This is a genomic window from Marinobacter sp. L-80, assembly GCF_056859395.1.
On the sequence record NZ_JBSXOI010000075.1, the window covers coordinates 55,883 to 112,942 of the forward strand.

A 57,060-nucleotide genomic window follows, 5' to 3' on the forward strand; every position below is an offset into this window, starting at 1 on the left:
CGAATTGCCAGAAAACCTCGCAAGGTTATCGTAGCCGGCGACAACGACCAGCCCGACCTGCTTCTGGCAGCGTGCACGGGTGTTCAGGTGGTCATCCACGAAGCGACCTACACCCAGGAGGTCTCTGACCGGGTCGGACCCTGGCCGCAGCACAGCTCCGCTGCCCAGGTAGCCCGCTTCGCCGAGGCCGCAGGCGTTCCCAATCTCGTCCTTACCCACTTCAGTTCCCGTTACCAGTTCAATCCGGATGCTTATCCGCACATTGGTGAGATCGAATCCGAAGCCAAAGGTATTTATCGGGGAAACCTTTATCTGGCAAAGGATTTTGCCTGTTATGAGCTCAACAGGGATCTGATGCTGAAGCCCATCGAGCGTCTATAATACAGGCGTGGATTAAACGAGCCGCCCAGGCTTATATGTGTCGCTTTTATAGATTCACTTTGCGTTTGCTGAAGTTCAAATTAAACTGAACCCACAATAAATTGAACAACGATTCATTTTTCACTGCTCAGGAAGGCGGTCAATGACCCGGCTCAACGCAAAACACTCCAGACTCAGCAAGGATGCGGTTGTCGTCGCGCCCGGCCTCATTCCCTGTGGCTGTGTCATTGACAGCGTGGCTCTGGGTAAAGAAGGGCTGCGCCTCACCCTGAAGCACTTTTCGTCGCCCGCGGTACTCGACCAGCTGTCATCGTCTGCCGCTGCACAGACCGATCTTCATGTTTTCCTCGATAATGACCATGAAAAACAGCATATCTATTACAGAGGCACGGTTCAGGTTGGCCGCAGTAGCGGCATTTCGCTGGACATAGCTGGGAACACCGAGGAACTCAGCAACGACATTGAGCGTTTGTTACAGCACACTGGAACGAATCGGCTCGAAGCCGCGACTCCGGATCCTTCACTGAAACAGCTCTACCACCAGCATTGCCGTCGGCTTCTGGAACAGTTGCTTCCGGAATTTATGGAAGGCACCTTCGAGGGCATTGAAGCCGACCTGGAAGAGGCTGCAGAGCTGCGTGAGATTACCCGGCTCAAGGACATGCGCTTCATTTTCCAGAGTCGCCAGCAACGAATGCTCCAGGATTTCCAGGCCCAGTTCCAGGCCAATCAGGCAACCCTTGAGCCCGCCGCCGAGTCCCGGGCCGGCAACAAGGAGTTGCACCTGCTGCAACAGCACGAGTTCGAGGACTGGCTGGACCTGCAGGCCATCGCCACCCGCGTAAACAAAGCAAATACCGGGGCCAACTTCCTGCTCAACCAGTTTCTTAACCAGATTTTCCGACAGGACGTCAACGATGACAACAATCCTCTGACGCCTCGGGCCCTGTGCGTCTGCCTGCAGTATATGGTCGATCATCTGGGCATTACGCGGGAGCACCGCCTGACCATCTACCGCGCCTGGGAAAATGCTCTGGTCCGGGTCTGGCCCGCGGCCATCCGGTCCCTGATCAATGACTGCCGACGAGCTGGTCTTGAGGCCATAGATATCACCGAGCTACCCGCAAACTGGTCACTCCGCGACCGGGAGCACGCAACGGACGACGCGGGTTCAGCGACGGCAGCCACAGAAGACTCATCCGAAGAAACTCCGGAAACCAATCACGCCAGGCCCGAGGCGTCCGGGTCGCCTTCGGTCGGTCGTTCCCTTTTTCAATTGATGGCCCTGGAGTCAAACCCCTCGTCTGAAGTTGCAGACTGGGAGGAGCCCAATCCAAGGCTTTCGGAAAACCTCCGCTCCCGGCGCCGGGAACTCCTGGACCGGTTGCACGGCGACGAGCCCGATATGGCGGGACTGCTTCGGGAACTGGCCAACTCGGACTCCGAACTGGCCAGCTCCCTGGATCACACGGCCGTTGAGAAGGCCAACCTGGTGGACCGACTGTTCGAGCCTCTGAAAACCCACGATGAACTCTCGGGCTCGCTTCGCCACCAACTGCAAAAGCTTCGACTACCCGTATTCGAAACGCTGGTTGAAACACCGGATTTTCTGAATGCCGGCGACCACCCGGCCCGGGATATCATCAATAACCTGATGCACATCTGTCTTGCCGAGAGAGCCTCAAGCAAGAAGCTGGAAGCAACGGTTGCCGATATCGTCGAGGAGCTGACAGAGATCGAGGTATCGGATCCGGACCTGATGGGAAGCCTGGGTGAACGCCTGAAACAGCTTGTCGAGCGTCAGGACCAATCGTTTCTCCGCAACTCGGAACGGCTGGCAAAAACCCTGGAGGGCAAGGAGCGCCTGCGCCTTACCCGCAAGGAGGCAAGGCAGAGGCTGAACTCGCTCTTGAGCAACAGACAGGTTCCGAAGATTCTGATCCGCATTCTTCAGGCGGGCTGGGAGCAGTTGATCGTCCTGACCATGCTGAGAGAAGGTCCGGAAAGCCGGCATTGTGAGGAACTGTTTGATGTGGTTGCACAGCTCCAGGCCTGGCTTTCGCCTGCCGACACCTCCGAAGAGCTGGCATTTGAACGGGAGCTGGAGAGCAGCGTCATGCTGCAGTTCATCGAGCGGGAGCTGAAAACCGCCGGGGAAGTCTCGCGCGTAAGGCCGGTTATTGACGAGCTATCCGGAATTCTCGAGGGCAACGGGGAAGCAGAAACCACATGGGTTGATGAGTACGGTGACGCCGATGAAGCGCCAGCCCCGCTGCCACCGGAGCTTGAAGACAGTCGTTGGGCCTCAAGGGCAAAGGAGATTTCCGTAGGCGACTGGGTTGAGGTTCGTCTGGATACCGGCGAGACCCGCCGGTTGCGGCTGGTGTGGGGCAGCGAGGATTCACTCAGGTTTGTTTTTCTTTCGCCCAAAGGCATGAGCGAGGTCAGTTACGGATTTCCCGAGTTTGTGCAGAAACTCGCTGAAGGCGAAGCCTGGCTGGTTGAGAGCGGAGACGTCCCATTCCTCGACCAAAGCCTGTTCAGCATCGTTGAAGATGTTTACCGGAAGCTCAATTTTCAGGCAACCCACGATGCCCTGACGGGGTGTATGCACCGCCATGACTTCGAGAAACAGGTTTCTCAGCTGATCAGCATCCTGCCGTCATCTGCTGAAGACCATGCCGCCGCCCTGATGGTTCTGGATATAGACGAGTTCAGTGTCATCAACGCCTCCTATGGCGCGGACGCCGGCGACGCCCTGTTGAGGCATGTCGCCGACACACTCCGTAAGCAGAGCGAATCCCGATTCGCGGAGTCCCACGTTGGCCGGATCAGCGGCAATGAGTTTGCGGTGCTCATCAATAACATCAGTACAGAAGACTGCCTGGATTTTGCAGAGTCCCTGCGGCGCAACTTCGAGCAACATGTGTTCCGGCATGGGCAGGCGGAATATCGGGCAACCGTCAGCATCAGTATCCGGCCGGTAACCGGGGCGGGACAGTCACCTGGCGACCTTCTCAATCTTGCGAGCCTCTCGCTTAAAGCAGCCAAGAAGCTGGGCGGGAACCGGATTGAACTGGCCAGGGAAAACCGGGACCAGTCCCGGCTCGGCACCCCCCAATGGGTCACCGAAATAGACCGGACCATCCGTGATGGCAGCCTCTACCTTCGGGCCCAGCCCATCGTTGCCCTTGAACCGGAAGACGGCGAAGGCACGATGTATGAACTCTTGCTCGGCCTGAAAGACAGTGCTGGTAAGGAGATCTCGCCCCAGGGCTATATCGAGGCGGCCGAACAATTCAAACGCAGTACGCGGGTTGATTTGTGGGTCATTTCCGAGGTGCTGACATGGATGCGTAATAATCCCGAGGCGCTCGCCAGGATTGCCACTCTGAACGTTAACCTGTCAGGCTCGTCGTTGAGCGATGACAGCTTCATGCTCGGCCTGGAATCCAATCTCAGGGCGAATCCGGAGCTGGCCCACAAGCTCTGCTTTGAAGTAACCGAGACCTCTGCCGTCGCCAACCTCCATTTTGCCTCGGATTTCATGCGCGAGATGAAGCGGCTGAACTGCCGGTTCGCACTGGATGATTTCGGCACCGGCCTGTCTTCCTATGCGTACCTCCAGAAACTGCCAGTGGACTTCGTGAAAATTGACGGCATATTTGTAAAGGACATGGCGACCAACCTCACGAACTACGCCATGGTGAGGTCGATCAACGAGCTCTGTCATTTTCTGGATCTTCAGACCATCGCCGAATATGTGGAAGACATGGAAATCATGGACACCCTGAAAGAGATCCAGGTGGACTACGCCCAGGGCTTCGCCATTGCCAAGCCGCGCAGGCTGGACAGCCTTGGAACCGCGAATTCCACTACCCCGGTTTATGCCTACAAGAAATAGCTTTGCTTTTCCCCCTGGCAGGAGTACAGTGGGCCTCGTTGGAAAGATTTAGCAAAGCATTTCATCAATAAGACCGCTCAGCTGTAATAAGTAGCACGTCCTGTTTTTGATCACGCCAGTTTTTTGTTTCCGCATACCGCCGATCAGCCATCAACAAGATGACGTGACGGCACATTAAATGATTGAAATCAGGAAGAATACTATGTCTACAGTTACCGGCAACGTTAAGTTTTTCAACGAAGCAAAAGGTTTTGGCTTTATCACTCGCGAAAGCGGCCCGGACGTTTTTGTTCACTACAGCGCTATTCAGGGCGGCGGTTTCAAGACTCTGGCTGAAGGCCAGCAGGTCGAGTTCACCGTTACCCAGGGCCAGAAAGGTCCTCAGGCGGAAAACGTTGTCGCTCTGTAAATAACAGACGACACGTTCAGAAAAAGGCAGCTTCGGCTGCCTTTTTTCGTTGTTGCTACCTGCCGAAACTACAGAATACCTTCCACCGGGATCGTCTCGGTATTTTTTATCTCCCGCAACGCAAAGTTCGAATTCACCTGGGCAATGCCCTGCAGGGTAAAGATTTTTTCGTTCAGGAACCTGTCGTAACTGGCCATATCCGGCACGATTACCCTGAGCACGAAATCGGCATTACCGGTCACCGCAAAGCACTGAAGCACCTCCGGATAACTGCTCACCTGCTGCTCAATCTCCGCCGTGCTGTCGATGTTGTGCCGCTGCAGTGACAGATTGACGAGCACGCACAGCCCCTGACCAATGCGTTCCGGATCCACTCTTGCGCTGTATCCCTGAATCACACCGCTTTCCTCAAGTGTGCGCACCCGGCGCCAGCAAGCAGCCGGTGACAAACCCACCTGTTCGGCCAGTAACTGGTTACTGATGCGCCCATCCTGCTGCAGCACCGATAGGATTTTCCGATCCAGCTTGTCCAGCTCCACCTGTTTCATTTGGTAACACCTGATTTTTATCAAAGGTTCTTTCTCTTTATTGTCTTTTATCAAACATTCTTTCGCAAATCCTGAAAACCTCCTTCCAATAAGCAAGCACCTTTTGCGGACTTACCTCTAGAATTTTGATCATAAAATCGACAAAAAGGAGGGCGCCATGTCCGCCGATACCCCACAACTCGACGATTACAAACTCGAAGACCGCTACCTGCGGGAATCCGGTCGGGTGTTCCTGACCGGCACACAGGCCCTGGTCCGAATTCCGTTGATGCAGGCTGCCCTGGATCGCAAGCAAGGCCTGAATACCGCCGGCCTGGTCAGTGGCTACCGTGGTTCCCCCCTCGGTGCGGTCGACCAGGCACTCTGGCAGGCGAAAGACCTGCTGGACGAGAACCGGATCGATTTTGTTCCCGCCATCAACGAGGATCTTGCCGCGACGATCATGCTGGGTACCCAGCAAGTAGAAACCGATGAAGACCGTCAGGTAGAGGGCGTATTCGGCCTCTGGTATGGCAAGGGCCCGGGCGTGGACCGAGCCGGCGACGCCCTGAAACATGGCACCACTTACGGATCCTCCCCCCATGGCGGTGTGCTGGTGGTAGCGGGCGACGACCATGGCTGCGTGTCATCGTCCATGCCCCACCAGTCCGATGTGGCATTCATGAGCTTCTTCATGCCCACCATCAACCCGGCCAACATCGCGGAATACCTGGAATTCGGTCTCTGGGGTTATGCCCTTTCCCGCTACAGTGGCTGCTGGGTCGGCTTCAAGGCCATATCGGAAACCGTGGAAAGCGCGGCTTCTGTGGAAATTCCGCCAACACCGGATTTTGTCACTCCGGACGATTTCACCGCGCCGGAAAGCGGCCTGCATTACCGCTGGCCGGACCTGCCGGGGCCGCAACTGGAAACCCGTATCGAGCACAAGCTCGCGGCTGTTCAGGCCTTTGCCCGGGCTAACCGCATTGACCGGTGCCTGTTCGAAAACAAGGAAGCCCGCTTTGGTATTGTCACCACCGGCAAGGGTCACCTGGATCTGCTTGAAGCCCTGGACCTGTTGGGCATCGATGAAGACCAGGCCCGGGACATGGGGCTGGATATCTACAAGGTGGGCATGGTCTGGCCCCTGGAGCGTCGCGGCATCCTGGACTTCGTTCACGGCAAGGAAGAAGTGCTGGTGATCGAGGAAAAGCGCGGCATTATCGAGAGCCAGATCAAGGAGTATATGTCCGAGCCGGACCGTCCTGGCGAGGTTCTGATTACCGGCAAACAGGATGAGCTGGGCCGACCGCTCATCCCCTATGTCGGCGAGTTGAGCCCGAAACTGGTTGCCGGCTTCCTGGCGGCCCGTCTTGGTCGCTTCTTCGAGGTGGACTTCAGTGAGCGTATGGCTGAAATCAGTGCCATGACCACGGCTCAGGATCCGGGTGGCGTCAAGCGTATGCCCTATTTCTGCTCTGGCTGCCCCCACAACACCTCCACCAAGGTCCCTGAGGGCAGCAAGGCCCTGGCCGGCATTGGCTGCCACTTCATGGCGTCCTGGATGGGCCGGAACACGGAATCCCTCATCCAGATGGGTGGCGAAGGGGTCAACTGGATTGGCAAGAGCCGCTATACCGGCAACCCACACGTGTTCCAGAACCTGGGTGAAGGCACCTATTTCCACTCCGGTTCCATGGCTATCCGTCAGGCGGTGGCTGCCGGCATCAACATTACCTACAAGATCCTGTTCAACGACGCCGTGGCCATGACCGGCGGTCAGCCGGTGGACGGCCAGATCACCGTCGACAGGATTGCCCAGCAAATGGCCGCAGAAGGGGTGAATCGGGTTGTTGTGCTCAGTGATGAGCCCGAGAAATACGATGGCCATCATGACCTGTTCCCCAAGGATGTCACCTTCCACGATCGGTCCGAGCTCGACCAGGTGCAGCGCGAATTGCGTGACATCCCTGGTTGTACCGTGCTGATCTACGACCAGACCTGTGCCGCCGAGAAGCGCCGCCGGCGCAAGCGCAAGCAGTTCCCGGATCCGGCAAAGCGGGCCTTTATCAACCACCATGTCTGCGAAGGCTGTGGCGACTGCTCGGTGCAGTCCAACTGTCTCTCGGTGGTGCCGCGCAAGACCGAACTGGGCCGCAAGCGCAAGATTGACCAGTCCTCGTGCAACAAGGACTTCTCCTGCGTTAACGGTTTCTGTCCCAGCTTCGTGACCATTGAAGGCGGTCAGTTGCGCAAATCCCGGGGCGTTGACACCGGCTCCGTACTCACCCGCAAGCTGGCTGACATTCCAGCTCCCAAATTGCCGGAAATGACCGGCTCCTACGATCTGCTCGTGGGCGGTGTTGGCGGTACGGGCGTGGTAACTGTCGGCCAGCTGATCACCATGGCAGCCCATCTGGAGTCGCGCGGTGCCTCGGTACTGGATTTCATGGGCTTCGCCCAAAAAGGCGGCACGGTGCTGAGCTACGTTCGTATGGCACCGTCTCCGGACAAGCTCCATCAGGTACGGATCAGCAATGGCCAGGCCGATGCGGTCATCGCCTGTGATCTGGTGGTGGCGTCTTCCCAGAAGGCCCTGAGCGTTCTCCGGCCCAACCACACCCGGATTGTCGCCAACGAAGCGGAACTGCCTACCGCAGATTACGTACTCTACCGCGACGCCGACATGAAGGCCGACAAGCGCCTTGGCCTGCTGAAGAACGCAGTTGGCGAAGATCATTTCGATCAGCTTGACGCCAACGGCATCGCCGAGAAACTGATGGGCGACACCGTTTTCTCCAACGTGATGATGCTCGGCTTTGCCTGGCAGAAGGGCCTGCTGCCGCTCTCAGAAGCGGCACTGATGAAGGCGATTGAGCTCAATGGCGTGGCCATCGACCGGAACAAGGAAGCCTTCGGCTGGGGCCGACTGGCGGCCGTGGAACCCAGCGCAGTCACGGATCTGCTGGACGACAACAACGCCCAGGTTGTGGAGGTCAAACCCGAGCCAACCCTGGACGAACTGATCAACATTCGCCACAAGCATTTGGTCAACTATCAGAACCAGCGTTGGGCTGACCAATACCGTGACACTGTTGCCGGAGTCCGCAAGGCCGAGGAAGCCCTCGGCGAAACCAATCTTCTGCTGACCCGTGCAGTGGCACAGCAGCTGTATCGGTTCATGGCCTACAAGGACGAGTACGAAGTGGCCCGGCTGTTTGCTGAAACCGACTTTATGAAAGAGGTTAATGAAACCTTCGAGGGAGACTTCAAGGTTCACTTCCACCTGGCCCCACCCCTGCTTAGCGGCGAGACCGATGCTCAGGGTCGCCCGAAAAAGCGTCGGTTTGGCCCCTGGATGTTCCGGGCCTTCCGACTGCTGGCCAGGCTTCGCGGCCTGCGTGGAACCGCGGTGGACCCATTCAGCTACTCCGCAGACCGCAAGCTGGACCGCGCCTTGCTGAAGGACTACCAGAACCTGGTTGCGCGAATCGGCCGTGAACTCAACGCCAGCAACTACGAGACCTTCCTGCAGCTTGCCGAGCTGCCCGCTGATGTCCGGGGCTACGGCCCGGTCAGGGAACAGGCGGCAGAGAGCATCCGTGAAAAGCAGACACAGTTGACCAAGGCGCTGGACACCGGTCGCCCGACCCTGATCCGAACCCAACAGGCCGACGAGGAGGCAAACCATGTTTGAAACACTCCAGCCCCTGCCTCAGGATCCGATCCTGCAGCTGATGCAGACCTTCCGTGAGGACAATCGTCCGGACAAGGTGGATCTGGGCATTGGTGTCTACAAGGACGATGCCGGCAATACGCCCATCATGGCCGCCGTGCATGAAGCCGAGCGTCGCCTTCTTGAGGGCGAAACCACCAAGAGCTACGTGGGCCCTGCCGGTTCCACCGGCTTCAACAGCGCCATGGCGGAGCTGATCCTGGGCAGCAACAGCCCACTGGTCCGCGACGGTCGCGTATCGGTCATCCAGACACCGGGCGGCTGCGGCGCCCTGCGTATGGCGGCCGAGTTTCTGCGTCTGTGCAAAGCCGATACAAAAGTCTGGGTCAGCACGCCCACCTGGGCCAACCACTTGCCGTTGCTCGGTGGCGCCGGCCTGACTATTCGCGAATATCCGTACCTCAATCCAGAGACCCTGCAGGTAGACTTCGGCGCCATGCTGGAAACCCTGGAACGGGCGGATGCGGGCGACGTGGTGTTGCTGCACGGGTGCTGCCACAACCCCTCGGGCGCGGACCTGAGCCTGGCCCAGTGGCAGGAAGTGACCAGCCTGATCCAGCGCAAAGGCCTACTGCCCTTCGTGGACATGGCCTATCAGGGCCTTGGCGAAGGCCTGGACGCGGATGCAGCTGGTCTGAGGCACCTGGCCAGTGCGGTACCTGAAATGCTGATCGCAGGCTCGTGCTCCAAGAACTTTGGCCTCTACCGGGAGCGCACCGGCGCCCTCGCCCTGGTTTCGGAAACCGCAACCGTGAATGCCGCCGCCACAAGCCAGCTGCTGAGCGTCATCCGGTCGCATTACTCAATGCCACCGGCCCACGGCGCCTCAATAGTGGAGACCATCCTTGGCGATGACGACCTGCGAGCCCAGTGGCAACAGGAGCTAAACGGTATGTGTGAGCGCATCCTGCATCTGCGCCACGCTTTTGCCGGCGCGCTTTCATCGTTCGGCGACTTCGAATTCATCGCCCGTCAGCGAGGCATGTTCTCGTTCCTCGGAATCAGTCCGGAGCAGGTGGGCCGGTTACGGAAGGAACACGGCATCTACATGCTGGAAAGCAGCCGCGTAAACGTTGCCGGTTTGAACGACCACGTCTTGCCACAAGTCGCTTCCGCCCTGCGCGAGGTGCTCGGCAAGTAAATACTTTTTCGACAACAACCAATCAATCCGACAAAAACAATTAGCCGGAGAGAAGAATGAGTGAGAGTACCCAACCACACCAGCAGGCCAATAACCTCTGGTCCTCACGGATGGCCTTTATCCTGGCTGCGGCTGGTTCAGCCGTTGGCCTCGGGAACATCTGGAAGTTTCCGTACATTACTGGCGAGAACGGCGGCGGCGCCTTCGTTCTGATCTACCTGGCCTGTATCTTCCTGATCGGCGTGCCGGTACTGATTGCCGAAACCATGATTGGTCGGCGCGGCGGTCAGAGCCCTGTGGCCACCATGCGCACCCTGACCAAAAGTGAAGGCACAGCCAGGGGCTGGAGAGCCATCGGCTGGAACGGGGTAATTGCATCCTTCCTGGTGCTTTCTTTTTACGCCGTGATTGGCGGCTGGGCCCTGGTCTATATCGGCAAGGCCGCAACCGGGCTGTTTACCGGAGCAGATACCGAAGCCATCGGCGGCCAGTTCGGCGGGCTCCTTGCCAACCCCTGGGAACTGCTGATGTGGCACTCGGTGTTCATGGTGATTGTGGTGTTCATCGTTGGCAGGGGCATTCGCTCGGGGCTTGAGAAAGCTGTGAATATGCTGATGCCTCTGTTGTTCGTGCTGTTGGTTGCCATGGTGATCTATGCCATGAACAGCGGCAGCTTTGGCCGGGCCGTGAGTTTCATGTTCTCGCCGGATTTCAGCAAACTGACAACGGCGGGGGTTCTGACTGCCCTGGGGCACGCCGCCTTTACGCTCAGTATCGGTATTGGTGTTCTGATGGCCTATGGCTCCTACCTGCCAAAAACCGTAAACATTGCGCGGACCGCCATGACCATTGCCGTCGTGGACACCAGCGTTGCGCTTCTCGCGGGGCTGGCCATCTTTCCCCTGGTATTTGCCAATGGCCTTGAGCCAGGGGCAGGGCCCGGCCTGATCTTCGTGACCCTGCCACTGGCCTTTGGCCAGATGAGTGGTGGTGCGCTGTTCGGCACCATTTTCTTCGCCCTGCTACTGGTAGCAGCCATCACCTCGGCCATTTCCATGCTGGAACCGGTAGTCGAATGGCTGGAAGAACACAAAGGCGTGAGTCGAGCGAAAAGCGCCATTGGTGGCGGGCTCGCCATCTGGTTTATCGGTATCGGTACCGTGTTGTCCTTCAACGTCTGGGAAAGTGTGCACCCGCTTGGCTTTATTCCGTTCTTCGAGGGCAAGACGGTCTTCGACCTGCTCGACTTCCTCGTCTCCAACCTGATGATGCCTCTCGGCGGACTCGCCATTGCGCTGTTTGCCGGATGGGCGATGAAACGTGAGGGTCTGCCGGCCGATATTGGTCTGCAAGGAAGCAGCTATAAGGCATTCATGTTCGTACTCCGGTATCTGACGCCCGCCGGTATCGCCGTGGTTTTCCTGTACAACCTGTTGTAAAACGAATCCGGCCTCTCCAACCGCAAAAGCCCGGTGAACTTCACCGGGCTTTTTTTGACATACCCAACAGGGCACTGCCAATCTGAATTCAGGACAACAGACCCAAGTCTGTATCGCATGCGGAAAAGGAGAACTCTTATGTACAGCAAGATCCTCGTTCCGGTCGACCTCGCCCATACCGATAAAATGGTGAAGGCGCTCAATACCTCCATTGATATTGCCAAGCATTACAACGCCACCCTGTGCTACGTCACCGTCACCAACAGCACCCCGGGAGCGGCCGCGCACAACCCGAAAGAACTCGCAGAGAAACTGAGGGTGTTTGCGGAGGAGCAGGGAAAATCCCACGGGATCAATACCGACAGCATGGTGATTGAATCTGCTGATACCGCCGTGGAGCTTGAAGACAAGTTGCTTGAGGCGATCAAAACAACCGGGACAGATCTGGTAGTGATGGCTTCACATCCGCCGGGGATTGGCGACCGGCTACACATTCTCCATTCGAACGGCGCCAATATCGTTAAACACAGCGATATTTCGGTTTTCGTCGTTCGGTAAAGATAACAGGGCATCCGAGACACTATTCCGGATGCCCTGTTGCGTCATGCTTTGGAAATTCAATTCCCGTTACCCTGGCAATGAAAAAGGGAAAGTAATCCTCCGTGGCAAAGAAGTTCCCGGCTTCCACCTGGGTCGGCAATACAAAGCCTTCGAACTCCCGAAACTCTGACAGGTAGCCGCCAAAGGGCTGCAAGCGATGGACTTTTTCCGCATTCGCATTGGTCCACCGGTCAAAACTCACCTGGAGCGGCCGGCCGTCGCCGGCAACGACAACATCCACTGCCTGTTCCATGCCCTCATGACGAACAACCACCCTGGCCGTGTTTATATCGACCAGCTTCCAGGAAACGCCGGGCCCCGGCAGCAGGGCAGCCGGCGTCCAGAAAACCGCCTCTGCCACATAACGGCCGAATGCCGAACGGGCATGATCCGCATCACCACCCGCCCGGGCAACAGGGAATAGGCCCATCAGCCAGAACCGCGTCCACTGGTCAGTGTCCGAGCCGGAAATCCCGAGCAGGCCTCTGTGGGCGCTCATTTTCCAGATAAACCCTTCCGGCATGGCCAGCACCTGGGTGGCCTGCATGTGCACGTAGTCGGGCGACTCCCGATTGCCCATACCGAATTTTCCGTTCATAGAGATACGGGCCACGGTATAGAGCGGGGTACCAGGCTGAATGGTGTAACGGAAATACCGCTGGGCTGGCTCCGGCAAACCCTCAAGAAGAGCAAGATCAAAGCGCTCCGGGGCAGCCGGCTGCAGCGTTGCCAATCCGGTAATGACAGCCCGGTCTGCGGTGTGGTCAGACTGACGCCAAAACCAGAGGGCGACGGTGACTGCAACCACCAGAATCAACAGGATCAGGAAAAAGATTTTCATGTAAGCTATGCTCCGTAGCAGTCATTGTCCCTGCCCTGCCCGAATCCGGCCTTGTTCCAGATCAACGAACGTGGCTGCCCGACTCACTGTCAGCCTGAAAGGTTTTATGAAAGTACCAAAAAGATTACAACCACTTGTCGATGACGGCATGGTGGACGAAGTGCTCTACCAGCTCATGAGCGGCAAGGAAGCCCAGGTTTATGTTGTGCGCTGCGGAGACCAGACGCGCTGTGCCAAGGTCTTCAAGGAAGCGACAAAGCGGAGTTTCAAGCAGGCGGTGGAATACCAGGAAGGACGAAAGGTCCGGAACAGTCGTCGAGCCCGGGCCATGAGCAAGAAGACAAAGTACGGCCAGAAGGAACAGGAAGATGCCTGGCTCAACGCCGAGGTGGATGCCCTCTACCGGCTTGCCGCCGCCGGCGTCCGGGTTCCCGAACCTCTGGGCTTCGTGGACGGTGTACTGCTGATGGAGCTGGTGGCGGATGAAGATGGCAAGGCCGCGCCCAGGCTGGATGATGTCACCCTGTCCCCGGAACAGGCCCGCGACTTCCACGGCCAGGTCATCCGAGAGGTTGTCCGTATGTTGAGCGCCGGTCTGATCCATGGGGATCTGTCGGAATTCAACGTGCTGGTCGATGCCCGCGGTCCTGTCATTATTGATCTTCCCCAGGCCGTCAATGCATCCGGCAATAACAACGCGGAACGCATGTTGGAGCGCGACGTCGACAATATGCGCCGCTATTTCGGACGCTTCGCGCCGGAACTGCTGAACACCGATTATGGCAAGGAGATCTGGGCGCTCTACGAGTCAGGCGACCTGCACCCGGACAGCAAGCTCACGGGCTGCTTCCAGCACGATGACACCGCTGCCAACGTCGACGAACTGATGGAAATCATCGATGCGGCAAAAGAGGAAGAGTGGGAGCGACAGGAACGGATGAGGGACGCCGAGGAGGACTGACGCCTTAGCCGGTGCTGGTCAGCCGGCAGACGTGGTTCTCTCTTCGCTGATCATTGCTGACATCAACTGCTGTTCCTTCGGCCCGGGTAGAACACCCGTTAGCGTGGCTTCGATAACCGGCTCACCATGCTGATTCGAGAGCACCGCTTCGGCCCGGGCCCGATTCCTTGCATCCACTTCGGTGATGGTGAATACACAGGTGACGGTATCACCGAAATACACTGGCCGGCGGAAGCGAAAATTCATCCCGGACGCCAGCCAGCCAATCTGCCCACCCACTTCCGTGATCATCCCGCCAACCAGCAAGCCATGGCAGATCTTTCCCTGCAGGTTCTTGGCCTGGGCAAACTCATCGCTGTAGTGAACCGGATTCTGATCGCGGCTGATTTCCCCAAAGGACAGAGTCTCATCCTCGGTGAACGTACGCACCAGGGTAAACGAATCGCCGGCTTTCAGGCCTGCAATGGCTCTCTTTCGAATATCAGACATGGTATCGGTCCCCGATCGCTCAGCCTTACAGGTACCGACCGCCAGACCCTATGGCGACCACAATCAGGCCGAGAATCAGATTGATACCGACCAGACGGCGAATCTTTCCCACCTGAACACCACCAGCCTGCGGATCCTTGTCTGCAACCGCCTGCTTGAGCCGTCGGAAAGGCGCAAAATACACGTGAAAGTAAAGCAGCATCATCACCAGCCCGAGCGTCTGCATGGCATGAATGTGCCAGCCAGCACCGGCCATACCGCCAAACACACTGAAAATCATCCAGTAGCCGGTAACCAGGAGCAGCACAACCGCGAGCCAGACCCAGCGGAAGAACCGTTCAAGCGTCTTCGACCAAAGATGGCCACGCTGGGAGGCCTCTACCACCTCAACCACGGCCGGACGCATCGCCATGTAGGCGAAGAACATACCGCCAACCCAGATAACCGCGGACAGAACATGCAGTGCAATTGCCAGACTCATAAACCTACCCCTTGCTTTGGCTTCAGATGGTTTCCAGTTCTACCCGGTTACGGCCGCCCGTTTTACCGCGGTAAAGAGCTTCATCAGCCCTGCTGACCGCGGCACTCAGGTCTTCGCCAGTTCGCAGCTCACTTACCCCGATGCTGATCGTAACATCGATATCACCGCCGATAACTGCGCGCCAGTCCCTTGCCAAAAACGCCTTTCGTATCCGCTCCGCGCTTGCTTGCGCTTTATCAGCATTCGTATCCGGAAGAATGACCAGAAACTCCTCACCACCCCATCGACCTATCAGATCCTGAGCCCTTAATTCTTCCCGGATCACATCGGCAACACAGCCGAGTACCCTGTCACCGGCTTCATGTCCGAAGGCATCATTGATCGACTTGAAATGATCGACATCCAGCAGGAGGAAACCGACCGGGTGTCCGCTGCGCCGGAACCGCGATACCTCTTTTTCAGCCAGGTAGGTCATATGACGGCGATTGAAAAGCCCGGTTAATGAGTCCGTTGTTGCCATTTCGCGAAGCTTGCGCTGTGCCGAAACAACCATGCTGAGGTAATAGGAAGCCAGGTAACTGAACATTGCAAAGACCACGCTCAGATTGAACAGATGGACTATGTTCAGGGCTGTCTGCGGAATTGGCTGCAACGGTTCGATGTACCACATCAAGGCATCGAGCGCGACGTAGTATCCCCAGAGAGTGAGTAGCGCATAAACCGCCCATCTTCGGGACGCGGAAACGCAGATCGCCGGTATGAACATAAGAAGGTAATAATGGAAACCGCTCTCCCAGCCGATAAGAACGGTACCGAGGCCGGCGTGCCCGAGCACTTCTGCCCAGATCAGTACGACCGCAATCTTGTTTTTATGGTATTTGAGTGCGTAGTAGGCGCCGGCATACATGGCCACGCTAACCACGTTGATCCATGCCAGAACCGGCGAACCCAATGCATGAAAAAGAAAGAAAAAGATGACATCTACAGTCCCGGCGATCTGGGCACATCGCATGGCCAAACGCCAGAACTGGGGCCTGCGTTCCCGCTCAGGCTCATAATTCATTGGAGCACTCGCACTTTTCATCGACAGCAGAATTCCTTTTTTAGGTAACAAGAGTACTCGTTAAAACAGAATCCTGCCTCACTCCAATGCAAACAAATGAAAATGTTTTCAGGATCACCACGGCAGCTCGTCGCCGTTGCTGTGCCAGAACGACCCGGTATTCTCCAAGGTGAGGCCATCAATCCGCTCTGCCAGGCCTTTTGCCGATTCTTCCGGAGTAATCAACCCACCAAAATTCACCATTCGGGTCTGAACATAACCCGGGTGCAGCTGGGCCACCGCGATACCCCTCGGTTTCAGATCCATCGCGAGGGACTTGCCAAAGGCATTCAACGCCGCCTTTGAAGCACGGTACCCATAGCGGCCGCCAGAGTCGTTGTCGGCGATAGAGCCCATGCGGCTGGTGATGTTGGCGATTTTGCCTCCGGAGGGGATTTTTTCAAACAGGGCTTCAGCGATTTTCAGTGGAGCGTAGGCGTTGATTTCCATCTGCGTACGGATGGAATCAAAATCGATACTGCCCAGTTTCTCGTCCTGCAGCAGACCGGCATTGTTGATCAGCAGATCAATGGACTGGCCCTCAAGACCGGCCACGAGCCTTGCCACACCCTCATTGGTCGTCACGTCGACACTGTCGATGATCCTCGCCGCAACCTCTTCCAGCTCCGGCGAGGCCTCCCGGCACACGCCGATTACCGAGCAGCTGCGGCCTGCATAGAGCCGGGCGAGCTCCAGACCAATGCCCCGGTTTGCCCCGGTGATTACAACAGTGGAATTATCGGACATATCAGCCTCCTCAACGATCAATACGGTTCATGCAGCTTCACATCCCCTGCAATGTAGAACAACCAGCAATACGGGCCCTGACTGCGTGCAGATCCAATTTTTCTGTAAGATACGGGGTAATTCAATCAATGGTCGCCGGGAGCAGCATGTCAGCAGCACTTGTTTTCGCAGTCTTCGCAGTGACCCTGATCGCAGCAACCGTATTCTACCTCTTCTTCTACCGCGCCTTGCGGAGGGAACGGGAACTGAGAGCCCCCTTTCCAACATCCTGGCGCGAGCATCTTGATGCGAACGTGCCGCTTTACCGACGGCTTCCTGAAGCCCTCAAGCAAACCTTGGAGCAACGGGTCCAGCTTTTTCTCTCCGAGAAGGAATTCTATGGCTGTGACGGCTTTGAGGTGGACGACGCGGTGAGAGTGACCATTGCCGGCCACGCCTGTTTGCTGGTTCTTGCCCGCCCCTATTCAGATTTTGACGAGGTAAGCAGCATTCTGGTCTATCCCGATGCCTATCACGTCAGAGACATTGAAAGCGATGGCATGATTGTCAGCGAAAGTAATGAAATACGGGCCGGCGAGGCCTCAAGCAGGGGCCAGGTGGTGCTGGCCTGGCGAGAATGTCAGGAGGCCGCCCGGAACCCGCACAGCGGCCATAACGTCATGCTCCATGAGTTTGCACACCAGCTGGACTACCTGGACGGCACCGCAGACGGGGCACCGCCGCTGAGTGGAGAGCAGGCCCGGCACTGGCAAAGTTCCATGACGACGGCCTACGAAGACCTCAGGCATTCCCTCCGGCACCACCATAGATCCTGGCTTGATCCATACGGCGCTACCGAACCGGCAGAATTTTTCGCAGTGCTGACCGAGGCATTTTTCCAGCAGCCGCGCCATCTCAAGCGAGAACAGCCCGAGGTCTACAAGGCCCTGCAAGGGTATTACCGGCTCGATCCAACGGCTTTCTGGGAGGATGCATGACAGTTGTGGCAAATCAATGCGTGGTCCACTATGTAGGAAAGCGGATCAGTTGGTGGAGGTTTACATGCCAGCCATAGGATGGATATTCATAGTTGTTGCCCTTGCCTTGATCGTGGGCAGCCTGATGATACTGCGTGACAATGCCCACAGCATGAAAATCTCCGATGAAAAGATGAAGAAAATCCAGGCCCGGAAGGCGGAGATCGAGGCCGAGGAGAGCGCCGAAGACAGAGAGTGGTAGGTTTGGGGGCAGCCGCGAAGACTGCCCCGGGCAGGTTCGATCAGTGTCCGCTGTGGTCCATACTTTTGCCCGAGTGATCCATGCTCTCGCTTTTCATCATCTCGCCATCCAGCGACTCGACATTCAGCTCAACCTGCATTTCGTCGGCACCCTCAAAAGTCAGGGTCAAGGGAATGCTCTCACCCTCGCGCAACGGACTTTTCAGTTTCTCCAGCATCAGGTGAAAGCTGTGGGGCTTCAACTCCACGGTGGTACCTGCCGGTATGGCGAGCCCGCCCTTGACCGGTGCCATTCGCATTACACCATCGTGCATGCTGGTCTCATGGATCGATACGTTACCTGCCCTCGGGGTTGCGGCCCCAACCAGGGTAATATCACCGCTGCCGCTGTTGGAGATACTCATGTAACCCACGCCCATGGGCGTGCCAGGCGGTGTAGGCCGACTCCAGGGATGATCGACCGTGACCGGGCCATGGCTGTAATCATGGGCAAATGCTGTCGGGGCAACCAGGGCCAGTGCCAGCACAAACACGCTCAGGCAATACTTCATGTCCAGTGTTCCTTGTCGATGGTTCAAAACCAAAGGATAGAAAGGGTAGGCCCCGGATCCAAGCTTTTCAGTGCGACGAATGGTCGCAGACCGGGTCAATGCCCGATGGCGAGAGCCGGGTTCGCTTTCAGTCTGTCCAGGGTCTCCGGACGACTGAAGTAATAACCCTGAAAACGTCGACAGCCCATCTCGACCGGGGCGCTGGCCTGGGCCTCCTCTTCAACACCCTCGGCAACCAGCTCCATGTTATGGCTCCGGGCAATGGCAATAATACTCCGGATCATGTTCGCGGCTTTTTCGTCTTCCAGAATGGTGTCGACAAAGCTCTTGTCGATTTTCAACTCGTCAAGCGGCAGCTTACGCAAAAGACTGAGCGAGGAGTAACCCGTTCCGAAATCGTCCATCGAGATCCGTATCCCTTTCTCTCGCAATCGTTCGATCGTTTTCAGCACTCTCTCAAAGTCACTCATGAACAGGCTCTCGGTGATCTCAAGAACCAGCTCTCCAGGCGACACACGGTGCATTGCCAGAACCTCAAGCACTGTTTCAACAAAGTCTGGCTGGCGAAACTGGATAACAGAAATGTTGATAGACAGGTCCACGAAACCGCCGACCTCGTTACGAAACAGGCTGTATTCCCGGATACTGGTTTCAAGCACAAAGCGCCCGAGCGGAACCATCAGCCCGCTTTTTTCAGCGACCTCGACAAATTCCGCGGGCGAAACAAAGCCGAGTTCCTCATCCTGCCAGCGAACAAGCGCTTCCAGCCCGACCGCTTTTCCGGTCTGATCTACCTGAGGCTGGTAGACCATGTACAGTGAGCCCGATGCTAGGCCATACCTGAGACGCTGCTCGACCGACAGCCTGCGAAGATAGGCCATTTCCATCTCGCTGCGGTAAATGCAGACGTCGTTCCGGCTCTGTTTGGCCTCGTACAGCGCAAGATGGGCACTTCGAATCAGCTTGCTGAGGGAATCTCCGTCATTCGGAAAGCAGGCCACACCAATACTCGCCGTTACCTGCAACCTCAGTCGGCCCACCTCGAAGGTGCGGGACAGGTTGCCGGCCAGCGACACACAGGCTTTTTCAACATCGTCGAGATTGGTGTTCGGGGTCACAATGGCGTACTCGTCGCCACCGAGCCGGGCAAGATCGTCCCGGCTTTCAACCAGTTCGGCGAGCCGACGACCGAACTCCAGAAGGGTTTCATCGCCGGTCTCCAGCCCAAACCGGTCATTGATGCCTTTAAAGTTATCAATGTTGATCACAATGAGGCAGAACGGTTTTCTATCCGGAACCAGGTTGTCGAGGCGGTCCAGCAGCCCATTGCGATTCAACAGCCCGGTCAAATCATCGTGCCGTGAGAGGTAAGAAAGCTCCAGACGCCGCTTCTTCTCGGCGTTGTCGATAATCCGGAACCCCTTGTAGAAAACAATCCCGAAAACCAGGAAAGTCAGCAGATACTGCAACAGGGATTGGAGAAATTCCCGGTAAAGCGGAGCGAACCGGGTTTCCGAGATGGACCACAACTGGTAACGGGCGTTGAAGACAGCAGCCGTCAGATAATCCTCACCCTGGCGTCGGGTTCGGATAACCACCGAATCACTGCCCTGCATGACCTCCTCTACGCTCTTGCCGAGCTCCTTTTCAAACGCTGCCCGATTTATCTCCCTCTGGTCCATCGGCACCCGGATTTGCGAATACTGTTGCGGGCCAATGCCGTCAGCCGACATGAACTGAACATAGCCATCGGTTTCCCGGAACAACATTACGGTGTCAGAGTCGCCGTCATGCAGTGTCTTGCCGAAAACCGAACCACGGCCATCAAGCCGCATGCCGGCTGTCATGACGGCGACGACTTCCCCACTCGGGGACCGTATCGCTTTCCGGATCGGTATAACCCACGCGCCCAGGGCGTCTACGAAATAGGTCCGGCCCACGACCATTGCATCGGAAGACAGTGCTCCCAGGAAACTGTCACGGGTCTCGGGATCGGTTCTCAGATTTGGAAGAGTCGACAGATCGAGGTTGGTGCTGACACGAACCAGCGTGCCGTCCGGCCTGGCCAATCCAAAGCCCACGAGCATGGGGTTGGCGGCGAGGATGCTGTCGAGCAAGGGGATCTGTCGACTGCCTGACAGGAGGTTGTCCTGATTGAGCAACTCGCGGCCAATTACATCGAGAACCAGCTCCTGGGTTCGCAGGATACTGTCTACAGACTGAGAAACCAGCTCGACACGGGCGGTCTGGTAAAGCTTCTCGTCCGAAATAAGGCCCTGCCAACGAAAGAACAGAACGACACTGAGGAGCAACACACCACCGAGGAGGATAAGAGCGAAGAGTGTCCAAAGATTGCGTTTGAGAATTGCCAAAAGCAGTTCCAGAAATTCGGGAGGTTGAACAACGGCTTTGCGTCAGTATACGGGAGAGCCTGAAAAGCGCATTACTATTTACCGCTAATTTGTAGGCTGTTAATTCCCATGGAACTAAATGCGTCGATTCGTGACAACAGAGTAATTCCGCGTCCATCACCGATCAGGGTATCGGGTGTACTATTCTGAAAAGCTGAACGGCAGTCGATCTTAAAGGAGTGTGTTTATGAACGTGATGTCTGTACTGAACCAGGTAATGAAGCAGGCTCAGGGTGGCCAGTCCCAGGGTAGTGGCATGGACGTCAACAAAATGATGAACAGCCTTGGCAGTCAACTCAAGGGCAGCCAGGGATCCGGTTCAGGCATCGACGTAAAGAGCCTGCTGGGCGGCGGAGCCCTCGGCATGATGCTGGGTTCCAAGCGCGGCCGAAAGATGGGCGGCAAAGCCCTCAAATACGGTGCCCTGGCAGGCGTGGGTGTCCTGGCCTGGAAAGCCTATCAGAACTATCAGACCAACAGTCAGAGCCCGGCGAAACCGGCATTGGCACAGCAGGGCCAGCCACTGGAGCAACTGCAGGGCCAGGCGCAGGAACAACGGGGACTTGAAATACTCCAGGCCATGATCATGGCAGCCCGCGCTGACGGCCACATAGACGCCAACGAACGCGCGCTGCTTACCCAGGAGATTGAAAAACTGGGGCCAGATGACGAACTTCACGCCTGGATTCAGCAGCAGTTCGACGCCCCTCTGGACGCCACTGCCCTGGCACGCAATGCCGACTCACCCCAGGCCAGCCGGGAAATCTACATCGTCAGTGCGGTCATGATCGACGAACAGAACCCCATGGAGCGGGCCTGGCTGGATCAACTCGCCAGCGCCCTCCAGCTCGACCCGGGTCTTGCCAGGGAACTGGAACAACAGATCCAGAGTGCAACAGCAGGGTAGTCGTCAGGCTTTCTTGACGAACTCCGATTTCAGTTTCATGGCACCAATACCGTCGATCTTGCAGTCGATATCATGATCGCCGTCTACCAGGCGGATATTCTTCACCTTGGTGCCAACTTTAACCACGGAACTGGAGCCCTTTACCTTCAGATCCTTAATGACCGTAACCGTATCACCATCCTGAAGCTCATTGCCGTTGGCGTCGCGAATCATCTTCGCGGCGTCAGCCGCCGCAGCCTCCGCCTCAGACCACTCATGCCCGCATTCGGGACAAACCAGTTGAACGCCGTCCTCATAGGTGTACTCGGAACTGCACTGGGGGCATGGCGGAAGCTGCGACATTATCATTTCCTGTTAATTGAATGGGCGCAGGATTATACCATCAACGCCCGGGCGACACCCTCGCCAGCACCGTCGGATCTTCCGACAGGGGCAAGGCGATGATGGCGCCCTCGTTTGACGACGGAAAAATCCCGGTCAGGCTAGTAATATTCACCTGATGCGAAACCATGATGACCGGCGCACCTTCCTCCAACTGATTGACCAGAGTAATCGTCTGCCGTGTCTGAGTCGGCCCGTCACCACGATTCCGGAAAAACGAATTCAGCGACGGCCACTCGGTCACTTCACCCATGTCCATTCCGGTAGCGGTATCCATACAGCGACACCACTGACTGCTGAACACCCGCGCCTCGGTAATACCATGGTCCGCCAGAAACGGCTTCCACGCCCGAGCCTGCTCCCGGCCGGTATCGTTCAAATTTCGCTGCGTGCTGCAATCGTTAATATCAAAGTTACCCGGATCCCCAGTCCCCGGCGCCAACGCGTGGCGCAGCATCAGAACAGCCCGTCCGTCTCGCAGGGCGTCCCAGGCTTCTTCGTTGTTATCGGCAGCGGAAACGCTGAAACACAGAGCCACCGACAGAAAAACGGTTAGAAGAAATCGACCACGCATAGTTGCTACCTCCCGAAAAGATCCAAGCTCGTTGTAGGATTCGCGGACAAACTGACCATGCCCGATCGAGGCATTGGGAGCCCCCTTCCAAAAATGTTGAAGGCCAGGGATGGCCTGAAACAAGCGCACATGGACGTGCTCGTAGCGGTTTTTGGAAGGGGGCTCTCAATGCCTCCAGCACCAAGTTCCAAGGCTACTGAAGAGATACGCGGACAACATCTATCAGGCTCATATCAACAAAAGGTAGACTCTCGAGAGAACCAAGCAAACAAAAGGAACCACCATGCCAATCTGGGTCGACGCCGACGCCTGCCCCGTCCCAATCCGGGAAATCATCTGCCGCGCCGCCACCCGCTGGCAAATCGACACCACCTTCATCGCCAACCACACCATCACCCTGCCCCCGAGCCCTTACATCAAGCGCCGACAGGTCCCACAGGGCTTCGATGTGGCCGACAACGAAATCATGGACCAGATGCACAAAGGCGACCTGGTCATCACCCAGGACATCCCCCTGGCCGCCGAAGCCATTGAAAAAGGCGCCGACGTCTTCAACCCCCGCGGCCAGGCTTTCACCAAAGAAAATATTCGCCAGCGCCTTGCCATGCGCAACTTCATGGAAGAAATGCGTAACGCCGGCCAGGTGACCGGAGGGCCCGCCCCATTCAGCCAGACCGACCGCAAGGAATTCGCCGACAAGCTTGACCGCTGGTTGCAAAGAAACGCACGCAGGTGATAATGATTCTATTTTAAAACCGAAGCAGATCCGCTACCCTTCCCGCCTTACTGTTTGCAGGCTAACCATAGGCCTGCCTGATTCACGGGAGAGAAGCGGAGTATGTCCTCACACAGCCACAAAACCACCAGCAGTTTTGCTGCCCTCGCCCGCCTGCTCAGATACGCCCGGGGATATCGCCGGCAGATCATCACCGCCACCACCTGCTCCATCATCAATAAACTGTTCGATATTGCCCCGGAAATCCTGATAGGCGTTGCCATTGATGTGGTCGTCAACCAGGAAGAGAGCTTTGTGGCTGGCCTGGGTTTTGAAACCGCCCAGGAACAGATCACCATACTGGCCGTACTCACCTTCTTTATCTGGGCCGGTGAATCCCTGTTTGAGTACCTGTTCCAGATTCTCTGGCGCAACCTGGCCCAGCGGCTGCAGTCGGACCTGCGACAGGATGCCTACGAACATGCCCAGCGCCTGGACATGAGCTTCTTCGAGGCCCGCAGTTCGGGGCAACTGGTGGCCACCATGAACGATGACGTGAACCAGCTCGAACGCTTCCTCGACGGCGGCGCCAACGCCATGATTCAGGTAGTGGTGACCGTGGTTGCCGTCGGCGCCGTATTCTTCGTGCTCTCGCCACTCATTGCCCTGCTGGCATTCACGCCCATTCCCCTCATTATCTGGGGCGCCTTCTACTTCCAGCGCAAAGCCGGGCCACTGTATGCCGATGTTCGTGAAAAAGTGGGTGACCTATCCAGCCGGCTGGCGAACAACCTGGGTGGCATCGCCACCATCAAGAGTTTTACCGCTGAACAGCGGGAGGCGAGGCGCCTCAAAGAGAGCAGCGAAGCCTACGTAGAGGCCAATCGCCGGGCCATCCGCATCAGCTCTGCGTTTATTCCGGTGATCCGGATGGCCATCCTCGCCGGCTTCCTGGCCACCTTCACAGTCGGCGGCATGATGGCTCTCGAGGGCAGCCTGAACGTGGGCGCATACGGCGTACTGGTGTTCCTGACCCAGCGCCTGCTCTGGCCTCTGACAGGGCTTGCCGAGGTCATTGACCTGTTTGAACGTGCCATGGCCAGCACCCGTCGGATTCTGGACCTGCTGGCCGAACCCGTGCACGTCCGTGACGAGGGAGGCAAGGCTCTCCAGGAACCGGTAAAAGGCGACGTTGAGCTGGAGAAAGTAAGCTTTCACTATCCCTCCAGCGGTGCCGGCATCCGGGATATCAGCCTGAGCGTGCCAGCCGGCAATACGCTTGCACTGGTTGGCGCTACCGGTTCCGGCAAATCGACTCTGATCAAGTTGCTGCTGCGGTTCTACGACCCCAGCCATGGCGAGATCCGAATCGATGGCCAGCCTATTCGGGATCTCAGCCTGCAATCTCTGCGTGGCGCGATCGGGCTGGTGAGTCAGGATGTCTATCTGTTCGAGGGCAGCATTCGGGAGAACCTGGCCTACGGAAATCCGGCTGCCAGCGACGCCGAGATCACCGACGCTGCGAAAACCGCGGAAGCCTGGTCCTTCATCGAAGCCCTCCCTGAAGGCCTGGACACACCGGTCGGTGAACGGGGCGTTCGTCTGTCCGGGGGACAGCGCCAGCGACTGTCCCTCGCCCGTGCACTGCTGAAAAATCCGCCGATCCTGGTGCTTGATGAAGCCACCAGCGCCGTGGACAACGAAACGGAAGCCGCCATCCAGCGGTCACTGAAGCGCATTGGCCATAACCGGACCGTGATCATGATTGCCCATCGACTCTCCACGATCGTTGATGCCGACTCCATTGCGGTGATTGAAGGCGGCAAAGTGCTGGAACAGGGAACCCACCGGGAGCTGCTGGACCAGGATGGCGCCTACGCCAACCAGTGGCGGGTACAGACCGGACAGATTCAGGCCGCCGTTTAACGCAATATATATTGATAGTGATTCGCATTTAAATTATCCTGCAGGCCCTAAGTATTCCGGGAGCCTGCATGCCTGTTTTTTTTGACGTTTCCAGTCTCAATGTCCGCATTGGCGACACCGCAATTCTTCAAAACCTGAACCTCGGATTCGTTGAGGGCGAGGTAACCGCCCTGCTCGGGCATAACGGCTCCGGCAAGTCCACGCTGCTCAAGGTGCTTGCCCGCCAGCTCGCACCGTCTTCTGGCGAAGTACAGCTTCTGGGGAAATCCTTCCGGAGCACAGGCGCCCGGGAGTTTGCCCGCAGCGTGGGCTATTTGCCCCAGCATCCACCGGGAACCGACGGTTTGACGGTCCGCGAGCTGGTTGCCCTGGGACGCTACCCCTGGCGCGGCCCTCTGGGCCGTTATAACGAGGAAGACCACCGACTGATTACCCAGGCCATTGAGGACACAGGGCTTGGTCCGTTCCAGCATCGCTCTGTCGACACCCTCTCAGGTGGTGAGCGCCAGCGTGCCTGGATTGCCATGCTGCTGGCCCAGCAGACCCAGTGCCTGCTTTTGGATGAACCCATATCGGCCCTGGATGTAAAACACCAGGTTGAAACTCTGCGCCTGGTCCATCGTCTCGCCGAACAGCGGGATCTTACGGTTGTCGTGGTGCTGCACGATGTGGATCTTGCCGCGCGGTTCTGCGACCGTCTGGTCGCCCTTAAATCCGGGCAGCTTGTCGCCGATGGCAGCCCCAGGGACATCATGGACTCCGGCATCCTGGAATCCATTTATGGCGTGCCCATGGGCGTAATGGAACGGGCGCCCGGACAGTGGGTGTCCTATGTTCACTAGGTCTGAACGCTTCTGGCGATACAGCGCGGCGCTGCTGTTGAGCCTGGTGCCGGTCCTTACCAGTGCCGCAAGCTGGCAGCACGAACAGGGGACCCTGACCCTCGATAAAACGCCGGAACGGGTGATTGCTCTGAACTGGGCCGCCACCGAGGCGCTGCTGTTACTGGGTGTCACGCCCATCGGCGTTGCTGATCGCGATGGCTATAACGCGTGGGTCAGGGAACCGGAACTTCCCGAAGGTGTGGCCAACGTCGGCACCCGGGTGGCACCGAGCCTGGAAGCTATTTCCGAGCTAAAACCGGATCTGATCGTCACCAGCTCCGAGATGGCTCCCGCAGCCAACCTGCTGGAGCGCATTGCGCCCACCTACGTTGTCAGCGTTTACAAACAAGGCTCCCGACCGTTCGAGAAGGCCAGCAGTATGCTTACCACTCTCGGTGAGATGCTGAACCGGGAAGAACGTGCAAAGTCTGTTCTCAACGACATCGACCAGACCCTGCAGGCTCAGCGCCATCGTCTGGAGAATGCCGGCCTCACGGACCGACCGGTGGCGCTGGTGAACTTTCTGGACGACCGCCACGTTCGCGTATACGCACCCAACGGCCTTTTCCAGAGGGCCCTGAACGCCCTTGGCCTTGAGAACGCCTGGCCCCACTCCGGGAATTACTGGGGGTTCTCGGTCGTCGGGCTTGAAGCTCTTTCGCCCTATCAGGACAGCCGGATCATCATCATTTCTCCGACCCTGCCCGGGTTGTCTGACACCCTGGCCAACAGCCCTTTCTGGACCTATCTGCCGCCGGTTCAGCGCGATCAGGTGTACCAGATTGATCCGGTCTGGCCGTTTGGCGGGGTCTTCCCGGTCAAGCGACTGGCAACGTTGCTCGCTGAAGGTCTGCTGGCTGGAGGTTCAGACAATGTACGCTGAATCTGCAAACAACCAGGTCAGTCGCCCATCCCTGCCCGCAAGGGTGCCACTGGCTGCCGCACTGATCTGGTGTGGCGCGTTTCTCGCGAGCGCGGCGCCCTGGTTTGGCCAGCTCGACGTCGGCGCCCTCATCGCCGCCTTCTGGACGTTCGAAGCCAACAATTACGCGTCGGTACTGGCGCACTACAGCTGGGCACCCCGTGTCGCCATTGCCGTCCTCATTGGCTGTGGCCTTGGCCTCGCCGGCGCGGTTACCCAACAGATCCTTGGCAACCCCCTTGCCTCACCCACAACCCTGGGCGTGGAGGCCGGCGGCCAGTTCGGGATAACAGTCGCGACCATGTTCTTTCCCGGGTTGCTCGCCTTCAGTCCGGACCTGGTGGCGGTTTCCGGAGGGCTACTGGCAATCGGACTGGTTATAGCGCTCACCTGGCGCCTGGGCTTTTCACCGGTCACCGTGATACTGGCCGGACTTGTGGTCACCTTTTTCCTGGGCGCCGTGAACATGGCGTTCCTGTTACTCAAGGGTGAATGGCTAGGGAACCTGTTTATCTGGGGCGCGGGCTCCCTGGTCCAGAATAACTGGCAGCCGTTTATGGAACTCTGGCCCCGGGTGCTGGTGCTGGGCGTGTTAATGATCCTGTTGATGCGCCCGCTGCAGGTCATGCAACTGGGGCAGACCTCTGCCCGGTCCCTCGGCGCCAAAGTCGGTCTGATTCGGGTGCTGGCGCTGTTTCTGGTGGTTCTGATGAGTGCCACGGTGGTCAGCCGGGTTGGTGTCGTGGCCTTTATCGGTCTTGCGGCACCGGTGCTGGCAAGGCTGCTGGGCGCCCGTACCCTGTCCGAGCGCCTGATCTGGAGCAGTCTCCTGGGCGCGGGTCTGCTGTTACTGGCGGATACCCTCGCCCACTGGGCATCCACCTGGGGCGACGGATCACTGGTTCCCACCGGCACAACCACCGCCCTGATCGGCGGACCGATTATTCTGCTGGCCCTGCAGGGTTTGAAGAACACCCATCATATGCCCGGGCAAGACGACAGCCCCGCCGGTTTCCTGCCCAAAAGACGTTCCACCCTTGTGATTGGCGGAGCCATAGCCGCCCTCCTTCTGAGCACCATTGGTATCTCCATGGGGTGGTCCCCGGGGCTGGACGAGTGGAGCTGGACTCCGATCGCCCAGTGGCACGAGGCGTGGGTCTGGCGCGGCCCCAGATTACTGGCAGCCATTCTTGCGGGCGTGGCCCTGGGCCTTGCAGGAACGCTGATCCAGCGAATGACAGGCAACCCCATGGCCAGCCCGGAAATGCTCGGTATCAGCGGCGGCGCGGCGGTGGTTATGGTTTTGATCGTTCTGTTCGGTGCCGATATTGGCCGGGCAGGACAGCTGGGAGCGGCCACCCTGGGCGCCGCAGCTGCCCTCGGTTTGTTGATCATGCTGGCCCGAAAACACCGGTTTGCCGGCAACCAGCTCCTGCTCGGCGGGCTCGCTTTATACGTGTTCATGGACGCAGGCCTTCGCCTGGTCATGGCTTCCGGTGGCACGGTCGCCTCGCAGCTTCTCAACTGGATGTACGGTTCCACCTGGCTGGTCTCGGAAGCCGAGGCCCTGGGGCTTTTGGCGCTGATCGTGCTGATTTCGGCTGGCCTTCTGGCGATTATCCGACCCCTGAGCATTCTTCCCCTGGGTGAAACATCGGCCAGTTCACTGGGCTTGCCGGTAACGAAAGTCCGTCTGCTGTTGCTTCTGTTGGCGGCGCTGCTGACCGCTGCGGCGACGGTGGTGATCGGTCCGCTGAGTTTTGTGGGCCTTATCGCACCCCACCTGGCCCGTGTTCTGGGCCAGCAGACCGTAGGGCGACAGCTGATCGTTGCTGCCCTTGCCGGAGGCTTGTTGCTGGGCGTTGCCGACTACCTGTCCAGAATTGTTGTTTACCCCAACCAGCTTCCGGCGGGGCTTCTGGCCGCTCTGGTCGGTGGCCTGTATATCCTCTGGGGGCTGAGTCGCCATGGCAGAGCCTGACCGTAAGCCCGGGCTCGGCCAGTGGGCCCGGGAATACAGCCATCTTCTGAGCCAGTCAGGGCTGGACAGGGAATCGGTTATAAACGAGGCGCTGCAACCCTCTGTGGGTGCGCGTAGCGGCCTCTTTTCTCTGGCCCAGTGCCTTGAGCAACCGTCGCTACTGCTCGGCCAGGTTGCCATCGACTACCCAATCGCCGGGCCCCGGGCCGTGCGCGCGTTTGTTTCTGTGCTTCAGCAGGATCTGGCGCTCAACGTGATCGCGCCGCTGACCCTCAGGCTGTTCCGCGACGGCCACGCGCCTTTACCGGACGCCAAACGAATATTCCTGGCCCCGGCGCACGACCAGACACAAACGGTATCCCGATGGTTTCAGGTGCCGGGCGGGGAGCGGGTTGATGAAGAAACGTTTGTCCGGTCCGCAGGCGCTCTGACAGCTGGGTGGTACCCGGCCTTCCGGCAACAGCTGGGAGTCAGCCCTGGTGCCTACTGGAGCAGTATAGGGCTTGGATTGGGGGCACCGTTCTCAGCCGTGTGGAATCGGGCCGAACCGCAAGCGCTTTGCCAGTTGGCGCAAGGATGGCTGGAGCAGTTCCAGAACGATGCAAACCAGTTCATCGACTGGATTCCAGCGGTGTTCGGTGAGCAGACCACGGCAATCCCCCAACGAAAGGGGTGTTGCCTGAAATACCTGCTCCCGGAAGGCGGTTACTGCGGCACCTGTGGTGTGCATCGCAAGGAACGACTCGCCGCACTTACGCCCCAACAGCGGACGACAGCGCCAGGCCAATGGCAACCAGGCCGATAAGCACACCCGCCCCTGCCGCAAGCTTCAAACCTTCGATCATTTCCTGTTCGGGTGCCATTCCCTTTCCTCCCGTTTAAGGTAAACCCACTGGACTCCACTTTATTGCGAATCATTATTATTTGCAATAGTCGATCACTGATCCGTAATTGACCCGGTGCCCTATACTCCTGGTAACGGGAGCGCTGCTCGGCGAAGCCCGCTTCAACTGCTACTCTGAATGTTCTAATGGCACCGGTAGGAACGGAGGCTTCAATGGGTATATTCAAACACCTTGTCCTGACAGGCAGCTTATTGCTGGTTGCCGTTCCCGGCATGGCAAACCAGACCTTTTCCTCCGATAAAGCAGATTTCCGCCTGGAAACCGTGGCACAGAATCTCGAACACCCCTGGAGCCTCGCATTTATGCCGGACGGCTCCATGCTGGTGACAGAACGGGAAGGAGAGCTGCGAATGATTCGGAACGGTTCGCTGGTGAATGACCCCATCAGCGGAGTACCCGAGCTCGTGGTATCCGGCCAAGGCGGATTGCTGGACGTTATTCTCCATCCGGACTTTGAGCAGAATCAGGTGCTTTTCCTGAGCTACGCCCACCGAAACCGGGACGGCATGACTACCCGGGTAGCTCGCGCCCGGTTGAGTGGTGATCGCCTCACCGACGTTGAAGTCATTTTTGAGGCCCTGCCCCGCTCCGGCGGCGGCCGACACTTCGCGGGCCGCATGGAATTTGACCGGGATGGCAACCTGTACGTGGCGGTGGGCGACCGGGGAGAGATGGACCGGGCCCAGGACAATTCTGACGATGCCGGAGGCGTACACCGGATTACGCCCGACGGTGGCCCCGCACCAGGCAACCCGTTCCTGGACACCAGCGGCGTCAACGATACCTTTTACACAACCGGCAACCGCAATATCCAGGGCATGACCATTCACCCGGAAACGGGCGAGATCTGGAGCCACGAACACGGCCCCCGGGGTGGCGACGAAATCAACATCATCCGGGCAGGCACCGATTACGGATGGCCGACAATCACCTACGGCATCGACTATTCTGGCCTGCCCATTACTGACAAAACCGAGAAGGAAGGCATGGCCCAGCCACTGCATTACTGGGATCCATCCATTGCGCCCTCAGGCATGGCGTTCTATACCGGAGATCTGTTTCCGGAATGGCAGGGGGACCTGTTCGTGGGCGCACTCAAGATGCGCAAACTGGTTCGCCTGCGCATTCAGGACGGAGAAGTGACGGAAGAGGAAGATCTGCTGACCGATCTCGACGAACGGATCCGCGATGTGCGCATGGGCCCCGATGGGGCACTCTGGTTGCTCACGGATTCACCCCGGGGCAAGGTTTACCGGATGGTGCCGGCTCAGTGAGGGTCGTTGGTTCTTTCAGTCTTTTCAAACTGTGGGAGTTCGTCGGTAATCTCGAACCAGTCGGACTTTGAACCAACGAAGACGTGTTGGGCCGGCCCCTTGCCCAGGGGTTCGTTGATGCAACCGACTCTCAGGCGGAGAATCCCGGGAATCGCATCGACACGGCTGTAGAGCTGGCTGCCGCAACGGCTGCAGAAACCCCGGTACTTGCCGGGGCGTGATTCGAACTCGGTAATCCTGTCTTCGCCGGATACGAACCGGAACCGCACCTTCTGCACCGGCGCGCTGGCCGAGAAAGCGCTGCCGTGGGCACGCCGGCACTGGCTGCAATGGCACAGGGCCACCGGGCCGAGCGGGCCATCGTATTCGAAACTGATATCGCCACACAGGCAACGACCGGTGTACATGGTCCGGGCCTCACTGCTTCTGGTCACTGGTTAAGTCACGCGCGATGATACCCGCGGGCCACTTGAAGAACCAGTCTGCCGGCACCACTTTAGAAACACATGATTCGCTAAGGAGGACATCATGTCATTCAGCGCACTTCCGAAAATCGGCATGGGAACCTTCCGGCTCAAGGGCAATGACGCCCGTGACGCCGTCAAGAGCGCCCTGTCCCTGGGCTACCGCCATATTGATACCGCCCAGATGTACGAGAATGAAGCGGAAGTTGGCGATGGCATTACCTCCAGCGGCATTCCGCGCAGGGAAATTTTCCTGACCACCAAAATCTGGTTTGACCAGCTGCACGCCAGCGACCTGATCAACAGCCTGCACGACAGTCTTGCGCGGCTGAAAACCGACCATGTGGATCTGGCCCTGATTCACTGGCCATCCCCCGGTGATGAAGTGCCCATGAAAGAGTATCTTGGCGCCCTCAGGGATGCCCAGCGCGAAGGGCTGGCCGAGCACATCGGCATTTCCAACTTCACCTGCGCCCAGATGGATGAGGCGAAAGAGATCTTGGGCGACACACCCATTTTCACCAACCAGGTAGAAGTGCACCCCTTCCTGGCGAACCGAAAGGTTGTAGAGCATGCACAAAAGCTTGGTATCACCGTGACCGGCTATATGCCGCTGGCCGTTGGCAAGGTTATGGAGGACGAAACGCTTCAGCGCATTGCCGGTGAGCGAAACCTGTCCCCGGCACAGGTGGCAATCGCCTGGGTAGCGTCCAGGGGCGTCGTGCCCATTCCTTCCTCCACACGCCCGGCGCACCAGAAGGCCAATCTGGAGGCATTGGAAGTTCAGTTGAGCGAGGAAGAAATTCGTGCGATTGATAAGCTGGACCGCAACGAGCGAATCGCTAATCCAGACTTCGCGCCGGCCTGGGACTGAGCCAGAACCCGGCGCCAACCAGCAATAGCGTAGCGACAGGAGTGACAAGCAGCCAAGAGGTTTGCAGCACCCAGAACATGGCCGCGCTGAACAGACTCCACAACACCAGCAGCGGCAGGTAAAGCCAACGCCAGGGCCCGGTTATCACTGCAACAATCAGGGCACCGGCCGCTGCGGTAGTGCCGGGCGCGATGCCAAACAGCGCGAGCGCCTGCCACTGGCCAGACTCCGCCAAGACCAACCAGGGCAAACCACACGCCACGATCAGCCAGAGGGCGACAAATCGGCCAGATGATAGCGCGCCCCCATGAACGCCACCGAAAAGCATCGCGGCGGCAAGCAGAATCCCTTGCGCCACAAAAGCCCAGCCAAACCACGCCGCCGGCCAGTTAATGGGTCCGAAATAGCCCACCAGAAATCCATAGCCACTGGCTACCCAGGCAACCACCATCAGCCCGACAGCAAAACACCTTGCGTTCCGGCCCTGCCTGAAAAGCAGAACAGGAATGCCAATGGCAGCGACCACCGCCAGCACCTGCCAGGGCCAGAGATCCTGGTTGATCCGGACAAACAGCCGCAGAAACACCTGCGGCCCGAACATCACGAAATCCTGCAGCGAGTAGCTCAGCCAATCCGCACCACTCACAGAGACCTCACGTAATCCGCCATCCGCTGGCGCTGATCGGCATCCGGAAGCGCCCCATAGAGTGCGCCCATGTTCTCCTTCATATGCTCGACCTTGCTCGTGGCCGGAATGGCACAGGTCACGGCCGGATGGGAAATGATGAACTTGAGAAAGAACTCCGCCCAGTTGCTGATACCGGCCTCCCCGGCCCAACCCGGCAGCGGCTCGGACTGGAACCGGCGAAACAGCGAACCGCCCTGGAACGGCCGGTTAACGATCACCCCGATGCCCCGCTCCTGGGCCAGTGGCAGCAACCGATTCTCAACCTCGCGATCCAGAACGTTATAGGTCAGTTGCACGAAATCCAGCGGTTCCCGCTCCATGATCTGTGCAAACTCCCGATGCCGTCGACCGTGGGACGTGGTGATGCCGATATACCGAACCTCACCGTTAGCCTTCATCTGCTTGAGGGTTTCAAGATGCCCTTGCCAACCCAGCAGATTGTGCACTTGCAACAGATCGAACTGATCCAAACCCCAGCGCCTGCCCGAACGCGCAGCCTCCTGCCGGGTTTCCGATTCGTCGCCGGTCCAGATCTTGGTTGCTGCAAAAATCCGGTCGTGGGCGTCCAGAGAATCCAGCGCCTCACCAATCACGTCCGCAGCGGTGCCGTACATCGGCGAACCGTCCACAACGGTTCCGCCCAGATCGAAGAAGGTTTTGAGGACTCTGGTACGCTGCGCGACCAGTTGCTCGTCGCCACCAACGTTGAAGGTAATCCAGGTGCCCATGCCGATCGCAGGGATGCTTTCGTTCGCTCCCGGGATCTGGCGCATGATAGGGGATAAAGAGGCTGTTCCCGACGTGTTTGCAAACAGCGACGGAGATTTCAAAGCGAGCCCGGCAAGACCCGCATTGATAAGAAACTGTCGTCTACTGAACCAGCCAGCCATGTTTCCACTCCCACCGCGACGAATTTTCATGCGAATAGCACAAGGTGCCAAAGCGTGGGCGGGTCATCCCTTTGCCAGACCGTGGAGGGCCAGGGATGGCCCGACCGAGCCTACATGGAAGTATTTACGGCGTGTCTGGCAAAGGGATGACCCGCCCATGCGACCACTTGAGAGCTGACAGTCTTCGTCGCAGGTCAGTTCCCGTAGTGGGCGTCGAGATATTTCAGAATACGGGCAGACTCGAACAGCCCTTCCCCGGTATTGGGGTCTTCAAGATAGGGCACCTGAACCCGCTTGTGCACCTGGAAAAACGCATCCCGCTTGCCACCGGGAATCGGCGTATAGAGCCCCGGCTTGATACGCTGCTTCGCCGGCCCGATCTCTGTCCAGTGCTCCTTGCCCAGATTGTGCAAGGTATAGGGGATTTCCAGCTCACAAAGCCGCTCACGCACCAGCCGTGAAAACGGGCTGCCCTCAAAACTCCATAGGTGCAACGGCTGCTCCGGCCGCTTGCCCTGGCTGACCCTCAGCCCCCGCATGGCGCTGGTTACCGAGGCTACAGAGCCCAGGACCGGCTGCCAGACCCGGCCACGATAGTAGGACGGCACCGACCGGCCGGCATATTGCCGGAACAGATACTCGATGATTTCCTCGGATTCGTACATGACCGTGCCCGTGTTCTGGTCCGCCAGCAACGGGAACTGTTGCCTGCCTCCCAGCGACTCCGCCTGGGCCCGGAAAACCGAACCACCCTTCGGGCAGGGCCGGATGTCCACATCCAGATTCAGGGCAGTCAGGGCTTCACGAACACGGCGGCAATAAGGACAGCCTTCCATGTCATAGAGCACGATCGGCTTTTCCGGCTGAGGAACCTTTTTAACCACCAGGCAACCGCGCCAGGCGGTGAGCGACGACGTTGCAACCGAGCCCAGCACGTGAACGTTGTGAGACAGCATTTTCGACATAAACAAACCTTTTGTTGGAGACAACACCATTATCACGCAATCTGACGATTTTCCATTGGCTCACGGGATCAATCCCGGGGAATGTTAATTTTTGTCCACCTAACCCCATGATTCGAAAGGGCACTTACATGGCGTCACAAAAATTCAATACAAACAACGACACTACTGCCATTTTTTAACGTCATGTAGAGCTTTTCTGCATAGTACAAACGGCCAGGATGGGCTATTGTTGGGGTATAAGAACTCACTGGACGGTGATGATGGCTATCAAGGGTATGCGACGCTCAGGCTCATCAAGAGCAGAAAAACTGTGTCCTCAATTCAGACGCTCTATGCTGGCATCCCTCATGGCCTTCACTGTGATGGCGGCCCCTTCCGTCGCAGTCGCCGAGAACGATGACTCCGGCTTCTCCGGCAATCGCCTCTGGACCAACCAGCTGAAGGATTACGCGCTTCAGTCCCTGCAGAATGAAGATGCCATGAGCATGGCGGCCATTCCCCTGAATGGCCCCGGCATCAATCAGTACATCAATGCCGATGCCCTGATGAGCCCGGGCTCCATCATGAAACTGGTTACCACCTTTGCGGCACTGGAGGTACTCGGCCCCAATCACCACTGGGATACCGATTTCCTGACCGACGGCGTTATGGCCGGCGACACCCTCAAAGGCAATCTCTACGTCCGCTTTGGCGGCGATCCGAAGCTCACCATCGAACGGCTCTGGACAACCCTGAGCGAGCTGCGCAGCATGGGGATTACCAAAATTGAGGGCGACCTGATTCTTGATGGCACCTACTTTGAAGTCGATGGTGGTTTTCCTGCGTTTGAAGACAACGGCGATAACCCCCATGCGCCCTTCCTGGTAGAACCTTCCGCCTACCTGACCAACCTGAACCTGATGCACTTCCAGGTTCGCGCCGACGAGCGCGGCACCCAGGCCTGGAGCACGCCTTCCCTGGGCGAAGTGGTCATCGACAACCGCGTGGTTGCCACCGCCGAGGGCCCCTGCCCGTCGCGACGAAACTTCGAATGGGAGCCCATAATTCATGAAGACCATCGGGTGACTGTGCGGGTAACCGGCGAGCTGCCCCAGGGCTGCCGGAGCACCACCTACCTGTCGCTGCTGCCCCATGAGCAGTACAGCGCCTCGTTGATCCGTTCCTTGCTGGCAGACCTCGGGGTCGTGGTCTCGGGCGGCGATCTGAACGGAGTCACGCCGGAAGATGCACGGCTGGTGATGAAAACCACCTCGCCAGACCTGGTAACCATGGTGAGAGACATCAACAAGTGGAGCAGCAACGTCATGGCGCGCCAGCTGCTGCTCACCATTGGCGCCGAGAACCGCCTGGAAGATGAGAACGATGACCGGGTTGCCGGCATTCGTGTGATCTATGACTGGCTCGAAGACAAAGGCATTAACACCGCCGGCATGGTGATCGACAACGGCGCCGGTCTCACCCGACACGGCCGCATTACCGCCCGCCAGGGCGCACAGATCCTGCAACATGCCTGGAACAGCTCTTACTCGGCAGACCTGATGGCCTCCATGCCCATTATTGCGATGGATGGAACCATGGCACGCCGCCTGCGCAATACCGGCATGGACGGCGAAGGGCGCATAAAGACGGGTTATCTGGAAAACGTAAGGTCGATCGCCGGATTCACCCGCGACTCAAATAACACCACCTGGGCCGTCGTAGGCATGGTCAATAATGATCCGGCCTGGAATGGCCAGGCCGTGCTGGACCGGATTCTGTATTCGCTGCATTTCCGGCCGCCGACCGGGACTGCGATTTCACATGCATCTTCCGGCACTTCTGATACCAGTATTCAATAAAAAAGCCTGCTGAAACAGCCGGCCCAGCAGTCATGCTTTGAGCAACGAAACAATGCTTCGACTACTAGTCGACTGCAAAAATCACTTTGTCGATCACATGAATCACGCCGTTGGACGCCTCAACTTGGGCTTCGGTGACGTTGCTGCCCTCGATAACCAGAGCGTTGTTTTGTATATCAACGTTCAAAGTGGTGCCAGCCAGGTTCGCTACCGTACCGCCATTCGAAGCGTATGCCGTGAGAGAGTCTATCGTTGTTCCGAGAATATGTTGCTCGAGAATGCCTGGCAGATCTGGGCTGGCAAGCAATTGCTCTGCCGTAAGACCCTGATCAGCTAACAACGTTGCAAAGGCGGCATCTGTTGGCGCGAACACAGTCAAGGCCGCATCCGGGTCCGAGGCTGCAGCGACCAGATCGGTAGCGCCCATTCTTCCGCTTGCTTCTAGGAGTGCATCTAGCAGAATTGTGAACTCAGCATCTTGTTCAGCGTTTGCGAGCGCCGTTACGATCTCCGCAATCGTTGAATCTGTATCACTGAGATCGCTCGGTGGGGGAAGAAGTACTTTGTCGATTAGGTGAATAACACCATTAGTCGCATCGACATCAGTTACCGTTACTCGAGAGGTGTTTACGTATAATACGTTTTCACCACTTTCCTCAGAAATTGAAAGCGCGACGTCTTTACCGTTCACTGTTGGAACGAGACTTTCTGCAGGAGCGTTTTGAGCGACGCTAATAGCAGAGTCTGCCTTCACTTCACCTACTGACGTTGCGAGCACGTGGTAAGGCAGAACCGCGTTTAATAACGCTGTGTTGGCCAACAACTCTTCAGCCGTGATACCCAAGTCATCTAACAGAGCTTGAAAGGCAGCGTCTGTCGGCGCGAACACGGTTAACTCGTCATCTCCACCAAGTAGTTCAGCGATAGTCGGGTCTGCTGCAAGAACGGCCTCTTCAAGGATCGTCGTGTTTTCATTTTCAACGGCGATTTCCAGAATAGTTTGCGTTGCAGCATCTGCTGAGTCGTTATCATCGTCATCAAGCCAACACCCGGACAGCATAACACTGCCCGCCAAAACCATCGGTAAAGCGTATTTTGTATTCATTGTTTCAACTCCCCACTTGTAGAGGTTGTTTACCAGGATTTGAGTGGTTCGAACCTGCACAAATTCAGTCCTTGAATCATGCGTCAATGCATGTACGGGGAGTCAGAAAGAACGGATTTGCATCTTTTAACATTTAAGCTTACATCTGTACGCAGTCAGTGAAGTCTGCGAATGGTGAACTCGGTCATCTTCCCGGCAAGCGGAGCGATGAAGGTTACCAGAGGGAAAGCAACGGCCCAGGCGACCAGGAAAGCCGGCTCCTATCTGTAGTGGAACTCACTGTCGATGCCCGTATTGATGAAAGTGATCACTCCGGACATCAGCAGGGACATGATTCCGGACATGTAAAAGCCGAAGATCAGCTGGTGTAGACGTGAAAGTCTCATTTTGCTCATGACTTCTCCTGAACAGTGCTCCAGCGTTCCTCGGAGCAGCATCTGAAAGGCGTGATATGTCGTACACTGTTAACCAATAAGCGCCGAATGATAGTGAGCTTGCAACCCTTTTTCGATACGCCTTTTTACCAGGACAGGTGAGCCATGGATACCGGTCACGAGAGCGCAAACAGTTTTGCCAAACCCTTTGTTCTCATTCTAGTACTGGCGTTTGGTCTGGTTGGCTGCAGTTCGACCAAGGTGGCTTATCGATACGCTGACTGGGGCATCGTGTGGTGGGTAGAGGATTACGTGTCACTTACCGCCGACCAGAAGCAGCAACTCAACAACGATATTGCACAACTGCGACAGTGGCATTGCAGTGCCGAGCTGCCCCGTTATCAGGCCTGGCTGGATGAACTCGAGTCTGACGTATCTAACAACCCGCCCGATCAGGCCACTGTCGAATACCATCAGCAGCAGCTTTTCAGTTTCTTCCCGAGTCTTCTGGAACGGGCAACCCCGGTCGCAACAAACCTTCTCTCCAGCCTGAGCGATGAACAGGTACAGGAGTTGGCGGACAACATGGCGCAAAGCCAGCGGGAAATGGAAGAAGAATTCCTGGCCGATTCCCCGGAGGCGACAGCCGAGGCCCGGGCCGACAGAACCGCAGAGCGGGTCGAACGTTGGCTGGGGGAGCTGAACAGCGAGCAACGAAACATCGTGCGGCAGTGGTCAGCCAATCGGGGCGCCCAGACTGAAATCTGGCTGCAGGGGCGGCGTAACTGGCAACTGGCACTACTGGAAATACTGGAAGGAAGAGACGAGCCCACGTTCGAGGCGGAACTGGAATATCTGATTCTCAATTCCGAGGAAGTGCGGGGAGAGGCCTACAAAGCCATGATGGCGGAGAGTCGCGTAGCCATGGCGTCCCTGATGCATGATCTGATCCTGGCGGGTGACAACACAACACTGGCCCATCTGCAGAATCGGGCAGTAGAGCTCAACAACGACTTTGAAGCATTGACCTGCTCACCGGCCTGATATCCCGGACGAATTGAACCAGGGGCCGGATGAAGACTTTCATCTGGCCCCTGCCTGCCCTGAGACTACACTTAGATCGTCAGGTAACCACCATCGGCGTTGATGCAGGCGCCAGTGGTATAACTGGAGGCATCGGAAACCAGGTAGAGCACGGTACCCGCCATCTCACTTGGATCCGCCACCCGCTTCATGGGGATGTGAGCCATCGCCTGCTTCTTGATGGCTTCGTTCGTAGTCAGGGCGCTGGCAAACTTGGTATCGGTCAGCCCCGGCAGCAGCGCGTTCACGCGGATTTTCTGCTGACCCAGCTCCATGGCAAAGGACTTGGTCATGGAGATTACGGCGGCCTTGGTGACCGAGTAGATGCCCTGGTAGTGCCCCGGATTGACGCCGTTCACGGAGGCCACGTTCACAATGGAGCCGCCACCGGCTTTCTTCATCATCTGGGCGCCACGGGCGCACATGAAGAAATAGCCCCGGATATTCACATCCACGGTCTTGTTGAACGCTCCCAGGTCGGTGTCCTCTACCGGCCCGAAGTAAGGGTTGGCGGCAGCGTTGTTCACCAGAATGTCCAGCTGGCCGTGGGTCTGTTCAATGTGCCCCCAGATACTCTCGATCTGGTCCATATCACCAATGTGGCAGGCGTAGGCTTCGGCGCTACCGCCAGCATCCCGGATGCTGCTGGCAACGGCCTCGCAACCGTCAATCTTGCGGCTGCTTACGATCACGTGGGCGCCATACTCGGCCAGGGTGCGGGCAATGCTCTCGCCAATGCCGCGGCTGGCACCGGTAATCAGGGCAACCTTGCCAGTCAGATCAAACAGATTCTTGCTGCTCATTCGTTCACCTCAATTCACTATCGGAATGTCACCAGGGCGGGATCATCCGCTTCCAGGTGGCTGTAGTTATTAAAAACGGCCAGGCTGCGCCGGGGGCCTGAATAAAGGACCCGCGACACACTGGTGTTGGCGATCACCTCGTTCAGGCCCAGTGCCCGGGCGTCGTCCAGGCCAAGCAGATGCTGGGCTATTACGGAAATCGGTCCACCGGAAGTGGCCACCAGCACGTCGCCGCCATCGGCGTACTCAATCATCTCCTCGAAGGCCGCCAGAACTCGGGCCTTGAAGTCCGGCCAGCTTTCCTCGTACTCATGGTCATACTCGCCCGAGGCCCAGCGATGTACAGCGTGCACAAAGGCCTCCTGGAACGCCTTGGCCGGCTTGGGGAACGCCTTGAGATCCCGCGCCATCACCGCGCGGTCACTCCACTCCGGGCGGTACCGGGCCACCACAGTGGTGTGATCAAACTCGTTGAAGCCGGGAACCACCTGCATATCGGGCAGTTTGGATCCGTACCCGGTGGCGATGGCTTCAACGGTTTCCCGGTGGCGTTCCAGATCGCCTCCGAAAACCGCTGCCGGTTCCACTTTGCCCGCCAGCCAGCGGCCAAGCACCCTACCCTGCTCCCAGCCCGTGGGAGACAGTTGATCGTAGTTTTCTTTCCCGAAACTGGCCTGGCCGTGACGAACCAGATAAATCGTCGCCATTACAGGGAGCTCTCCGCAATCAACCGCTGGCAGCGCTTCTCGAGATAATTAGCGGCATGGCCAAAGGCGGCGAAACGCTTGTCCTTGGTCTGGCCATGGTAAAAACGGTAATAGATCTGCTGGACGATCACTGCCAACCGGAACAGGCCGTAGATCTCATAGAAGTCGAAGTTGTCGACCTTTAAGCCGGACTGCTCCATGTAATATGCCACCACTTCCTTGCGGGTAAGCATGCCCGGGCGATGGGTCGGTTGGCGGCGCAGCATCTGGAACGGGCCTTCGTCGTCCGCCTCAATCCAGTAGGCCAGGCTGTTTCCAAGATCCATCAGCGGATCACCGATGGTGGCCATCTCCCAGTCCAGTACGCCAATAACCTCGAACGGGTTGTCCGGGTTCAGCACCACGTTGTCGAAGCGGAAATCATTGTGGATCACCACCTGGGCAATGTCGTCGGGCATCTTGTCATTGAGCCAGCTCATTACCTGCTCAAAGTCACCCACATCGTCGGTGCGGGCCTTGCGGAAACGGTCGCTCCAACCGCCAATCTGGCGCTGAACGTAGCCCTCGCCCTTGCCCAGTTTGTCCAGGCCTGCTGCTTTGGCATCGACACGGTGAAGATCCACCAGCTTGTCGATCACGTTCAGGCAAAGCTTGCGGGTATCGGCTTCACTGAGCTCGAAATCCTCTGGAAAGTCCTGGCGCAGGATGATGCCCTTCAACCGTTCCATCACATAGAAATCGCAACCCAGCACGTCGTGATCATCGCAGATGGCGATAATGGTGGGCACGTAGGGATAGACCGGCTTGAGCGCCCGCATGACCTTCGCCTCACGCAGCATGTCGTGGGCAGACTTGGCGATCTTGCCGAATGGCGGCCGACGCAGCACATAAGACCGATCACCGTAGTCCACCTGATAGGTCAGATTTGAAGCACCGCCCGGATACTGGCGAATCTCGGGCTCGCCTTGCAGATCCGGGATCGCCTCTTTCATGAACCGGTCCACGGCGCCGGTGTCCAGCTCCTCGCCTTCCCGGATGTCCACGGCCTCGTCGATTTGGGTCATTCAGGACTCTCCTTTTGAATCTTCAGTTTAAAACAGTAAAAACCGCGCATTCAGGCCTTGCTGCCACCCATCTTGCTCATCCAGCGCTTGCTTTCCTGATGCATCAGCCAGTCGAAAGCCTTGGGCGCATGGCGTTTGAGCATCCACATGCGGCGCTCCTTGGCGTGGGGCAGTACCCAGAAGCTCTTGTTGTTGACCGACCGGAAAATATCCTCGGCCACGTCCTCGGCGGTTACCGTGGAGCGCTTCATCAGCTTGTTCACGTTCTGCTGAATGCCGGGAATATCTGAACGCATGCTGCTGGTCAGATTGGTCTGGAAAACCGCCGGGCACACGCAGCTCACATGAATACCGGCATCCCGAAGCTCCTGGCTGAGTGTCTCGGACAGGGCGATCACGCCAGCCTTGGTCACATTGTAGCTATCCATCAATGGCGCGAGCATCAACCCTGCCATCGAAGCCACATTTACAAAGGCCCCGGAGCCCTGTTGCTTGAACTGCGGTGTAAACGCCTTACAGCCGCGAACCACGCCCAGCACGTTAATATCGAGAATCCACTCCCAATCCGCCATTGTGGTATCTTCAATGGAACCGGCAGAGGCAACGCCAGCGTTGTTCACCACCACGTCAACGCCACCCCATTTCTTCACGAGATCATCGCGGACCTTTTCGAAATCGGTCAGGCGTCGAACATCGCACTCGACGAAATAACCTTCGCCTCCGGCCGCATTAATCTCTTTCTCGACGCCAACACCCTGCTCCGGGTTAATGTCGCCGATGCAGACTTTGGCGCCTTCTTTGGCATAACGCAGTGCTATGGCGCGGCCAAGTCCGCTGGCGCCTCCGGTTATGAATACTCTCTGAGTCATCAATGCTTCCCCGCTGTTATCTTGCTAAAAACTGAAACCAACTCCGAAGTACGACGGATTCGGCGGAAGGGTGTTTCTGAAACTGTGCGGAGCCATGGATGGCGGAGCCCAAGCGTCACAGGGACGTGCCGCAAGGAGCGTGTTTCAGAAACACCCTTCCGCCGAATCCAGACTCCCGATTCAGATTCTCAATTTTTATATTTACGCAGCTCAAGACGGGCCACCATAGCCCGATGCACCTCATCCGGGCCATCCGCCAGGCGTAAAACACGGGCATAGGCAAACAGCTGTGTCAGCGGGAAATCGTCATCACTGACTCCGGCACCACCGTGAATCTGAATGGCCTGATCCACAATGGTTTGCAGCATGGATGGAATCACCGCCTTGATCATGGAGACCTCTTGAAGCGCCCCCATGATGCCCTTGGTATCCAGTGCCCAGGCGCATTTCAGCGTGAGCAGACGGGCCTGCTCAATGGCCATGCGGGCATTGGCAATGATATCCGGATTGCCGCCCAGCTTGGCGATCGGACGCCCGAAGGCCTCACGAGTCGTTGCCCGCTTGATCAGAATCTCCAGCGTGCGCTCTGCCGCACCGATTGCCCGCATACAGTGGTGCACTCGGCCCGGCCCAAGACGGCCCTGGGCAATCTCGAATCCGCGGCCCGGGCCGGCAATGAATGCGCTCTTCGGCAAACGGACGTTGTCAAAAAGCACCTCGCCATGGCCATAGGGCTCATCATATTCACCGAATACCGGCAGCATACGCTCGATCTTGACGCCAGGCGTGTCCAGAGGCACCAGCACCATGGAATGACGGCGATGCTTGTGCGCATCCGGATCCGTCAGACCCATGAAGATGGCAACCTTACAGTCGGGATGCCCGATACCGGTGCTCCACCACTTGCGACCGTTCAGAACCACTTCGTCGCCTTCAACAACGGCCGTTGCCTCCATATTGGTGGCATCGGAAGAGGCAACCGCCGGCTCAGTCATACAGAAGGCGGAGCGGATCTCGCCGCTCAGCAGACGCGGTAACCACTCGGCTTTTTGCTCTTCAGAGCCATAGTGGATCAATACTTCCATATTGCCGGTATCTGGCGCGTTGCAGTTGAAAATCTCCGGGGCAATGAAGCTGCGGCCGGTTTCCTCGGCAATCAGGGCGTAGTCGGAGTTCAACAGGCCACAGCCGTATTTTTCGTCCGGGAAAAACATGTTCCAGAGGCCCTGGGTTTTGGCTTTTTCCTTTAGCTCCCGGATGATCGGCAGCACAACCCAGCGGTTATCCAGTGAGGCAAGCTCCTTGTGGTACTGCTCTTCGATGGGAAAAATCTCATCCTTCATGAACTGCTTCACGCGGTTGAGATAATCCTGGCCTTTCTCGGAAATATTGAAATCCATCGCCGTCTCCTCGCTGACTGTTGCACGGTAGCGTGCACGGAATCATCACGTTGAGACCAGTCTAGGGATGACTTAACTATTACGCGACTGAATTATTCTTATCGTTTATTATTAACCAAACTTATTCCAAATTTCCAAAGAACGGACCCGCTCATGGCCCTCAACCGCCTGGACCTGAACCTGCTGCACGTCTTCGACACCATCTACCGGGAGGGAAGCCTGACTCGTGCAGCCAGGTCACTGCATCTCACTCAGCCGGCTGTCAGTCATTCCCTGTCGAGGCTAAGGGACCATTTTGACGACCCCCTGTTTACCCGTCAGGGCAACCAGATGGTGCCAACACCACTGGCCCGGCGGTTCCTTGAGTCCATGCGGCCGGGCCTCACCCAGATCCAGGGCGCGGTAAACCAGTTTCATGCCTTTGATCCGGCCACCCAGCGTAAAACCTATTCGCTCGGGCTACGTGACATTCTGGAATCGACCTTCCTGCCCCGCCTGATGGCGCGCCTGGACGCCTATCCGGAACTGGAAATTGTCAGCCAGAGGATCGCGAGGCGCGACATGGAGACGCAACTGGCGGCCGGCAAACTGGATTTTGCCGTGGATGTGCTGTTGCCCGTGAGTAACCAGACGTCCCACGAACTGCTGAGGCGCGACCGCCTGGTGGTTCTGGCCCGGGAGGGGCACCCGCTGGCAACAGAGTCGCTGGATATGGAGGGGTACCTGTCCGCAAAACACGTGCTGGTATCCTCGCGGACCGAAGGACCCGGGATCGAGGACTTTGAACTATCGCGACTGGGGGTACAACGGAGTATCCGCTTGAGGTGTCAGCACTACTATGCCGCCTGCAGAGTGGTGGAAGAGACCGATCTGCTGCTGACCATGCCGGAAGCCTACGCCAGAATTATCGCCGAGCGGGCCAACATCCGGATTATGGATCCGCCGGCGGACCTGCCGTCTATCGACGTGCACCTGTATTGGCACAAGGCTTACGAGCGGGAGCCGGCGCTGATCTGGTTCCGGGAGCAGTTGAAGGCAATCAGTTGAGCCTCAGTAGGCGCCAACCACCATCAGGAAACCGAAGAATCCGATAGCCGTGATCCCCAGGGACGCCATTACGATGCCGAGGCCCCACCAGACGGCGGCACCATCGGATATCTCCATATCGTGGCCCCTCAGGGTTCGGTAGAAAGCCCAGGGGCCCAGGACAAATGCACCAACCACCGCGAATACCAGTCCGACGCTGATACCAGCAAAGGTCCAGGTGGCCAGAACCATGGCCCGGTCTTTGACCTGGTCGGTGACACCGTGGTGCTCGAGAAATTTCTTGCAGAAAAACCAGATCAGGGCGAACAGGATGATGACAAAAACCAGTCCGCCGACAAGGGTGATCATTCGGTATAGCAAGGTGTCGTTCCTGTCAGTTTAGAGGCCCGTCAGGCCGGAAACACGGGCTCCGGGAGGCACTCGAACCCCGGTTTGGCGAATAGATAGCCCTGGTAGAGATTGATCCCCTGGGAGCGCAACCAGAAGTATTCTTCCTTGGTTTCGACGCCCTCAGCAATGATCTGGCCGCCAAGCTGAGTCATCATGGTAATGATGCCTGCAACAACGGCCTGCTTGTTCGGCTGCCGATCAATATCACGGATCAATGCCATATCCAGCTTCAACAGATCGGGCGGACTGGCCATCATGACATTGTACCGTGAGAAACCGGCCCCGAAATCATCAATGGCTGTGCTGAAACCCATCTCCTGATAAGCCTCGATAATCGACACGAGGTGGTCGACAGATGTGGAGGTCAGTTGTTCGTCCTCAGTAAGCTCGAAAATGATTTTCCGGGTATCAAAATTGTAGGTCTTGGCAGCCGCCAGGGTCGTGCGAATACAGTACTCGGCCCGGTACACCGCGTTGGGCATAAAATTAATGCTGAGCATCGGCTCCATGTTCAGCCTGGCGGCAAGCTTGACCGCCTTGACCCGACAAACCTGATCGAAGGCGTAGCGATTCTGCTCGGTTACCTTCGAGAGGACACTCATCGCCCCCTGACCCTCGGTGCCTCGCACCAGCGCCTCGTAGGCGTAAACAGATTTGTTGAGAACGTCAACAATGGGCTGGAACGCGAAGGTAAAGGAAAAATCCAACCCCTCTCCACATGCACATTGCTCGCAACGAGACTCGTCAAACAGTACGGCGGGTTGGTTCACTTCAACTCCTGAATTCACTTCTGGCGGTTTTGCTATGTTTATATGGCGTATTTTTCACCCAATATAGCCGCGATCCCCTCCCCGGTAAAACCACTTTCTGGTTAAAGCGTGTCAAACGGTGGCATCCCCTGCCTACATGACTAAACTGGGGTTTGTCGTTTATACGTGTCTGTCCACAAAAGGAGTTTCCCTAATGGCCCAAACTACCCGCATCGCTGTAACCCCGGGCGACGGCATAGGTCCTGAAGTGGTTGCCGAGGCTGTGCGCTGCCTCGAGACCCTGCGCGCCAAACACGGCCTGGACCTTGAGTGGACTCGATTCCCCTGGCCATCCCACGCCTGGCACGAGGAGCATGGCGAATCCATGCCCGCGGATGCCCTGGCGCAGTTACAGAAGTACGATGCCATCCTTCTGGGTGCCCTTGGCGATCCGGGCCCTATGGACGATCCGGACCGATACCTGCTTCCAGACAGCATCTCACTGGCGCCACTGCTGGACATGCGCAAAGGGTTCGACCAGTGGGTCTGCGAACGTCCGGCCCGGCTTCTGCCCGGTGCCCGCCAGTACCTGGCCGATGAGCGCGCCAAGGACATCGACATGCTGGTGATTCGGGAAAACTCCGAGGGTGAGTACGTCAGCCAGGGTGGACGTCTGCGCAAGGGCACGCCGGATGAAGTGGCCACCCAGATGGAGGTGTTCACACGCAAGGCAACCGACCGGATCATCCGCTATGGGTTTGAACAGGCCCGAAACCGCGCCGCAGACCGGGTTTCGGAGGGTCGCACACGGACATTCAGGACCCTGGATGGCAGAACCTGTGAAAGCCAGGTGTGCCTGGTCACCAAGCGCAATGCCTTGCGCTACTGGGGCGACATGTACACCGAAGCGTTCGAGGAGATAAGCAAGGACTACCCGGACGTGGCCACGCATCATGAGCTGGTGGACGCGGCCTGCATGAAGTTCGTGCAAAGCCCCTGGGCCTTTGACGTGGTCGTCGCGAGCAACCTCCAGGGGGACATTCTTACCGACCTAGCTGCGGTTCTGTCAGGTGGCATGGGCGTGGCACCCTCCTGCAACCTGAACCCGACGGATCCGGATATGCCTTCTATGTTCGAACCTACCCATGGCAGCGCACCGGATATTGCCGGCCAGGGCCTGGCTGACCCCACCGCCATGCTCTTTACCGCCGCCCGCATGCTCGAGTGGCTGGGCCGCAAGGACCCTGCCATTGCCGCAGCTGGCAAGGAGCTGTTCGATGCAGTGGCTGCAGACCTTGCCGAAAACTCGGGCAGCCGACGAGGCACCCACGAGATCGGCTCTGCAATCTGCGAGCGGCTGTCCCGATAGATCAGGGTTACTGGTCGGCCATGACAAATTCGAGCCGGCCAGGCGCTACCCGCACATCTACCGGCATCATACCGAACATACGCTGGGCGAAGTCGGTTTCGTCCAGTCGGTACACCGGCATGGTCTCCAGCATCTGGGCAACCAACCGCATGACCGTATCGGTTACAGGCTTCAAATCCCCTTTGAAGAACGGAGAGTCAATACTGCTTTCAAGAAGCTGCAACCGCCGTATGAAGATGGCTTTCTCAGTGCTGTCGTAAACCGGCGCCCCTTCGACCTTCAAGGCAATGTCCACGGGCAGCTTCGCCATCAGCGCATTCAGCGCTACCTGACCTCTCACATCGATCACCGCCACATCGCGACCATCTGGTCCAAGGGTAATGTCGGCGTCGTCGAGACTCAGGCTCAATGGCGAACCACTACTCAGCTGGTTTCGGTCGAAGTCGCGAACCACATCCTGAAGGTGCCGTTCCAGCTCGCCTTCGGAGATGGAATAGGGCGACAGACTGGCGCAACCGCTGGCGAGCACCAGCAGCAGGGCCAGAAGCGCACGGAGGGCGTAAATCGGCGTTCTATTCATTTTCGGCCCGGGCCTCGACATGAGGCGTAAGAGTGTCGTCAAAAACCACGTGTATCAAGATGGGTCTGCAGCAGACCTGGCAATCCTCGACATACTCCTGTTCCGGTACCGACGGGTCGACGCTGACATCCAGCGTCTCCCAGCAGTACGGGCACTGAATCAGTACCGAATCCAGGGCGGACATGGCATCACCTCAGAACTGTTGCTTGGCCATCCAGGGGATGACGCGATCGAACGCCTCTTCCAGCTTCTCGCAGGTCGTGGAGAAACTGATCCGAACGGCGTTGGTGCATCCCTCGCCAAAGGCGTCACCGGGCACCATGCAGACGCCGGTTTCCTTCAGCATTCGCAAGGCCAGATCAGAGCCATCGACATGAGGTGGAAGGTCAGGGAAAGCAAAGAAGGCACCGCCAGGCTTGTAACCGGTCATGTAGGGGGTCTGATCGACCAGCTCGACCACCTTGTCCCGGCGCTCACGGTAGATATCTACCATATCGCGAACGCACTGCTGGTCACCGGTCAGTGCTGCGACGCCGGCAAACTGGGACGGCGTGTTAGCCACGGAGGTGGTGAACATGTGGAAGCGACGCAGAGACTTGATGGCCGCCTGACTGGCAATCACCCAGCCAACCCGCAGACCCGCCATGCTGTAGGTTTTTGAAAAACTGCTGATGCACATGATGTTGTCCAGATCCATCGAGCAGTTCAGCACGCTGGCGAAGTCTTCGTCATCAAAGATCAGGTGGTCGTAGACTTCATCGGCATACACCTGAATTCCCCGATAGGCACATTCCTCCAGGATGGTCTCCACGGTGCTACGCGGGTAAACCGCTCCGGTCGGGTTGTTGGGGTTGTTCAGGATCAGCGCATAAGTCCTGGGCCCCATGGCCTTGATGACCTCATCCGGATCCAGCTGGTGGTTGTTCTCCGCCCGGGTCTGGACGAATTTCACCTCGCCACCATTCATCCGGATCAGGGGCGCATACAGCAGGAAGGACGGGTCCGTTACGATAAACTGCCGCCCTGGCGCAGAGGTGGCGGAAATGGCCAGGTACATAGCCTCTGTAGCGCCGCTGGTAATCAGGATGTTATCCCGGGTCAGTTTGCGGTTGTAACGCTTGCCATAATAGTCGCGCAGGGCCACCAGCAGTTCCGGCAGTCCGGCATCCATGGTGTAGCCGGTCTGCCCCGCATTGAGCGCGTCGACATAGGCATCAATGACGTGCTTGGGGGTCGGCAGGTCCGGCTGACCGATGGAAAGATGAATGACATCCTTCATGGTGGCCGCCATATTCACCATGCGCCTGATGCCGGGCACCGGAATCGCCTGCATGGCAGGGTTCCAACTGGCCTTGTTCTTCCGGTACTTCACTCGACGCGGTTTGGTCTGGCCGGTTTCTTTGTTGGCGGCTTCTGCCATAAACACCTCCTGCAAACGGGGCAAATAGAATCCACTCCTGCAGGTTAGTCAGTATGGCAAGCCTCTACAAGACAAAAAATCATATAGATGATGTACGTGAAAGTACCGCCATCACCGCGGTCAGAGCAAAATCTGTTGCCCCGCAAGTTGACCCGACAGTACCTGCCGACCAGACTGTAAATTGGCCATGGACGAACACCAGGCACAGACAGTCACTCATCATCATAGGCGGAGGCTCAATGACTCAGCACAGCAAACCTGTTGTTACCGTTCTCACCGCACCCGGGGAACAGGAACCGCCAGGAATGGACGCCGTCAGGGCCCGCGCAGATGTGCGCTTTGCCTGTGACGAGCCGACCCTTCGCGACACCTTGCCCGGCACCGACATCATGATGGTGACGGACTTTCGCACAGAGGCCCTGGCGGCCGCCTGGCACACGGCAGACAAGCTGAAATGGATCCACGCCACCAGTGCTGGCGTTGATGCACTGATGTTCCCGGACCTGATCAAAGGCGATGTCACCGTGACCAACGCCCGCGGCATTTTCGACCGCACCATTGCCGAGTACGTGCTCTGCACGATCCTGATGTTCGCCAAGGATTTTCCGAACTCCATCCGGCTGCAGATGAAGCACCAGTGGAAGCACCGGGACACCGAGCGCGCAGAAGGCAAGCAGGTTCTGGTTGTTGGGGCAGGCTCTATCGGCCGCCAGATCGGCCGGCTGGTTGGCGCTGCCGGATTGAAGGCCCACGGCATTGCCCGCAAACCGAGAAAAGAGGATCCGGATTTTGTCGCGGTACACGGCAACGACGACCTTTACGAGCAGCTGGGGCATGCGGACTTTGTAGTGATTGCGGCGCCACTAACACCCCAGACCGAAGGCCTGTTTGACGAAAAAGCCTTCAAGGCCATGAAAAATTCCGCCCGTCTGATCAACATTGGACGTGGCCCGATCGTCAAAACCGATGACCTGATCACGGCCCTCGAAAATGGCGAAATTGCCGGCGCAGGACTCGATGTCTTCGAAGAGGAACCGCTGGCGGAAGATCATCCGCTCTGGGACATGGAGAATGTCACCATGACCGCCCATATGGCCGGCGACTTCATCGGCTGGAAACGTGCACTGACGGATCAGTTCCTGGAGAACTTCGACCGCTGGCACAAGGGTGACGAGCTGTTCAATTTGGTCGACAAGGAATTGGGTTACGCTGGCAGCAAATAACCGTGCCCGGCACTCATCCAAAAACAAAACGGGAGCCAAAAGGCTCCCGTTTTATATTCGAACCATCAAAACCAATCAGCTACCAGACAAGGACTGATCCGATGGATCAATCTCCATCTGCTGGATCGCAATCACCGCCTGAGTGCGGTTCCGCACCCCAAGCTTCCGGAACACCGCCGTGATATGGGCCTTGATGGTGGCTTCCGACACATCCAGATCATAGGCGATCTGTTTGTTCAGAAGCCCCTCGGCCAGCATACCCAGCACCCGGAACTGTTGAGGCGTCAGCGATGCCAGCTTCTCGGAAAAGTCGGTGGCATCTGAATGCATTCGCTCGATCTTGTCGGCCACTCCCTGCGGCAACCAGACGTCGCCTTCCAAAACCGCCTGAATCGCCTCGGTAATGGTTGGCAGCGGCGCCGACTTCGGTATGAAACCGGAAGCACCGTAGTCAATCGAGCGACGCATTACCTGCAATTCCTCGGATCCTGACACAACCACCACCGGCAGCCCCGGGTACTGGCCTCGCATGAAGACGAGCCCCGAGAAGCCGTGGGCACCCGGCATATTGAGATCCAGCAGAACCAGATCCGCATCCGGGTGCGACTCTACCGCCGCCTGCAGTGCCTTGATGCTGTCGACTTCCACCGTCTCGGCATCGGGCACCGCCTGACTGACCGCCTGCTTCAATGCTGCGCGAAACAGCGGGTGATCATCAGCGACGATAATTGTTTGTGCCATTCAACAGATTCCTTACAGGTACATGGCCTGGTAACACACAGGCGTTACTGGTTCGCACGACCGCTGATCAGGTCATCGACTACACCCGGATCTGCCAGCGTAGAGGTATCACCCAACTGGTCGTGTTCGTTAGCGGCAATCTTACGCAAAATACGCCGCATAATCTTGCCAGAACGCGTTTTAGGCAGTCCAGGTGCCCATTGGATCACATCTGGAGAGGCGATGGGGCCAATCTCCTTGCGCACCCACTGGACAAGCTCTTTCTTCAACTCGTCAGAAGGTTCCTGTCCATGTACCAGTGTTACATAGACATAGATGCCCTGACCCTTGATGTCATGCGGATAGCCAACAACGGCAGCTTCTGCGACCTTCTCGTGGGAAACCAGGGCGCTTTCGACTTCGGCGGTACCCAGACGGTGACCTGACACGTTCAGAACATCGTCGACACGACCTGTGATCCAGTAGTACCCGTCTTCATCGCGACGGGCGCCGTCACCGGTAAAGTACATGCCCTTGTAAGTGCTGAAATAGGTCTGAGCGAAACGCTCGTGATCCCCATAGATCGTCCGCATCTGGCCCGGCCAGCTGTCCAGGATGACGAGGTTACCCTCGGTCTTGCCCTCAAGGATGTTGCCGTCATTGTCTACCAGTGCCGGCTGAACACCGAAGAACGGCACCGTGGCTGAGCCGGGTTTCAGATCAATCGCGCCCGGCAGCGGGGAAATCAGGATGCCACCGGTTTCAGTCTGCCACCAGGTATCCACGATGGGGCACTTGCTGTTGCCGATAACCCGGTGGTACCACTCCCAGGCTTCGGGGTTGATCGGCTCGCCCACGGAGCCCAGCAGTTTCAGGCTTTCACGGGTAGTGCCGTTCATGCAGGACTCGCCTTCCGCCATCAGGGCACGAATTGCGGTCGGAGCGGTGTACAGGATGTTGACCTTGTGCTTGTCGACAACCTGCCCCATACGAGAACTGTCCGGATAGTTGGGCACACCCTCGAACAGAACGGTGATGGCACCGTTAGCCAGCGGGCCGTACAGGATATAGCTGTGGCCTGTGACCCAGCCGAAATCGGCAGTACACCAGTACACGTCGCCTTCATGATAATCGAACACGTACTCGTGGGTCATGGAGGCATAGACCATGTAGCCACCGGTGGTATGCAGAACGCCCTTGGGCGCACCAGTGGAACCCGAGGTATACAGCATGAACAGCGGATCTTCGGCGTTCATCGGCTCTGGCTGGCAGTCGGCAGAGGCGGACTTCATCAGGTCTTCGTAACGCTCGTCGCGGGCGTCATTCCAGGGCACTTCGGAATTGCCGGTCCGGGTAACAACCACCACCTTCTCGACATTGGCGGCATCTTCATTCTTCAGGGCCGCGTCCACGTTCTTCTTCAGCGGAATCTTGCGGCCGCCACGAACGCCTTCGTCAGCGGTGACTACGAAGCGGGATTTGCCGTTCACAATCCGGGCACCAAGCGCTTCCGGAGAAAAACCGCCGAACACCACGGAGTGAATCGCGCCGATACGTGCGCAGGCCAGCATGGCGACGGCTGTCTCAACAATCATCGGCATGTAAATGGTGACAACATCACCCTTCTTCACGCCCAGACCTTTAAGGACGTTGGCGAACTTGCTGGTTTCCTCGTGCAGTTCGCGATAGGTCACGTTGCGTGAATCGGCGGGATCATCGCCTTCAAAGATGATGGCTGTCTGGTCGCCGCGCTTTTCCAAATGACGGTCCAGGCAGTTGGCTGAGGCATTCAACTGGCCATCTTCGAACCATTTGATGGACAGATTGTTGTAATCGTAGGTCGTGTTTTTCACCTTGGTGTAAGGCTTGATCCACTCAAGGCGCTTGCCGTGCTCACCCCAGAAGGTATCCGGGTCTTCGACTGACTGACGATACATTTCTTCATACTGTTCCCGGTTCAGAAGGGCCTGTTTGGCCACTTCCGGGCTTACCGGATATACCTGTTTACCAGTCATTGTGCTCCCCCTTTAGTCAGAGTCTGTTGTCATTGTCGGTTTTGGAATTCAGACGTTGAGGCCTCTCCGGCCCTTTAGACGGATAGTGGTAGTTCACCATGCTAGCCACTACACAATGAATTAGACTAACGTCCTAATCCGCCTGAACTTTTAGCCCAAAAAGGTCGGTAACCCGCAAGAAAACAACGGTAAATTGCGCCGAACGAGAAGCTTTTTAAAGGATAGTTGGATTGGAGCCGATGGCAAACCCGGGAAGGAAACGACCACGCATAAAAAAGCCCGGTCGTTGCGACCGGGCTCCTGGGTTCACGCTGCCTTTTTTCGGGCCTTGGCAGAGCGCAGGCTGTAAACCTTGCGCTCCTTGAGGGCGTATCGGTTCAGGCCTGCCAGGTGGATCTTGCGCAGATAGACCGACCAGTCAATCTGGCGGGCATCTACCGGGAACAGCACCTTGTCCAGCTCACCCATCCTCGATGCCAGGGCCAGCAGATCATCATTCCTGAAGATATAGTCTGGCGCGGTGTAGAAACCGAAAATGGTCGCCAGCGAGCGTGTCGTGTCCAGATTCCGGAGCACTTTCAACTCGCGATTCTGGCCCAGCATGCGCAGAACCTTCCCGGTAATGCTCAGTGGAATGCGCACCCCACCTACGACGGCATCGAAAAGTCTGCGATTGACTGCAATGAAGGGTTTGGTCGGCTGTCGGTAGAACAGCTGATCGTATTCGGCGAAGTTGGCTTTGGATTCCGCCATAAGGTGGTCAATAAACTGCCCAAGGGAAACCGGGTTGGAGCTGCCACTGCAACACTGGTAAATCCGGTGACGTGGCGAATCAGCAACGGCTTCAGCCGCCGCCAGGATGATGGCATTGGCCACCAGATCCACGGGAATAACATCGATGACCCCAGCGCGTTTGCCAGGGAAGAGCGTAACCTTCTCGCGGGCATACGCAAGGATAATGGCATCCGCCACCTTCACGCCTTCAATCCAGCCTGGCGCGGGTTCCTCGAGTGCACTTTCAATAATGGATGGGCGCACAATGGTCAGTGCCCGCCCGGACAGGGCCTTGAGCAGGAGTTGCTCACCGAGCCACTTGGTAAAGGTATAGGTATCACTCCAGCCATAATGGTTGGCTTCACGGATGCCAAGGTCCACCAGCTTCTTTTCCAGTGCCTTGCCGGAGTATCGGGAACGCACGTCCGCTATCTTGTCCTCCAGCAGCCGGACAAGTTCTTCGATCTCATAGTAACCTTCAGTGCTCCGGGGTATGGCCTCACCTGCCGGCTTGATCACGGTCTCCGTGATCTGTCCGGAATTCATGCCGTTTACATAGCAGGTGGAAACCTGCAGCACCGCCAGCGACTTGTTCTGTCGCGCAAGCTCGGCCACGTTGTCGAGGCAACGGGTATTGATGGCAAGCGCTTTATCGAGCTCTTCCCGGAAGTTCACACTGGCTGCGGAGTTGACAACCACATCGATGCCGCCAGCCAGCTTTCGGAAACGGTCAGCGGACAGACCAAACAAAGGCTCGGTCACTTCCCCGGTTACGCAATGCACACGATCTTCAATAAAAGTTTCGAAAGCCTCGTTGTCGTCCTGGCGAAGACGATCGAAGACTGACGACGTGGCGATCTCCTCAAAAAAACGATCCCGCGCATCGGGGTGACGTTTGTTTCCACGGATCAGCAGATGAATGCCGCCTATGTCCGGAACGGCGCGAATGAGCTTTTCCAGAACCACCTTGCCGAGAAAGCCCGTGGTGCCGGTAATCAGAACGTGCTTGCCCCGGAGCCGCTCAAGTACTTTTGATGACGCCTCGGGATTCAGCTGCTGTGTTGCCATGGGAGAACTCCTTCTCATTTCAATTCGTTGTCGCCGCATACCCGCCAACCAGAGGAAAGTTTGCGAATCAGATTCGACAGATGTGCTGCATATTGCGGGCCACGATTCAGATTTGTGCTCAATCCTTGCACAACTTTGGTGACAGAGCGGTGACACACAGCAAACTTACGCTACAAAAAGTGTAAAAAAAATGACGGAAAAGAAGGTAGGTTTTTCTGCCTATCAGGAGCTGCTTTGGTCATTGCCGGAGAGAGATCGCAAGAGCTGATCCAGCGAGATATCTGCAGGCTGTTCCTTCAGTATGCGCACCAGACGATCCTGCTCACCAAAGCTGATGCGATCGTAAAACGGCTCGCGGAGGACGGATTGGGGCGGCTCGGCAGGCTCCGCTTTATGTTCGAGGGGTGAAATCTGGTCCGCCAGCTCGCGAAGATGAATGGCCAGATGATTCTTTCGCTCGGGGCTGAGACTCTCCCACTGGAACGACCCGAGACCGGTTTGCACAATCTCGACGGCATCACTGTCCAGCGTGCTCCCCAGCAGTGCAAAAAGACGGGTAAATGCTTCATAACGCAGCATAGGATCGATCGGCCCCGCATTAAAAACAGACTCAATCTCACCCACGGCCTGCAGGCACCGATCTTTCAGGGTATCAGCCTCACTTTCGGTTTCGGGCTCCGGCTTGGTAACTGTTTTGAGCGGGCTCTCGGATCCTCGTTTGGACACCTTGTGCCAGTAGGCTGCAATACCAGCCTTTCGTCTCGGCAACTGGGACAGCCGCACATCAAGCATATCCGCGAGGGTATGAAACTGGCGGCAGGAAGGGTCTGAAACAGGCAGAAGCGCGACCGGCTTCTGGTTGAGAACCGACTGCCGAAGGGTCTCGTCCCGCCAGATACCACCCATATAGTGGAGCGAGATTCCCAGGTGGCGCTGGGCAGCGGCGTCCAGGCGCTGGAACACGGACCGTGCCTGACTGGCGCCCTGGGCCATATTCACCAGAATGCTCGGAATCCGGTTATAGCCCCTGCGCCGGAGAACCTTGATCAGCGAAAAGGCGTCGGTAAGGGACGCGGGGTCCGGGGTCACCACCATGCAGGCCAGCTCTGTCGCGGCAATCATATGCAGCCCGGCAGCCTGAAGCCCGGCAGCCGTGTCGGTAATGACGTAATCGT

The 57,060-nt window shown here is 57.6% G+C and carries 54 protein-coding genes (2 of these 54 only partly in view); 24 read left to right on the forward strand and 30 right to left on the reverse strand.

What is annotated here, in order from left to right; translation table 11 throughout:
* From AC13E3_RS17330 to AC13E3_RS17340, 3 genes are all read left to right on the forward strand, one after another.
* Positions 1-381: the final stretch of a ribonuclease Z gene (locus AC13E3_RS17330; RefSeq protein ID WP_482902287.1), read on the forward strand. 591 nt of this gene lie to the left of the window's left edge; 381 of the gene's 972 nt are visible here — the last part of the coding sequence; the start codon falls outside the window, past its left edge; the stop codon is at positions 379-381.
* A gap of 142 nt (positions 382-523) precedes the next feature.
* Positions 524-4,285, forward strand: a complete 3,762-nt coding sequence (locus AC13E3_RS17335; protein WP_482902288.1) for a DUF1631 family protein — start codon at positions 524-526, stop codon at positions 4,283-4,285.
* Between the two features lie 202 nt (positions 4,286-4,487).
* A complete protein-coding gene (locus AC13E3_RS17340; RefSeq protein WP_008176018.1) occupies positions 4,488-4,694 on the forward strand; it encodes a cold-shock protein in 207 nt (68 codons plus the stop codon).
* A 68-nt stretch (positions 4,695-4,762) separates the two neighbouring features.
* On the opposite strand, the gene AC13E3_RS17345 is transcribed toward AC13E3_RS17340, so the two are convergent.
* Positions 4,763-5,242, reverse strand: coding sequence for an Lrp/AsnC family transcriptional regulator (locus tag AC13E3_RS17345; protein ID WP_014576349.1), 480 nt, complete (start codon positions 5,240-5,242; stop codon positions 4,763-4,765).
* 157 nt (positions 5,243-5,399) lie between these two features.
* On the opposite strand from AC13E3_RS17345, the gene AC13E3_RS17350 reads away from it, so the two are divergent.
* From AC13E3_RS17350 to AC13E3_RS17365, 4 genes are all read left to right on the forward strand, one after another.
* Entirely contained in the window at positions 5,400-8,918 is a 3,519-nt protein-coding gene (locus AC13E3_RS17350) for an indolepyruvate ferredoxin oxidoreductase family protein (protein ID WP_482902289.1), read from the forward strand.
* Positions 8,911-10,098 carry an amino acid aminotransferase gene (locus AC13E3_RS17355; protein WP_008176025.1) on the forward strand — a complete coding sequence of 396 codons (1,188 nt, stop codon included), beginning with the start codon at positions 8,911-8,913 and terminating at the stop codon, positions 10,096-10,098. The genes AC13E3_RS17350 and AC13E3_RS17355 overlap by 8 nt, the downstream gene beginning before the upstream one ends.
* A 56-nt stretch (positions 10,099-10,154) precedes the next feature.
* Positions 10,155-11,537, forward strand: coding sequence for a sodium-dependent transporter (locus AC13E3_RS17360; RefSeq protein WP_104270207.1), 1,383 nt, complete (start codon positions 10,155-10,157; stop codon positions 11,535-11,537).
* 138 nt (positions 11,538-11,675) lie between these two features.
* The gene (locus AC13E3_RS17365) at positions 11,676-12,095 is read left to right on the forward strand and encodes a universal stress protein (RefSeq protein ID WP_338355190.1); all 420 of its coding nucleotides are present in this window, start codon (positions 11,676-11,678) and stop codon (positions 12,093-12,095) included.
* Positions 12,096-12,117: 22 nt separating this feature from the next.
* On the opposite strand, the gene AC13E3_RS17370 is transcribed toward AC13E3_RS17365, so the two are convergent.
* Complete coding sequence (locus AC13E3_RS17370; RefSeq protein ID WP_092030217.1) at positions 12,118-12,978, reverse strand: DUF6544 family protein; 861 nt, start codon at positions 12,976-12,978, stop codon at positions 12,118-12,120.
* Between the two features lie 106 nt (positions 12,979-13,084).
* Here AC13E3_RS17370 and AC13E3_RS17375 point away from each other — a divergent pair, with 106 nt between their 5' ends.
* Positions 13,085-13,939 carry a PA4780 family RIO1-like protein kinase gene (locus tag AC13E3_RS17375; protein WP_053114677.1) on the forward strand — a complete coding sequence of 285 codons (855 nt, stop codon included), beginning with the start codon at positions 13,085-13,087 and terminating at the stop codon, positions 13,937-13,939.
* A gap of 18 nt (positions 13,940-13,957) precedes the next feature.
* Here the strand turns inward: AC13E3_RS17375 and AC13E3_RS17380 are convergent, their stop codons facing one another.
* The 4 genes from AC13E3_RS17380 to AC13E3_RS17395 form a co-directional block, all read right to left on the reverse strand.
* The gene (locus tag AC13E3_RS17380; RefSeq protein ID WP_092030219.1) at positions 13,958-14,428 is read right to left on the reverse strand and encodes a MaoC family dehydratase; all 471 of its coding nucleotides are present in this window, start codon (positions 14,426-14,428) and stop codon (positions 13,958-13,960) included.
* Between the two features lie 25 nt (positions 14,429-14,453).
* A complete protein-coding gene (locus tag AC13E3_RS17385; RefSeq protein ID WP_092030220.1) occupies positions 14,454-14,909 on the reverse strand; it encodes a CopD family protein in 456 nt (151 codons plus the stop codon).
* 22 nt (positions 14,910-14,931) lie between these two features.
* Positions 14,932-15,993: a GGDEF domain-containing protein gene (locus tag AC13E3_RS17390; RefSeq protein ID WP_041645020.1), complete on the reverse strand. Its 1,062-nt coding sequence runs from the start codon at positions 15,991-15,993 to the stop codon at positions 14,932-14,934.
* Positions 15,994-16,086: 93 nt separating this feature from the next.
* Positions 16,087-16,758: an SDR family oxidoreductase gene (locus AC13E3_RS17395; RefSeq protein ID WP_092030222.1), complete on the reverse strand. Its 672-nt coding sequence runs from the start codon at positions 16,756-16,758 to the stop codon at positions 16,087-16,089.
* A 146-nt stretch (positions 16,759-16,904) separates the two neighbouring features.
* On the opposite strand from AC13E3_RS17395, the gene AC13E3_RS17400 reads away from it, so the two are divergent.
* Both AC13E3_RS17400 and AC13E3_RS17405 read left to right on the forward strand, forming a co-directional pair.
* Complete coding sequence (locus AC13E3_RS17400) at positions 16,905-17,735, forward strand: M90 family metallopeptidase (RefSeq protein ID WP_092030223.1); 831 nt, start codon at positions 16,905-16,907, stop codon at positions 17,733-17,735.
* Positions 17,736-17,799: 64 nt separating this feature from the next.
* Positions 17,800-17,976: a DUF2897 family protein gene (locus AC13E3_RS17405; RefSeq protein WP_075267673.1), complete on the forward strand. Its 177-nt coding sequence runs from the start codon at positions 17,800-17,802 to the stop codon at positions 17,974-17,976.
* A 40-nt stretch (positions 17,977-18,016) separates the two neighbouring features.
* Here the strand turns inward: AC13E3_RS17405 and AC13E3_RS17410 are convergent, their stop codons facing one another.
* Together AC13E3_RS17410 and AC13E3_RS17415 are read right to left on the reverse strand one after the other, a co-directional pair.
* A complete protein-coding gene (locus AC13E3_RS17410) occupies positions 18,017-18,526 on the reverse strand; it encodes a copper chaperone PCu(A)C (protein ID WP_092030225.1) in 510 nt (169 codons plus the stop codon).
* Positions 18,527-18,621: 95 nt separating this feature from the next.
* Positions 18,622-20,898, reverse strand: coding sequence for a putative bifunctional diguanylate cyclase/phosphodiesterase (locus AC13E3_RS17415; protein ID WP_482902290.1), 2,277 nt, complete (start codon positions 20,896-20,898; stop codon positions 18,622-18,624).
* A gap of 226 nt (positions 20,899-21,124) precedes the next feature.
* Between AC13E3_RS17415 and AC13E3_RS17420 the strand changes: the two genes are divergently transcribed.
* Positions 21,125-21,844: a tellurite resistance TerB family protein gene (locus AC13E3_RS17420; RefSeq protein ID WP_092030228.1), complete on the forward strand. Its 720-nt coding sequence runs from the start codon at positions 21,125-21,127 to the stop codon at positions 21,842-21,844.
* Positions 21,845-21,847: 3 nt separating this feature from the next.
* Here the strand turns inward: AC13E3_RS17420 and AC13E3_RS17425 are convergent, their stop codons facing one another.
* Positions 21,848-22,186, reverse strand: a complete 339-nt coding sequence (locus AC13E3_RS17425) for a zinc ribbon domain-containing protein YjdM (protein ID WP_014576332.1) — start codon at positions 22,184-22,186, stop codon at positions 21,848-21,850.
* 40 nt (positions 22,187-22,226) lie between these two features.
* The gene (locus AC13E3_RS17430; RefSeq protein ID WP_273156648.1) at positions 22,227-22,799 is read right to left on the reverse strand and encodes a histidine phosphatase family protein; all 573 of its coding nucleotides are present in this window, start codon (positions 22,797-22,799) and stop codon (positions 22,227-22,229) included.
* A 283-nt stretch (positions 22,800-23,082) separates the two neighbouring features.
* Here AC13E3_RS17430 and AC13E3_RS17435 point away from each other — a divergent pair, with 283 nt between their 5' ends.
* The 7 genes from AC13E3_RS17435 (at position 23,083) to AC13E3_RS17465 (ending at position 31,406) form a co-directional block, all read left to right on the forward strand.
* Positions 23,083-23,535 (forward strand): YaiI/YqxD family protein, encoded by a 453-nt coding sequence (locus tag AC13E3_RS17435; RefSeq protein WP_008176059.1) that lies wholly within the window; start codon positions 23,083-23,085, stop codon positions 23,533-23,535.
* Between the two features lie 102 nt (positions 23,536-23,637).
* Positions 23,638-25,440 (forward strand): ABC transporter ATP-binding protein, encoded by a 1,803-nt coding sequence (locus AC13E3_RS17440; protein ID WP_482902291.1) that lies wholly within the window; start codon positions 23,638-23,640, stop codon positions 25,438-25,440.
* Positions 25,441-25,508: 68 nt separating this feature from the next.
* On the forward strand, positions 25,509-26,282 hold the full coding sequence (locus AC13E3_RS17445; RefSeq protein ID WP_482902292.1) for an ABC transporter ATP-binding protein: 774 nt from the start codon (positions 25,509-25,511) through the stop codon (positions 26,280-26,282).
* On the forward strand, positions 26,272-27,207 hold the full coding sequence (locus AC13E3_RS17450; RefSeq protein ID WP_288366017.1) for an ABC transporter substrate-binding protein: 936 nt from the start codon (positions 26,272-26,274) through the stop codon (positions 27,205-27,207). Before AC13E3_RS17445 ends, AC13E3_RS17450 begins: the two co-directional genes overlap by 11 nt.
* The gene (fhuB, locus tag AC13E3_RS17455; protein WP_482902293.1) at positions 27,197-29,227 is read left to right on the forward strand and encodes a Fe(3+)-hydroxamate ABC transporter permease FhuB; all 2,031 of its coding nucleotides are present in this window, start codon (positions 27,197-27,199) and stop codon (positions 29,225-29,227) included. Before AC13E3_RS17450 ends, fhuB begins: the two co-directional genes overlap by 11 nt.
* Positions 29,214-30,032 carry a (2Fe-2S)-binding protein gene (locus AC13E3_RS17460; protein ID WP_482902294.1) on the forward strand — a complete coding sequence of 273 codons (819 nt, stop codon included), beginning with the start codon at positions 29,214-29,216 and terminating at the stop codon, positions 30,030-30,032. The genes fhuB and AC13E3_RS17460 overlap by 14 nt, the downstream gene beginning before the upstream one ends.
* Before the next feature lie 252 nt (positions 30,033-30,284).
* On the forward strand, positions 30,285-31,406 hold the full coding sequence (locus AC13E3_RS17465; protein ID WP_482902295.1) for a PQQ-dependent sugar dehydrogenase: 1,122 nt from the start codon (positions 30,285-30,287) through the stop codon (positions 31,404-31,406).
* On the opposite strand, the gene AC13E3_RS17470 is transcribed toward AC13E3_RS17465, so the two are convergent.
* A complete protein-coding gene (locus AC13E3_RS17470; RefSeq protein WP_008176076.1) occupies positions 31,400-31,813 on the reverse strand; it encodes a GFA family protein in 414 nt (137 codons plus the stop codon). The two genes, AC13E3_RS17465 and AC13E3_RS17470, sit on opposite strands and share 7 nt — an antisense overlap.
* A 121-nt stretch (positions 31,814-31,934) precedes the next feature.
* Between AC13E3_RS17470 and dkgB the strand changes: the two genes are divergently transcribed.
* Positions 31,935-32,744, forward strand: a complete 810-nt coding sequence (gene dkgB / locus AC13E3_RS17475; protein ID WP_008176080.1) for a 2,5-didehydrogluconate reductase DkgB — start codon at positions 31,935-31,937, stop codon at positions 32,742-32,744.
* Here the strand turns inward: dkgB and AC13E3_RS17480 are convergent.
* The 3 genes from AC13E3_RS17480 to AC13E3_RS17490 form a co-directional block, all read right to left on the reverse strand.
* Positions 32,713-33,390, reverse strand: a complete 678-nt coding sequence (locus tag AC13E3_RS17480) for a DUF6064 family protein (protein WP_482902296.1) — start codon at positions 33,388-33,390, stop codon at positions 32,713-32,715. The two genes, dkgB and AC13E3_RS17480, sit on opposite strands and share 32 nt — an antisense overlap.
* Positions 33,387-34,322, reverse strand: coding sequence for an aldo/keto reductase (locus AC13E3_RS17485; protein ID WP_482902297.1), 936 nt, complete (start codon positions 34,320-34,322; stop codon positions 33,387-33,389). Before AC13E3_RS17485 ends, AC13E3_RS17480 begins: the two co-directional genes overlap by 4 nt.
* 194 nt (positions 34,323-34,516) lie before the next feature.
* Complete coding sequence (locus tag AC13E3_RS17490) at positions 34,517-35,287, reverse strand: glutathione S-transferase N-terminal domain-containing protein (RefSeq protein ID WP_482902298.1); 771 nt, start codon at positions 35,285-35,287, stop codon at positions 34,517-34,519.
* 332 nt (positions 35,288-35,619) lie between these two features.
* On the opposite strand from AC13E3_RS17490, the gene dacB reads away from it, so the two are divergent.
* Complete coding sequence (gene dacB, locus AC13E3_RS17495) at positions 35,620-37,125, forward strand: D-alanyl-D-alanine carboxypeptidase/D-alanyl-D-alanine endopeptidase (protein ID WP_482902299.1); 1,506 nt, start codon at positions 35,620-35,622, stop codon at positions 37,123-37,125.
* A gap of 64 nt (positions 37,126-37,189) precedes the next feature.
* On the opposite strand, the gene AC13E3_RS17500 is transcribed toward dacB, so the two are convergent.
* Positions 37,190-38,290 (reverse strand): fasciclin domain-containing protein, encoded by a 1,101-nt coding sequence (locus tag AC13E3_RS17500; RefSeq protein ID WP_227497873.1) that lies wholly within the window; start codon positions 38,288-38,290, stop codon positions 37,190-37,192.
* Between the two features lie 200 nt (positions 38,291-38,490).
* Entirely contained in the window at positions 38,491-38,625 is a 135-nt protein-coding gene (locus AC13E3_RS17505) for a DUF2798 domain-containing protein (protein ID WP_008176094.1), read from the reverse strand.
* Between the two features lie 144 nt (positions 38,626-38,769).
* On the opposite strand from AC13E3_RS17505, the gene AC13E3_RS17510 reads away from it, so the two are divergent.
* Positions 38,770-39,648: a DUF6279 family lipoprotein gene (locus AC13E3_RS17510; protein ID WP_482902300.1), complete on the forward strand. Its 879-nt coding sequence runs from the start codon at positions 38,770-38,772 to the stop codon at positions 39,646-39,648.
* Positions 39,649-39,719: 71 nt separating this feature from the next.
* On the opposite strand, the gene AC13E3_RS17515 is transcribed toward AC13E3_RS17510, so the two are convergent.
* The 5 genes from AC13E3_RS17515 to AC13E3_RS17535 form a co-directional block, all read right to left on the reverse strand.
* A complete protein-coding gene (locus tag AC13E3_RS17515; protein WP_482902301.1) occupies positions 39,720-40,490 on the reverse strand; it encodes an SDR family oxidoreductase in 771 nt (256 codons plus the stop codon).
* 17 nt (positions 40,491-40,507) lie between these two features.
* Positions 40,508-41,197, reverse strand: coding sequence for a histidine phosphatase family protein (locus AC13E3_RS17520; RefSeq protein WP_482902302.1), 690 nt, complete (start codon positions 41,195-41,197; stop codon positions 40,508-40,510).
* Positions 41,197-42,261 (reverse strand): phosphotransferase family protein, encoded by a 1,065-nt coding sequence (locus tag AC13E3_RS17525; RefSeq protein ID WP_482902303.1) that lies wholly within the window; start codon positions 42,259-42,261, stop codon positions 41,197-41,199. Before AC13E3_RS17525 ends, AC13E3_RS17520 begins: the two co-directional genes overlap by 1 nt.
* A 50-nt stretch (positions 42,262-42,311) precedes the next feature.
* Positions 42,312-43,130 (reverse strand): SDR family oxidoreductase, encoded by an 819-nt coding sequence (locus tag AC13E3_RS17530; RefSeq protein WP_482902304.1) that lies wholly within the window; start codon positions 43,128-43,130, stop codon positions 42,312-42,314.
* Positions 43,131-43,318: 188 nt separating this feature from the next.
* Positions 43,319-44,530, reverse strand: a complete 1,212-nt coding sequence (locus tag AC13E3_RS17535) for an acyl-CoA dehydrogenase family protein (RefSeq protein WP_008176105.1) — start codon at positions 44,528-44,530, stop codon at positions 43,319-43,321.
* Positions 44,531-44,683: 153 nt separating this feature from the next.
* Between AC13E3_RS17535 and AC13E3_RS17540 the strand changes: the two genes are divergently transcribed.
* Positions 44,684-45,577, forward strand: coding sequence for a LysR family transcriptional regulator (locus AC13E3_RS17540; RefSeq protein WP_008176107.1), 894 nt, complete (start codon positions 44,684-44,686; stop codon positions 45,575-45,577).
* A 3-nt stretch (positions 45,578-45,580) separates the two neighbouring features.
* Here the strand turns inward: AC13E3_RS17540 and AC13E3_RS17545 are convergent, their stop codons facing one another.
* Complete coding sequence (locus AC13E3_RS17545) at positions 45,581-45,937, reverse strand: hypothetical protein (protein WP_227497874.1); 357 nt, start codon at positions 45,935-45,937, stop codon at positions 45,581-45,583.
* Between the two features lie 29 nt (positions 45,938-45,966).
* Positions 45,967-46,737, reverse strand: coding sequence for an EAL domain-containing protein (locus AC13E3_RS17550; protein ID WP_175497333.1), 771 nt, complete (start codon positions 46,735-46,737; stop codon positions 45,967-45,969).
* Positions 46,738-46,930: 193 nt separating this feature from the next.
* Here AC13E3_RS17550 and AC13E3_RS17555 point away from each other — a divergent pair, with 193 nt between their 5' ends.
* Positions 46,931-48,085 (forward strand): isocitrate/isopropylmalate dehydrogenase family protein, encoded by a 1,155-nt coding sequence (locus tag AC13E3_RS17555; RefSeq protein ID WP_053114650.1) that lies wholly within the window; start codon positions 46,931-46,933, stop codon positions 48,083-48,085.
* A gap of 7 nt (positions 48,086-48,092) precedes the next feature.
* Here AC13E3_RS17555 and AC13E3_RS17560 read toward each other — a convergent pair whose 3' ends face one another.
* From AC13E3_RS17560 to AC13E3_RS17570, 3 genes are read right to left on the reverse strand one after another with little or no spacing between them, the layout of a single operon-like run.
* Positions 48,093-48,665: a YceB family lipoprotein gene (locus AC13E3_RS17560; protein WP_008176117.1), complete on the reverse strand. Its 573-nt coding sequence runs from the start codon at positions 48,663-48,665 to the stop codon at positions 48,093-48,095.
* Positions 48,658-48,849, reverse strand: a complete 192-nt coding sequence (locus AC13E3_RS17565; RefSeq protein ID WP_008176119.1) for a CPXCG motif-containing cysteine-rich protein — start codon at positions 48,847-48,849, stop codon at positions 48,658-48,660. The genes AC13E3_RS17560 and AC13E3_RS17565 overlap by 8 nt, the downstream gene beginning before the upstream one ends.
* A gap of 9 nt (positions 48,850-48,858) precedes the next feature.
* The gene (locus AC13E3_RS17570; RefSeq protein ID WP_288366145.1) at positions 48,859-50,085 is read right to left on the reverse strand and encodes a pyridoxal phosphate-dependent aminotransferase; all 1,227 of its coding nucleotides are present in this window, start codon (positions 50,083-50,085) and stop codon (positions 48,859-48,861) included.
* A 239-nt stretch (positions 50,086-50,324) separates the two neighbouring features.
* Between AC13E3_RS17570 and AC13E3_RS17575 the strand changes: the two genes are divergently transcribed.
* On the forward strand, positions 50,325-51,308 hold the full coding sequence (locus tag AC13E3_RS17575; RefSeq protein ID WP_482902305.1) for a D-2-hydroxyacid dehydrogenase: 984 nt from the start codon (positions 50,325-50,327) through the stop codon (positions 51,306-51,308).
* Between the two features lie 75 nt (positions 51,309-51,383).
* On the opposite strand, the gene AC13E3_RS17580 is transcribed toward AC13E3_RS17575, so the two are convergent.
* From AC13E3_RS17580 to AC13E3_RS17595, 4 genes are all read right to left on the reverse strand, one after another.
* Positions 51,384-52,049, reverse strand: coding sequence for a response regulator transcription factor (locus tag AC13E3_RS17580; RefSeq protein ID WP_008176124.1), 666 nt, complete (start codon positions 52,047-52,049; stop codon positions 51,384-51,386).
* Between the two features lie 44 nt (positions 52,050-52,093).
* A complete protein-coding gene (gene acs / locus AC13E3_RS17585) occupies positions 52,094-54,043 on the reverse strand; it encodes an acetate--CoA ligase (RefSeq protein ID WP_053114647.1) in 1,950 nt (649 codons plus the stop codon).
* A 306-nt stretch (positions 54,044-54,349) separates the two neighbouring features.
* Entirely contained in the window at positions 54,350-55,885 is a 1,536-nt protein-coding gene (locus AC13E3_RS17590; RefSeq protein WP_092030262.1) for a fatty acyl-CoA reductase, read from the reverse strand.
* 222 nt (positions 55,886-56,107) lie between these two features.
* Positions 56,108-57,060, reverse strand: partial view of a MinD/ParA family ATP-binding protein gene (locus AC13E3_RS17595; RefSeq protein ID WP_092030381.1) — the 3' portion only. It continues 373 nt past the right edge of the window; only the last 953 of its 1,326 coding nucleotides appear in the window; the start codon falls outside the window, past its right edge; the stop codon is at positions 56,108-56,110.

Coding starts and splice junctions, on each gene's coding strand:
- AC13E3_RS17335 (WP_482902288.1), top strand. CDS start 524: ATGACCCGGCTCAACGCAAAACACTCCAGACTCAGCAAGGATGCGGTT.
- AC13E3_RS17340 (WP_008176018.1), top strand. CDS start 4,488: ATGTCTACAGTTACCGGCAACGTTAAGTTTTTCAACGAAGCAAAAGGT.
- AC13E3_RS17345 (WP_014576349.1), bottom strand. CDS start 5,242: ATGAAACAGGTGGAGCTGGACAAGCTGGATCGGAAAATCCTATCGGTG.
- AC13E3_RS17350 (WP_482902289.1), top strand. CDS start 5,400: ATGTCCGCCGATACCCCACAACTCGACGATTACAAACTCGAAGACCGC.
- AC13E3_RS17355 (WP_008176025.1), top strand. CDS start 8,911: ATGTTTGAAACACTCCAGCCCCTGCCTCAGGATCCGATCCTGCAGCTG.
- AC13E3_RS17360 (WP_104270207.1), top strand. CDS start 10,155: ATGAGTGAGAGTACCCAACCACACCAGCAGGCCAATAACCTCTGGTCC.
- AC13E3_RS17365 (WP_338355190.1), top strand. CDS start 11,676: ATGTACAGCAAGATCCTCGTTCCGGTCGACCTCGCCCATACCGATAAA.
- AC13E3_RS17370 (WP_092030217.1), bottom strand. CDS start 12,978: ATGAAAATCTTTTTCCTGATCCTGTTGATTCTGGTGGTTGCAGTCACC.
- AC13E3_RS17375 (WP_053114677.1), top strand. CDS start 13,085: ATGAAAGTACCAAAAAGATTACAACCACTTGTCGATGACGGCATGGTG.
- AC13E3_RS17380 (WP_092030219.1), bottom strand. CDS start 14,428: ATGTCTGATATTCGAAAGAGAGCCATTGCAGGCCTGAAAGCCGGCGAT.
- AC13E3_RS17385 (WP_092030220.1), bottom strand. CDS start 14,909: ATGAGTCTGGCAATTGCACTGCATGTTCTGTCCGCGGTTATCTGGGTT.
- AC13E3_RS17390 (WP_041645020.1), bottom strand. CDS start 15,993: ATGAAAAGTGCGAGTGCTCCAATGAATTATGAGCCTGAGCGGGAACGC.
- AC13E3_RS17395 (WP_092030222.1), bottom strand. CDS start 16,758: ATGTCCGATAATTCCACTGTTGTAATCACCGGGGCAAACCGGGGCATT.
- AC13E3_RS17400 (WP_092030223.1), top strand. CDS start 16,905: ATGTCAGCAGCACTTGTTTTCGCAGTCTTCGCAGTGACCCTGATCGCA.
- AC13E3_RS17405 (WP_075267673.1), top strand. CDS start 17,800: ATGCCAGCCATAGGATGGATATTCATAGTTGTTGCCCTTGCCTTGATC.
- AC13E3_RS17410 (WP_092030225.1), bottom strand. CDS start 18,526: ATGAAGTATTGCCTGAGCGTGTTTGTGCTGGCACTGGCCCTGGTTGCC.
- AC13E3_RS17420 (WP_092030228.1), top strand. CDS start 21,125: ATGAACGTGATGTCTGTACTGAACCAGGTAATGAAGCAGGCTCAGGGT.
- AC13E3_RS17425 (WP_014576332.1), bottom strand. CDS start 22,186: ATGTCGCAGCTTCCGCCATGCCCCCAGTGCAGTTCCGAGTACACCTAT.
- AC13E3_RS17430 (WP_273156648.1), bottom strand. CDS start 22,799: ATGCGTGGTCGATTTCTTCTAACCGTTTTTCTGTCGGTGGCTCTGTGT.
- AC13E3_RS17435 (WP_008176059.1), top strand. CDS start 23,083: ATGCCAATCTGGGTCGACGCCGACGCCTGCCCCGTCCCAATCCGGGAA.
- AC13E3_RS17440 (WP_482902291.1), top strand. CDS start 23,638: ATGTCCTCACACAGCCACAAAACCACCAGCAGTTTTGCTGCCCTCGCC.
- AC13E3_RS17445 (WP_482902292.1), top strand. CDS start 25,509: ATGCCTGTTTTTTTTGACGTTTCCAGTCTCAATGTCCGCATTGGCGAC.
- AC13E3_RS17450 (WP_288366017.1), top strand. CDS start 26,272: ATGTTCACTAGGTCTGAACGCTTCTGGCGATACAGCGCGGCGCTGCTG.
- fhuB (WP_482902293.1), top strand. CDS start 27,197: ATGTACGCTGAATCTGCAAACAACCAGGTCAGTCGCCCATCCCTGCCC.
- AC13E3_RS17460 (WP_482902294.1), top strand. CDS start 29,214: ATGGCAGAGCCTGACCGTAAGCCCGGGCTCGGCCAGTGGGCCCGGGAA.
- AC13E3_RS17465 (WP_482902295.1), top strand. CDS start 30,285: ATGGGTATATTCAAACACCTTGTCCTGACAGGCAGCTTATTGCTGGTT.
- AC13E3_RS17470 (WP_008176076.1), bottom strand. CDS start 31,813: ATGTACACCGGTCGTTGCCTGTGTGGCGATATCAGTTTCGAATACGAT.
- dkgB (WP_008176080.1), top strand. CDS start 31,935: ATGTCATTCAGCGCACTTCCGAAAATCGGCATGGGAACCTTCCGGCTC.
- AC13E3_RS17485 (WP_482902297.1), bottom strand. CDS start 34,322: ATGGCTGGCTGGTTCAGTAGACGACAGTTTCTTATCAATGCGGGTCTT.
- AC13E3_RS17490 (WP_482902298.1), bottom strand. CDS start 35,287: ATGTCGAAAATGCTGTCTCACAACGTTCACGTGCTGGGCTCGGTTGCA.
- dacB (WP_482902299.1), top strand. CDS start 35,620: ATGCTGGCATCCCTCATGGCCTTCACTGTGATGGCGGCCCCTTCCGTC.
- AC13E3_RS17505 (WP_008176094.1), bottom strand. CDS start 38,625: ATGAGCAAAATGAGACTTTCACGTCTACACCAGCTGATCTTCGGCTTT.
- AC13E3_RS17510 (WP_482902300.1), top strand. CDS start 38,770: ATGGATACCGGTCACGAGAGCGCAAACAGTTTTGCCAAACCCTTTGTT.
- AC13E3_RS17515 (WP_482902301.1), bottom strand. CDS start 40,490: ATGAGCAGCAAGAATCTGTTTGATCTGACTGGCAAGGTTGCCCTGATT.
- AC13E3_RS17520 (WP_482902302.1), bottom strand. CDS start 41,197: ATGGCGACGATTTATCTGGTTCGTCACGGCCAGGCCAGTTTCGGGAAA.
- AC13E3_RS17525 (WP_482902303.1), bottom strand. CDS start 42,261: ATGACCCAAATCGACGAGGCCGTGGACATCCGGGAAGGCGAGGAGCTG.
- AC13E3_RS17530 (WP_482902304.1), bottom strand. CDS start 43,130: ATGACTCAGAGAGTATTCATAACCGGAGGCGCCAGCGGACTTGGCCGC.
- AC13E3_RS17535 (WP_008176105.1), bottom strand. CDS start 44,530: ATGGATTTCAATATTTCCGAGAAAGGCCAGGATTATCTCAACCGCGTG.
- AC13E3_RS17540 (WP_008176107.1), top strand. CDS start 44,684: ATGGCCCTCAACCGCCTGGACCTGAACCTGCTGCACGTCTTCGACACC.
- AC13E3_RS17555 (WP_053114650.1), top strand. CDS start 46,931: ATGGCCCAAACTACCCGCATCGCTGTAACCCCGGGCGACGGCATAGGT.
- AC13E3_RS17560 (WP_008176117.1), bottom strand. CDS start 48,665: ATGAATAGAACGCCGATTTACGCCCTCCGTGCGCTTCTGGCCCTGCTG.
- AC13E3_RS17565 (WP_008176119.1), bottom strand. CDS start 48,849: ATGTCCGCCCTGGATTCGGTACTGATTCAGTGCCCGTACTGCTGGGAG.
- AC13E3_RS17570 (WP_288366145.1), bottom strand. CDS start 50,085: ATGGCAGAAGCCGCCAACAAAGAAACCGGCCAGACCAAACCGCGTCGA.
- AC13E3_RS17575 (WP_482902305.1), top strand. CDS start 50,325: ATGACTCAGCACAGCAAACCTGTTGTTACCGTTCTCACCGCACCCGGG.
- AC13E3_RS17580 (WP_008176124.1), bottom strand. CDS start 52,049: ATGGCACAAACAATTATCGTCGCTGATGATCACCCGCTGTTTCGCGCA.
- acs (WP_053114647.1), bottom strand. CDS start 54,043: ATGACTGGTAAACAGGTATATCCGGTAAGCCCGGAAGTGGCCAAACAG.
- AC13E3_RS17590 (WP_092030262.1), bottom strand. CDS start 55,885: ATGGCAACACAGCAGCTGAATCCCGAGGCGTCATCAAAAGTACTTGAG.